Source organism: Trichormus sp. NMC-1, assembly GCF_001858025.1.
Classification (GTDB): domain Bacteria; phylum Cyanobacteriota; class Cyanobacteriia; order Cyanobacteriales; family Nostocaceae; genus Anabaena.
The window spans coordinates 65,903-123,573 of record NZ_LZQD01000006.1; the positions used below are offsets into that span (position 1 = coordinate 65,903).

58 protein-coding genes, 1 pseudogene and 1 CRISPR repeat array (2 of these 60 running past the window's edge) are annotated in these 57,671 nt (G+C 39.5%); of the genes and pseudogenes, 29 read left to right on the forward strand and 30 right to left on the reverse strand.

What is annotated here, in order from left to right; genetic code table 11:
* Positions 1-819, reverse strand: partial view of a heme A synthase gene (locus tag A9Y75_RS18560; protein WP_071191031.1) — the 5' portion only. The gene continues 105 nt to the left of window position 1, outside the view; 819 of the gene's 924 nt are visible here — the first part of the coding sequence; its start codon is at positions 817-819; its stop codon lies beyond the left edge, outside the window.
* Between the two features lie 406 nt (positions 820-1,225).
* Here A9Y75_RS18560 and A9Y75_RS18565 point away from each other — a divergent pair, with 406 nt between their 5' ends.
* The 3 genes from A9Y75_RS18565 (at position 1,226) to A9Y75_RS18575 (ending at position 4,747) form a co-directional block, all read left to right on the forward strand.
* Positions 1,226-2,236 (forward strand): cytochrome c oxidase subunit II, encoded by a 1,011-nt coding sequence (locus A9Y75_RS18565; protein ID WP_071191032.1) that lies wholly within the window; start codon positions 1,226-1,228, stop codon positions 2,234-2,236.
* A gap of 66 nt (positions 2,237-2,302) precedes the next feature.
* Entirely contained in the window at positions 2,303-3,994 is a 1,692-nt protein-coding gene (gene ctaD, locus A9Y75_RS18570) for a cytochrome c oxidase subunit I (RefSeq protein WP_071191033.1), read from the forward strand.
* Between the two features lie 132 nt (positions 3,995-4,126).
* Positions 4,127-4,747 carry a heme-copper oxidase subunit III gene (locus A9Y75_RS18575; RefSeq protein ID WP_071191034.1) on the forward strand — a complete coding sequence of 207 codons (621 nt, stop codon included), beginning with the start codon at positions 4,127-4,129 and terminating at the stop codon, positions 4,745-4,747.
* A gap of 72 nt (positions 4,748-4,819) precedes the next feature.
* Here the strand turns inward: A9Y75_RS18575 and A9Y75_RS18580 are convergent, their stop codons facing one another.
* On the reverse strand, positions 4,820-5,149 hold the full coding sequence (locus A9Y75_RS18580) for a type II toxin-antitoxin system PemK/MazF family toxin (RefSeq protein ID WP_071191035.1): 330 nt from the start codon (positions 5,147-5,149) through the stop codon (positions 4,820-4,822).
* Complete coding sequence (locus tag A9Y75_RS18585; RefSeq protein ID WP_071191036.1) at positions 5,127-5,348, reverse strand: hypothetical protein; 222 nt, start codon at positions 5,346-5,348, stop codon at positions 5,127-5,129. Before A9Y75_RS18585 ends, A9Y75_RS18580 begins: the two co-directional genes overlap by 23 nt.
* A gap of 382 nt (positions 5,349-5,730) precedes the next feature.
* Between A9Y75_RS18585 and A9Y75_RS18590 the strand changes: the two genes are divergently transcribed.
* Positions 5,731-6,192 (forward strand): hypothetical protein, encoded by a 462-nt coding sequence (locus A9Y75_RS18590; protein WP_071191037.1) that lies wholly within the window; start codon positions 5,731-5,733, stop codon positions 6,190-6,192.
* A gap of 5 nt (positions 6,193-6,197) precedes the next feature.
* Here the strand turns inward: A9Y75_RS18590 and A9Y75_RS18595 are convergent, their stop codons facing one another.
* From A9Y75_RS18595 to A9Y75_RS28695, 3 genes are all read right to left on the reverse strand, one after another.
* Positions 6,198-7,277, reverse strand: a complete 1,080-nt coding sequence (locus A9Y75_RS18595) for a WD40 repeat domain-containing protein (RefSeq protein ID WP_071191038.1) — start codon at positions 7,275-7,277, stop codon at positions 6,198-6,200.
* 47 nt (positions 7,278-7,324) lie between these two features.
* Positions 7,325-7,627 carry a hypothetical protein gene (locus A9Y75_RS18600; protein WP_071191039.1) on the reverse strand — a complete coding sequence of 101 codons (303 nt, stop codon included), beginning with the start codon at positions 7,625-7,627 and terminating at the stop codon, positions 7,325-7,327.
* Between the two features lie 443 nt (positions 7,628-8,070).
* The gene (locus tag A9Y75_RS28695) at positions 8,071-8,235 is read right to left on the reverse strand and encodes a hypothetical protein (protein ID WP_177176231.1); all 165 of its coding nucleotides are present in this window, start codon (positions 8,233-8,235) and stop codon (positions 8,071-8,073) included.
* 505 nt (positions 8,236-8,740) lie between these two features.
* Here A9Y75_RS28695 and ald point away from each other — a divergent pair.
* The 3 genes from ald to A9Y75_RS18620 all read left to right on the forward strand — a co-directional run bounded on the left by ald (position 8,741) and on the right by A9Y75_RS18620 (position 13,986).
* Entirely contained in the window at positions 8,741-9,832 is a 1,092-nt protein-coding gene (gene ald / locus A9Y75_RS18610) for an alanine dehydrogenase (RefSeq protein ID WP_071191041.1), read from the forward strand.
* A gap of 240 nt (positions 9,833-10,072) precedes the next feature.
* Positions 10,073-12,854: direct repeats of the CRISPR family, unit length 24 nt; unit sequence TTACTCCCTATTAGGGATTGAAAC.
* An 86-nt stretch (positions 12,855-12,940) separates the two neighbouring features.
* Positions 12,941-13,255, forward strand: a complete 315-nt coding sequence (locus tag A9Y75_RS18615; protein ID WP_071191042.1) for a hypothetical protein — start codon at positions 12,941-12,943, stop codon at positions 13,253-13,255.
* 266 nt (positions 13,256-13,521) lie between these two features.
* Positions 13,522-13,986 carry a hypothetical protein gene (locus A9Y75_RS18620; RefSeq protein ID WP_071191043.1) on the forward strand — a complete coding sequence of 155 codons (465 nt, stop codon included), beginning with the start codon at positions 13,522-13,524 and terminating at the stop codon, positions 13,984-13,986.
* A 138-nt stretch (positions 13,987-14,124) separates the two neighbouring features.
* On the opposite strand, the gene A9Y75_RS18625 is transcribed toward A9Y75_RS18620, so the two are convergent.
* Positions 14,125-14,523, reverse strand: coding sequence for a nuclear transport factor 2 family protein (locus A9Y75_RS18625; RefSeq protein WP_071191044.1), 399 nt, complete (start codon positions 14,521-14,523; stop codon positions 14,125-14,127).
* A gap of 251 nt (positions 14,524-14,774) precedes the next feature.
* On the reverse strand, positions 14,775-16,160 hold the full coding sequence (gene hisS, locus A9Y75_RS18630) for a histidine--tRNA ligase (protein ID WP_071191045.1): 1,386 nt from the start codon (positions 16,158-16,160) through the stop codon (positions 14,775-14,777).
* Between the two features lie 901 nt (positions 16,161-17,061).
* Here hisS and A9Y75_RS18635 point away from each other — a divergent pair.
* Complete coding sequence (locus A9Y75_RS18635) at positions 17,062-17,817, forward strand: hypothetical protein (RefSeq protein WP_071191046.1); 756 nt, start codon at positions 17,062-17,064, stop codon at positions 17,815-17,817.
* 387 nt (positions 17,818-18,204) lie between these two features.
* On the opposite strand, the gene A9Y75_RS18640 is transcribed toward A9Y75_RS18635, so the two are convergent.
* Positions 18,205-18,660: a DUF3598 family protein gene (locus tag A9Y75_RS18640; RefSeq protein ID WP_071191047.1), complete on the reverse strand. Its 456-nt coding sequence runs from the start codon at positions 18,658-18,660 to the stop codon at positions 18,205-18,207.
* An 82-nt stretch (positions 18,661-18,742) separates the two neighbouring features.
* A complete protein-coding gene (locus A9Y75_RS18645; RefSeq protein ID WP_071191048.1) occupies positions 18,743-20,164 on the reverse strand; it encodes an aldehyde dehydrogenase family protein in 1,422 nt (473 codons plus the stop codon).
* A gap of 247 nt (positions 20,165-20,411) precedes the next feature.
* Here A9Y75_RS18645 and A9Y75_RS18650 point away from each other — a divergent pair, with 247 nt between their 5' ends.
* Positions 20,412-21,275 carry an oxaloacetate decarboxylase gene (locus A9Y75_RS18650; RefSeq protein ID WP_071191049.1) on the forward strand — a complete coding sequence of 288 codons (864 nt, stop codon included), beginning with the start codon at positions 20,412-20,414 and terminating at the stop codon, positions 21,273-21,275.
* A 143-nt stretch (positions 21,276-21,418) separates the two neighbouring features.
* Here the strand turns inward: A9Y75_RS18650 and A9Y75_RS26750 are convergent, their stop codons facing one another.
* A complete protein-coding gene (locus A9Y75_RS26750) occupies positions 21,419-21,781 on the reverse strand; it encodes a hypothetical protein (RefSeq protein ID WP_083389664.1) in 363 nt (120 codons plus the stop codon).
* Positions 21,782-21,800: 19 nt separating this feature from the next.
* Here A9Y75_RS26750 and A9Y75_RS18660 point away from each other — a divergent pair, with 19 nt between their 5' ends.
* Positions 21,801-22,652 carry an alpha/beta fold hydrolase gene (locus A9Y75_RS18660; RefSeq protein ID WP_071191050.1) on the forward strand — a complete coding sequence of 284 codons (852 nt, stop codon included), beginning with the start codon at positions 21,801-21,803 and terminating at the stop codon, positions 22,650-22,652.
* Between the two features lie 109 nt (positions 22,653-22,761).
* Here the strand turns inward: A9Y75_RS18660 and A9Y75_RS26755 are convergent.
* A pseudogene (locus A9Y75_RS26755) lies at positions 22,762-22,941 on the reverse strand (Uma2 family endonuclease); the annotation flags it as partial.
* A gap of 154 nt (positions 22,942-23,095) precedes the next feature.
* Here A9Y75_RS26755 and A9Y75_RS18665 point away from each other — a divergent pair.
* Positions 23,096-24,280 (forward strand): Gfo/Idh/MocA family oxidoreductase, encoded by a 1,185-nt coding sequence (locus tag A9Y75_RS18665; protein WP_071191051.1) that lies wholly within the window; start codon positions 23,096-23,098, stop codon positions 24,278-24,280.
* 125 nt (positions 24,281-24,405) lie between these two features.
* Here A9Y75_RS18665 and A9Y75_RS18670 read toward each other — a convergent pair whose 3' ends face one another.
* Together A9Y75_RS18670 and A9Y75_RS18675 are read right to left on the reverse strand one after the other, a co-directional pair.
* A complete protein-coding gene (locus A9Y75_RS18670; RefSeq protein ID WP_071191052.1) occupies positions 24,406-25,419 on the reverse strand; it encodes a Gfo/Idh/MocA family oxidoreductase in 1,014 nt (337 codons plus the stop codon).
* Between the two features lie 369 nt (positions 25,420-25,788).
* Positions 25,789-26,040 (reverse strand): hypothetical protein, encoded by a 252-nt coding sequence (locus A9Y75_RS18675; RefSeq protein WP_143046452.1) that lies wholly within the window; start codon positions 26,038-26,040, stop codon positions 25,789-25,791.
* A 224-nt stretch (positions 26,041-26,264) separates the two neighbouring features.
* Between A9Y75_RS18675 and A9Y75_RS18680 the strand changes: the two genes are divergently transcribed.
* Positions 26,265-26,657, forward strand: coding sequence for an STAS/SEC14 domain-containing protein (locus A9Y75_RS18680; RefSeq protein WP_071191229.1), 393 nt, complete (start codon positions 26,265-26,267; stop codon positions 26,655-26,657).
* Positions 26,650-27,084, forward strand: a complete 435-nt coding sequence (locus A9Y75_RS18685) for an HNH endonuclease signature motif containing protein (RefSeq protein ID WP_071191053.1) — start codon at positions 26,650-26,652, stop codon at positions 27,082-27,084. Before A9Y75_RS18680 ends, A9Y75_RS18685 begins: the two co-directional genes overlap by 8 nt.
* A gap of 189 nt (positions 27,085-27,273) precedes the next feature.
* Here the strand turns inward: A9Y75_RS18685 and A9Y75_RS18690 are convergent, their stop codons facing one another.
* From A9Y75_RS18690 to A9Y75_RS18705, 4 genes are all read right to left on the reverse strand, one after another.
* Positions 27,274-28,128 carry a hypothetical protein gene (locus A9Y75_RS18690; RefSeq protein WP_071191054.1) on the reverse strand — a complete coding sequence of 285 codons (855 nt, stop codon included), beginning with the start codon at positions 28,126-28,128 and terminating at the stop codon, positions 27,274-27,276.
* Positions 28,129-28,196: 68 nt separating this feature from the next.
* Positions 28,197-28,562: a type II toxin-antitoxin system PemK/MazF family toxin gene (locus A9Y75_RS18695; protein WP_071191055.1), complete on the reverse strand. Its 366-nt coding sequence runs from the start codon at positions 28,560-28,562 to the stop codon at positions 28,197-28,199.
* Positions 28,552-28,890 (reverse strand): hypothetical protein, encoded by a 339-nt coding sequence (locus A9Y75_RS29775; protein ID WP_236721461.1) that lies wholly within the window; start codon positions 28,888-28,890, stop codon positions 28,552-28,554. The genes A9Y75_RS18695 and A9Y75_RS29775 overlap by 11 nt, the downstream gene beginning before the upstream one ends.
* A 166-nt stretch (positions 28,891-29,056) precedes the next feature.
* Complete coding sequence (locus A9Y75_RS18705; RefSeq protein ID WP_071191056.1) at positions 29,057-31,531, reverse strand: ATP-dependent Clp protease ATP-binding subunit; 2,475 nt, start codon at positions 31,529-31,531, stop codon at positions 29,057-29,059.
* Positions 31,532-31,965: 434 nt separating this feature from the next.
* Between A9Y75_RS18705 and A9Y75_RS30230 the strand changes: the two genes are divergently transcribed.
* Positions 31,966-32,094 carry a hypothetical protein gene (locus A9Y75_RS30230; protein WP_269086314.1) on the forward strand — a complete coding sequence of 43 codons (129 nt, stop codon included), beginning with the start codon at positions 31,966-31,968 and terminating at the stop codon, positions 32,092-32,094.
* A 56-nt stretch (positions 32,095-32,150) separates the two neighbouring features.
* Here the strand turns inward: A9Y75_RS30230 and rimI are convergent, their stop codons facing one another.
* The gene (rimI, locus tag A9Y75_RS18710) at positions 32,151-32,675 is read right to left on the reverse strand and encodes a ribosomal protein S18-alanine N-acetyltransferase (protein WP_071191057.1); all 525 of its coding nucleotides are present in this window, start codon (positions 32,673-32,675) and stop codon (positions 32,151-32,153) included.
* Here rimI and A9Y75_RS30235 point away from each other — a divergent pair.
* From A9Y75_RS30235 to A9Y75_RS18725, 4 genes are all read left to right on the forward strand, one after another.
* On the forward strand, positions 32,639-32,761 hold the full coding sequence (locus A9Y75_RS30235; protein ID WP_269086316.1) for a hypothetical protein: 123 nt from the start codon (positions 32,639-32,641) through the stop codon (positions 32,759-32,761). The genes rimI and A9Y75_RS30235 overlap by 37 nt on opposite strands.
* 132 nt (positions 32,762-32,893) lie before the next feature.
* Positions 32,894-34,300: a diaminopimelate decarboxylase gene (gene lysA, locus A9Y75_RS18715; RefSeq protein WP_071191058.1), complete on the forward strand. Its 1,407-nt coding sequence runs from the start codon at positions 32,894-32,896 to the stop codon at positions 34,298-34,300.
* Between the two features lie 89 nt (positions 34,301-34,389).
* Entirely contained in the window at positions 34,390-35,313 is a 924-nt protein-coding gene (gene cdaA / locus A9Y75_RS18720; RefSeq protein ID WP_071191059.1) for a diadenylate cyclase CdaA, read from the forward strand.
* Complete coding sequence (locus A9Y75_RS18725; protein ID WP_071191060.1) at positions 35,310-36,059, forward strand: isoprenyl transferase; 750 nt, start codon at positions 35,310-35,312, stop codon at positions 36,057-36,059. The genes cdaA and A9Y75_RS18725 overlap by 4 nt, the downstream gene beginning before the upstream one ends.
* 216 nt (positions 36,060-36,275) lie before the next feature.
* Here A9Y75_RS18725 and A9Y75_RS18730 read toward each other — a convergent pair whose 3' ends face one another.
* From A9Y75_RS18730 to A9Y75_RS18740, 3 genes are all read right to left on the reverse strand, one after another.
* A complete protein-coding gene (locus A9Y75_RS18730) occupies positions 36,276-36,548 on the reverse strand; it encodes a DUF3143 domain-containing protein (RefSeq protein WP_071191061.1) in 273 nt (90 codons plus the stop codon).
* A gap of 37 nt (positions 36,549-36,585) precedes the next feature.
* Positions 36,586-37,137: a J domain-containing protein gene (locus tag A9Y75_RS18735; protein ID WP_071191062.1), complete on the reverse strand. Its 552-nt coding sequence runs from the start codon at positions 37,135-37,137 to the stop codon at positions 36,586-36,588.
* A gap of 122 nt (positions 37,138-37,259) precedes the next feature.
* Entirely contained in the window at positions 37,260-38,333 is a 1,074-nt protein-coding gene (locus A9Y75_RS18740; RefSeq protein ID WP_236721462.1) for an iron uptake porin, read from the reverse strand.
* Between A9Y75_RS18740 and A9Y75_RS29780 the strand changes: the two genes are divergently transcribed.
* The 5 genes from A9Y75_RS29780 to A9Y75_RS18760 all read left to right on the forward strand — a co-directional run bounded on the left by A9Y75_RS29780 (position 38,233) and on the right by A9Y75_RS18760 (position 40,173).
* A complete protein-coding gene (locus tag A9Y75_RS29780) occupies positions 38,233-38,802 on the forward strand; it encodes a DUF4135 domain-containing protein (protein ID WP_236721463.1) in 570 nt (189 codons plus the stop codon). The genes A9Y75_RS18740 and A9Y75_RS29780 overlap by 101 nt on opposite strands.
* Before the next feature lie 11 nt (positions 38,803-38,813).
* A complete protein-coding gene (locus A9Y75_RS29785) occupies positions 38,814-39,272 on the forward strand; it encodes a lanthionine synthetase LanC family protein (protein WP_236721472.1) in 459 nt (152 codons plus the stop codon).
* Between the two features lie 209 nt (positions 39,273-39,481).
* Positions 39,482-39,619, forward strand: a complete 138-nt coding sequence (locus tag A9Y75_RS28705; protein ID WP_177176238.1) for a hypothetical protein — start codon at positions 39,482-39,484, stop codon at positions 39,617-39,619.
* Positions 39,620-39,794: 175 nt separating this feature from the next.
* Positions 39,795-39,932 (forward strand): mersacidin/lichenicidin family type 2 lantibiotic, encoded by a 138-nt coding sequence (locus tag A9Y75_RS18755; protein ID WP_083389666.1) that lies wholly within the window; start codon positions 39,795-39,797, stop codon positions 39,930-39,932.
* Positions 39,910-40,173 carry a hypothetical protein gene (locus tag A9Y75_RS18760; protein WP_071191065.1) on the forward strand — a complete coding sequence of 88 codons (264 nt, stop codon included), beginning with the start codon at positions 39,910-39,912 and terminating at the stop codon, positions 40,171-40,173. The genes A9Y75_RS18755 and A9Y75_RS18760 overlap by 23 nt, the downstream gene beginning before the upstream one ends.
* Positions 40,174-40,274: 101 nt before the next feature.
* Here A9Y75_RS18760 and A9Y75_RS18765 read toward each other — a convergent pair whose 3' ends face one another.
* The gene (locus A9Y75_RS18765; protein WP_071191066.1) at positions 40,275-41,297 is read right to left on the reverse strand and encodes a DnaJ C-terminal domain-containing protein; all 1,023 of its coding nucleotides are present in this window, start codon (positions 41,295-41,297) and stop codon (positions 40,275-40,277) included.
* A 183-nt stretch (positions 41,298-41,480) separates the two neighbouring features.
* Positions 41,481-43,541 carry a molecular chaperone DnaK gene (dnaK, locus tag A9Y75_RS18770; RefSeq protein ID WP_071191067.1) on the reverse strand — a complete coding sequence of 687 codons (2,061 nt, stop codon included), beginning with the start codon at positions 43,539-43,541 and terminating at the stop codon, positions 41,481-41,483.
* A 418-nt stretch (positions 43,542-43,959) separates the two neighbouring features.
* Here dnaK and A9Y75_RS18775 point away from each other — a divergent pair, with 418 nt between their 5' ends.
* Complete coding sequence (locus A9Y75_RS18775) at positions 43,960-44,808, forward strand: M28 family peptidase (RefSeq protein ID WP_071191068.1); 849 nt, start codon at positions 43,960-43,962, stop codon at positions 44,806-44,808.
* 342 nt (positions 44,809-45,150) lie between these two features.
* Here A9Y75_RS18775 and A9Y75_RS18780 read toward each other — a convergent pair whose 3' ends face one another.
* Positions 45,151-45,483, reverse strand: coding sequence for an SgcJ/EcaC family oxidoreductase (locus A9Y75_RS18780; RefSeq protein WP_083389667.1), 333 nt, complete (start codon positions 45,481-45,483; stop codon positions 45,151-45,153).
* A gap of 95 nt (positions 45,484-45,578) precedes the next feature.
* Here A9Y75_RS18780 and A9Y75_RS18785 point away from each other — a divergent pair, with 95 nt between their 5' ends.
* Positions 45,579-46,700 carry a Gfo/Idh/MocA family oxidoreductase gene (locus A9Y75_RS18785; protein WP_071191069.1) on the forward strand — a complete coding sequence of 374 codons (1,122 nt, stop codon included), beginning with the start codon at positions 45,579-45,581 and terminating at the stop codon, positions 46,698-46,700.
* Positions 46,701-46,877: 177 nt separating this feature from the next.
* The gene (locus A9Y75_RS18790) at positions 46,878-48,407 is read left to right on the forward strand and encodes a YifB family Mg chelatase-like AAA ATPase (RefSeq protein WP_071191070.1); all 1,530 of its coding nucleotides are present in this window, start codon (positions 46,878-46,880) and stop codon (positions 48,405-48,407) included.
* A 228-nt stretch (positions 48,408-48,635) separates the two neighbouring features.
* Here the strand turns inward: A9Y75_RS18790 and A9Y75_RS18795 are convergent, their stop codons facing one another.
* From A9Y75_RS18795 to A9Y75_RS18805, 3 genes are all read right to left on the reverse strand, one after another.
* A complete protein-coding gene (locus A9Y75_RS18795) occupies positions 48,636-49,730 on the reverse strand; it encodes a Gfo/Idh/MocA family oxidoreductase (protein WP_071191071.1) in 1,095 nt (364 codons plus the stop codon).
* Between the two features lie 41 nt (positions 49,731-49,771).
* On the reverse strand, positions 49,772-50,914 hold the full coding sequence (locus A9Y75_RS18800; RefSeq protein WP_071191072.1) for a DUF1822 family protein: 1,143 nt from the start codon (positions 50,912-50,914) through the stop codon (positions 49,772-49,774).
* A 171-nt stretch (positions 50,915-51,085) separates the two neighbouring features.
* Positions 51,086-52,282, reverse strand: coding sequence for a sigma-70 family RNA polymerase sigma factor (locus A9Y75_RS18805; protein WP_071191073.1), 1,197 nt, complete (start codon positions 52,280-52,282; stop codon positions 51,086-51,088).
* Between the two features lie 84 nt (positions 52,283-52,366).
* Here A9Y75_RS18805 and A9Y75_RS18810 point away from each other — a divergent pair, with 84 nt between their 5' ends.
* Positions 52,367-53,158: a hypothetical protein gene (locus A9Y75_RS18810; protein ID WP_071191074.1), complete on the forward strand. Its 792-nt coding sequence runs from the start codon at positions 52,367-52,369 to the stop codon at positions 53,156-53,158.
* Between the two features lie 108 nt (positions 53,159-53,266).
* On the forward strand, positions 53,267-53,743 hold the full coding sequence (locus tag A9Y75_RS18815) for a hypothetical protein (RefSeq protein WP_071191075.1): 477 nt from the start codon (positions 53,267-53,269) through the stop codon (positions 53,741-53,743).
* A gap of 530 nt (positions 53,744-54,273) precedes the next feature.
* Here A9Y75_RS18815 and A9Y75_RS18825 read toward each other — a convergent pair.
* Together A9Y75_RS18825 and A9Y75_RS18830 are read right to left on the reverse strand one after the other, a co-directional pair.
* Positions 54,274-54,570 carry a hypothetical protein gene (locus A9Y75_RS18825; protein WP_071191077.1) on the reverse strand — a complete coding sequence of 99 codons (297 nt, stop codon included), beginning with the start codon at positions 54,568-54,570 and terminating at the stop codon, positions 54,274-54,276.
* Positions 54,571-54,763: 193 nt separating this feature from the next.
* A complete protein-coding gene (locus A9Y75_RS18830; protein ID WP_071191230.1) occupies positions 54,764-55,666 on the reverse strand; it encodes a polysaccharide deacetylase family protein in 903 nt (300 codons plus the stop codon).
* 201 nt (positions 55,667-55,867) lie between these two features.
* Here A9Y75_RS18830 and A9Y75_RS18835 point away from each other — a divergent pair, with 201 nt between their 5' ends.
* Positions 55,868-57,671 carry the 5' portion of a caspase family protein gene (locus tag A9Y75_RS18835; protein ID WP_071191078.1) on the forward strand. It continues 3,221 nt past the right edge of the window, so the window shows 1,804 of its 5,025 coding nt (coding positions 1-1,804); the start codon lies at positions 55,868-55,870; the stop codon falls past the right edge of the window.

Sequence of the window (57,671 nt, forward strand, 5' to 3'; positions counted from 1 at the left end):
CGGCTCAACTTGTAGATGTAAGCGAAAAGTGGCGACTCCCAACAGCAGTTGTAAAATCAATAAGCTTCCAGCCATATTTGCTAATCGGCGCAAAGCAGGGTGTAAAGCTGGAGTGCGCCATGAGATAAATACGATTGCCAAAGTAGCTACTGTTGGCGGGATTAAGCCAAAAATATGGCTGTACATAACTCCGCAAAGTTGAGAATCACCAAAGCATTGGTGTAGCGCCCAGCGAGAACCTACCACCGCACCTAGTAAACTTTGTAGGTACACCAAAACAGAAGCTGCTAAACCCACCCAAGGCAGCTTTCCAACAGTTCCAGTCCCCTGATATGGGCTAAGTGCCGTACCGATGACTAAGAGAGTAGTGAAAAACAATAGCGCCGTTCCCAAATGGGCGGTAACGATATCAAATCGCAACAATTCGGTGACAGTGAGTCCACCCAAAACGCCTTGGAAGACGATTAAGAACAGGGCGAATGTTGAAGCCCAAGGTAGCCAGTTGGGTAAAACACGACGATGCCACCAGGATAAACCAGCAAGTGCGATCGCGCTAAAACCAATCAAAGCTGCGTCCAATCTGTGAAACCACTCCAAGAACACCTGGAGATTCATTTGCTTGGCTGGCACCAATTCCCCATAGCACAAAGGCCAATCAGGGCAAGCAAGCCCAGCATTCATGACGCGGGTGGCACTGCCTATGGCCATCAAAATCAAGGTGGCTATGCAAATTTTCCACACCAAGCGACGAATTACTTCCTTGGGGCTATTGTGTTGGGCTGCCGCTTCATTTTGTTGTTGTAGGACAAATTCGTTCATCAACGATACCTTCCGCCCGCTTGAGGTAGATATTCTTAAAATTATCTATTTGATCAGAAAAGACCTATCTACACCCTAACCTATGAGCTAGAGTTTCAAAATTGGCTTTCACTTATACTTTGAATCACTTCAGGTACTTTTAGCTGTAAGATTTAGGTATTTTTTAAGATATTAATAAGTGATGAGTGGCAATTAATTAAAATTTCCTAAAGTTTTCCTTAAATTTCGCTAGTAATTGTCTTTTTTTTTGGGGTCATATCATATAAATCGGTTTTACTCAAGATTGATCAACCAATCAAAAAAATTAATAAAGATTTCAGATATTGAGAGTCCATATCCTATAGGCTGCACTACCTTAGTAAGTGAGTGACTTTGAGATAACGTCGTAAATTCCATTAAGTAAGCCGTGAAAATTCCAAGTTCCATCTGGACATTACTAATTGGCATTGTGCTAACCCTAGCCAGCCTTTGGTACGGTCAAAATCACGGTCTGTTACCTACAGCCGCATCTGATGAAGCCGTCTTAGTAGATGGTCTATTCAACACGATGATGATCGTTTCTACAGGTATATTTTTAATAGTCGAAAGTGTTTTAATTTACGCTGCATTTAAATACCGTCGGCGTGCTGGCGACAATGAAGATGGTCCACCCATTGAGGGTAATGTGCCTTTAGAAATACTCTGGACGGCGATCCCAGCAATTATTGTCCTGGGGATTTCTATCTATAGTTTTGAAGTGTACAACGATCTCGGCGGATTTGATCCCCATTCCGTCCATGAAGCGCCGATGACTCAGGAAGCAATGACAAGTCCAGGAACTGCAATTGCTGCTACTTTAAGTAATGCACCACAGACAGAACAATCTCAAACAGCATTGTCCGAAACCCCCATTGCGGAAATGGACAATGGTCATCAAATGTCTCAAATGCAGTATGAAGGTGAAGCACCCTACATCCAAGTTAACATTGCGGGTCTTCAGTACGCCTGGATTTTTACTTACCCAGAGACTGGTGTAACTACAGGGGAAATGCACCTTCCCATCGGGCGGCAAGTGCGAATCAATATGACCGCCAATGATGTGATTCATGCTTTCTGGGTTCCTGAGTTCCGCCTCAAACAAGATGCTATCCCCGGTAGACAAAGCGAGTTTCGCTTTACACCCAGAAAATCAGGTGACTATACTCTCATCTGTGCTGAACTTTGCGGACCATATCACGGTGCCATGCGATCGCCCATAGTTGTTGAATCAGAGGAAGCATTTAACAACTGGATGCAAGAGCAACTTGTAGCTAGTAAAGAAACCTTGAATCAAGCCGTGGCCATGAAGCCAGCGGATTTATCCCCAGATCAATTTCTCGCTCCTTACACCAAAGACATGGGAATTCACTCAGAAATTCTCCATCAAGTTCACCATTAATCAATGGTTAGATAGTCGCAGATCACGGCTAATAACTAATGACTAATGACTAATAACTAATTGACCATGACACAAGCACAGTTGCAAGAAACTGCCAAAATCCCTGATGTTGAAGAATTAGGGGAAAGACATTGGCGAGACTTTTTTGGTTTTAGTACCGACCATAAGGTAATTGGCATTCAATACCTAGTCACTTCCTTTGTTTTTTACTGCATTGGCGGTGTGATGGCTGACTTAGTGCGGACAGAACTCCGTACCCCAGAGGTAGATTTTGTCACTCCAGAAGTCTATAACAGTCTGTTTACACTCCACGCCACGATCATGATTTTCCTGTGGATTGTACCAGCAGGGGCGGGTTTTGCTAACTATCTCATACCCCTGATGATTGGGGCTAGGGATATGGCTTTTCCACGCTTAAATGCGGTGGCTTTTTGGATGATTCCCCCAGCGGGTGTGTTACTTATCGCCAGTTTGGCGGTGGGTGATGCACCTGATGCCGGTTGGACTTCCTACCCTCCTTTAAGCTTGGTAACAGGTCAAGTGGGTGAAGCGATTTGGATTGTCAGCGTCCTGCTGTTGGGTACATCTTCGATTTTGGGGGCGATTAACTTTCTCGTCACCATCCTCAAAATGCGTGTTCCTAGCATGGGAATCCATCAAATGCCCTTGTTTTGCTGGTCGATGTTAGCAACTTCGGCGCTGGTATTGATATCTACACCAGTTCTAGCGGGGGCGCTAATTCTGCTTTCCTTTGACTTATTAGCAGGAACAACATTTTTTAACCCGACTGGTGGTGGTGATCCTGTGGTTTACCAGCATATGTTCTGGTTTTACTCTCACCCAGCGGTTTACATTATGATTTTGCCGTTTTTTGGGGCAATTTCAGAAATTCTGCCAGTTCATGCCCGTAAGCCGATTTTTGGTTATAAAGCGATCGCTTATTCATCTCTAGCTATCAGCTTTTTGGGGTTAATCGTCTGGGCGCACCATATGTTTACCAGCGGTATCCCTGGTTGGTTGCGGATGTTCTTTATGATCACGACCATGATCATCGCTGTTCCCACGGGCATCAAAATTTTCGGTTGGTTAGCAACTATCTGGGGTGGCAAAATCAGCCTCAATAGTCCCATGATTTTTGCGATGGGTTTCTTGGGAACCTTTGTGATTGGTGGTATTAGTGGTGTGATGTTGGCATCAGTTCCCTTTGATATTCACGTTCACGATACCTATTTTGTCGTCGCCCACTTGCACTACGTTCTCTTTGGTGGTAGCGTACTCGGAATTTTTGCAGCGATTTACCATTGGTTCCCGAAAATGACGGGACGAATGATGAACGAATTTTGGGGTAAGGTTCACGCGGTTTTGACCATTGTTGGTCTCAATATGACTTTTTTACCCATGCACAAGTTAGGGATGATGGGTATGAATCGCCGCGTTGCCCAATATGACCCTAAATTCACTTCTTTGAATGAAATCTGTACTTACGGGTCTTATATCTTAGCGATTTCGACTTTACCATTTATTATCAATGCGATTTGGAGTTGGTTGTACGGACCAAAAGCTGGTAATAATCCTTGGAGAGGACTCACCCTAGAGTGGATGACAACTTCACCACCAGCGATTGAGAATTTTGAAAAACTACCGGTTTTGACTACAGGACCCTACGATTACGGCGTGAAAGAGAAAAAAGTTGATGTCAATCAAGTATTAAGCGCCAAACCTGACGAACCATATCCAACTATTGAGTCTGGCGTGTAATTGAGGAGGAAGGGAATAGGGAATAGGGAATAGGGAATAGACAAGATGCAATAGAAGAAATTTTTCCCCATCGCCCCAGTCACCAATTACCAATTACCAATTACCAATTACCAATTACCAATTTAAAAATTCATGCAAAGTCAGATAGTTGACCCAGCGAAAATTGAACAAAATCATCACCACGCAACCGCAGATTCTCATCACGAAGCACATCCAGATCATCGCTTGTTTGGTCTAGTTATATTTCTGATTGCGGAAGGGATGATTTTTATGGGAATGTTCGGAGCTTATTTAGCTTTCCGCGCTACCCTACCTGTATGGCCTCCCGCCGGTACACCAGAGTTAGAACTGCTGTTACCTAGTGTGAATACAGTAATTTTGATTGCCAGCAGTTTTGTTATGCACAATGCTGATACTGCAATCAAAAAAAATGATGGCAAGGGAATGCGTACCTGGTTGGCAATTACGGCGGCTATGGGTGCAATTTTCTTGGTGGGGCAGGTTTATGAATATACCCATCTGGAATTTGGTTTAACTACCAATTTGTTTGCTAGTACGTTTTATGTTTTAACTGGCTTTCACGGTTTACACGTGACTGTAGGAGTTTTAGCAATTTTGGCAGTTTTGTGGCGATCGCGCACTCCCGGTCATTACAGCAATGAAAAGCACTTCGGTATTGAAGCCGCTGAACTGTACTGGCACTTTGTAGACGTAATTTGGATTATTTTGTTCGGATTACTGTATCTACTGTAAGTATTAATTATTTAGTTGTTCACTCCACGCGAATAACTTATCAACCTCCATTTGGGGGTTTTTTTATTGCCATTAAAATTGAGGTTTAATAAAAGCATCCCATACAGTTTTCAATTGGTTGGCATCTAATTCAGAAATTAGTCCTATTTTCGCTATTAATAAACTCTTTTCTAAGCAATCCAGCCTAGATAAACGTACAGTTGAGGGAACACGCAGACCTGCCATTGACCAATCGTTTAAAAATACATCTGTTTGTGTACGTGGTTGTGCTGAAGTAACTACAGCGACTACAACATCATCACCATCTAACCAAAGTACAAGGATGGGGCGTTTTTTAGAACTTGCACCACTTGTAAAGGGAATATCAGCTACCCAGAATTCACCCGGTTGTATAGTCGTCATAGAGTCCTTCATCTTCTGGGGTGTAGCCTTTTAAAAATGCGTCATGACTGCGGGTAACTGGAGAAGAATTTGGTTTTGGTTGGATAGTAATTATCCAATTGCCTGCTCCTATATTGTTCGTTAAAGATTCCGGTAGAGTCAATTTTTCCCCTGGTTTAATTTCAATTTCATAAGTTATATTAACTACTTGAGTTTTCATGGTTTTTGGGAGAATTTGAGTTAATACGTGCGCTAATCTATCTTAACTTTATTGTAATCCAATCAATTATAGAAACCGCCACAGTGCTGAGGAAATCAACTATAGCAGGAGTCAGGAGTCAGGAGTCAGGAGTAAAACCCTCTTTTAGTGGGAGTTTCATTATCAATTGATGTCCTAACTACCCTGTCCACGGCTATAATAAAAATTTATTTACTTAAGTAGGTAGGCGAAAATAAACCAAACTATTTTTGAAATTGGCCAACCTTTAATTACTTACGTTATTCTATTTAGTCAAGTATATAAAAGTTCAGCCACATTTGCGGAAATATGTTGATTAATTTTGAATTTATATAGTATAAAAACATTAGAGATTGAGTTGATTATGTCTTTGCCACAGTATAAAAAAGGCGGATATCTAGCCGCAGCTATAGGTAGTTTAATAGGTGCTGTCCTACTGATGTATCCAGGTTATTTTTTAGGTGTGGGTTATGTGAAAATATTTATGCCCGGTGTCACTCCAGATGGATTTATACCCCCTTTTCTCAATTTTATTTTTGGCTGGTGGGTTGGACAAGTATTGGGATGTTGGCTGTCCTTGAGGTTGCTACACTACTGGAGGGCAGCAAGAACAGCTAGATTATTAGCAATGATGACTCCTGTTGGCATTTTCTTTTGGATGCTATTTCACATCTTCTTGACCAACTGGATGGGGCGTAATTGGAATCAATTAGATTTAGTAGCACAGTTAATGCATATAATTATGCCAATAACTGTCTGTTTTACCGTCATTATCTTAGCTTGTTATGCCAGGTTTTTAGCACAACAAAATACTTTTGAGATGTAGTAATATTACTGAGTCTGCCAAATATTAATTTTTTGATCAAATCCACCACTGGCCAGCATTTTTCCATCGGGACTAAAAGCGATATCTTCGATAGGCTGCGCCAACGCACTCACCCAGTCACTATGACCATCAAGTGTATGTTTTAATTCACCTGTAGTTAAATCCCATAATTTTATTCCATCTTTGCCGGCGCTGGCTAGGGTTTGTCCATCGGGATTGATAGCAATGGCATTCACCCAATTATTATGTCCTGTCAGGGTTTGGATTTGCACACCGTTATTAACATCCCAAATTTTAATAGTTTTATCCCGGCTAGAAGTAACTAACCTTTCGCCGTTGGGGGTAAAAGCGACAGCAGTAACTATCTGAGAATGTGCTTTTAACTGCTGGATTAATTTACCATTACTCAAATTCCACAATTTTACAATACCCTTACTATCACCACTAGCTAAAGTCTGCCCATCAGGACTAATGGCCAAGGTATAAATTGCATTATCAAAGCTGACTAAGGTAGACAGTGGGCGCTGTTGGCGTAAATCCCACAAGCGAATTCCGTCTAAACCACCGCTAACAAGAACTTTACTATCAGAAGAAGCTACTAAAGATAAAAGTTGGCCAGTATGTTCTCCAAAAGAGCGGCTAAATTTCAGACTTTTGAGATTCCAAAGGTTAATTTTGTAGTCACTACCACAACTGACAAGGGTTTGACCATCTGGTGTAATCAAAACAGCATTGACAGATGCTTGATGCGCTCTGTTAATCGTACCGACTTTTTTGCCATTTTTCAGATTCCAGAAGTAAATTATACCCTCGTTTTCTCCGCCACCACTTACTAGAAGTTTACTATTAGGACTAAAAGCTAGAGATTTAACAGTTCCCGTATGTCCGCGTAAGGTATGAAGGAGTTGGGGATGAGCAAAGCTTTTTCTCTCTGGGGAGTTCGGTATTACTTCATTAGCCGCCTGAGCAGAATGTATATAAAAATCCTGTCCCATAGAAGTTGCTAAGGCGACAGCTGCCATAAATGCCAAAATCATCTGAGGGCGAATCACAGCATTTCCATAGCTTCTTCCCTGACTCTTCACCGATTTTCCTCACTTTTTCAATGGAATAAACACTCAGCCCTTAACAATCAATATTCTTTCCTGGGTGGTTTTTTCTTAGAAACCGTCAGTACTGGTAAAGGTGGACTAGAGGACTGAGACGGTAAATAATGTTGCACTACAGGCTCCTCTGGTAAAGGGGGACGCTGTTGTCTCAGCCATACCTTCAAGACCAGGGCTATTCCTGCTGTTCCCAAGCCAAAAGCAAATAACGACCAGCTATCATCCAAGCCACCAATCAGCGCGTCCACGACACCTATTGTCGTTAAGGCAGTGACTATCGGTTCTTTTCGGTAGGCTGACTTCAAAAAACGAGGTAGTACAGCGTTCATCACAACTTGCTTGTTTCCCGTTAAATTTTTACTTAAGTTTTCTCTACAATACCGCGATCGCAATTTGGCTTTCTCATCTTCGTCCCTAATGATATAGCCGTGGACAGGGTGCTTAGGACATCAATTGATAATGAAACTCCCACTACAAGAGGTTTTTACTCCTGACTCCTGTACAGGCGTATTGCAATACGCCCCTTCTGAGTACGGGCGTATTGCAATACGCCCCTTCTGACTCCTGCTATAACTATTCAACTAGACAAAATATAACCAGCTGGAAGTTCCAACTGGTTAGGACTCTTCTAATTACTAGTTTACAACTGCAAATTTAGGACTTACTCAAGATGTAACTGAAAACCTGATTCTTGCGTAGTGGTAATTCATGAATTACCGCTACTTTCGTTCAGTTTTGCGTAAGTCATAAAATTCTTTACTTGCGGCTGGAACTACTTTAAACCGAGCCAAGATAGTACACCTTGATTGGTAAGATATTCAATCAGCATCATCAAGATGAAGCCAATCATCGCTGCTCGACCATTCAAACGCTCGGCATATTCATTAAAGCCAAATTTGGGTTCTTCTAATTTAGGGGTAACTGTGGGTTGTGCCATTGTCAAAAATTCCTCTCTTCTGGACAGCAAACGAAATTTTACAGTTATTTTTCAGCTAATTGCAGTGCTTGGTTGCCAAGGTAGCTTGAGAATTTCCACAGCAACGGCTTGGAGATAGCGATGCAAATGCTTACTTTACAATTTGTAATTATTCTTTATCTATTGTAAGAAGACTTGGGGATTAGTCAAGATATTGTAAAAAACAACTGATGAGCTTGTGTGAGGTAATTTTATAGGACTTACGCACTGTACAAATCAATCATGATATGCGTTCACCAAAATACCTTATTTCAGACTGCAACTAATTCTATTTTTACCGATAAATGTGGTTTTCACAGCCACACATATTTTATACTTTTTGTCAATGCGTAACTCCTATTTTACTAATTTTACTAATTTTACTAATTTTTAATTTTTATTTTTGAATTTTGAATTACTGAATACGGAAGTAGCGAGATAGATACTGGCAGGCTAAAGTGAAACAAAAAAATATCAGAGGCTGTAAATGGAAATCGGCGTTCCCAAGGAAACTAAAGATCAAGAGTTTCGTGTCGGGTTAAGTCCTTCTAGTGTGCGGGTACTACGGGAAAATGGACATGATGTTTTTGTTCAGTCCGAAGCTGGTACTGGTGCTGGATTTACAGATGAAGACTATAGTATCGCTGGAGCGGAAATTGTCTCTACCCAGGATGCAGTTTGGAATCGAGAGCTAGTTGTTAAGGTTAAAGAACCTCTGGTAAGTGAGTATAAATTTCTGCAAAAAGGACAATTATTATTTACTTATTTGCATTTGGCAGCAGATCGCAAATTAACAGAACATTTAATTGATTGTGGCATTTGTGCGATCGCTTACGAAACTGTAGAACAACCTGGTGCGAATAAACTGCCTCTGCTTACCCCCATGAGTATCATTGCTGGTCGGTTAGCAGTACAATTTGGGGCTAGGTTCCTAGAACGTCAGCAAGGTGGCAAGGGTGTACTGTTGGGGGGTGTCCCTGGTGTCAAACCAGGCAAAGTGGTGATTTTAGGCGGTGGCGTGGTCGGCACAGAAGCAGCTAGAATTGCTGTGGGTATGGGTGCGGCTGTGCAGATTCTCGATGTCAGCGTTGAACGCCTATCTTATTTAGAAACTCTTTTTGGTTCGAGAGTTGAATTACTTTACAGCAACTCTGCTCATATTGAAGCCGCAGTTAAAGAAGCCGATTTACTCATTGGTGCAGTTTTAGTTTTGGGACGGAAAGCGCCAACTTTAGTATCCCGCGAATTAGTTAAACAAATGCATTCCGGTTCGGTAATTGTGGATGTTGCTGTTGACCAAGGTGGATGTGTAGAAACATTACACCCCACATCCCACACCAATCCAGTATATATTGATGAGGGAGTGGTACATTATGGTGTTCCTAATATGCCAGGGGCAGTACCTTGGACAGCAACCCAAGCACTCAACAACAGTACTTTACCTTATGTTGTACAGTTGGCTAATTTGGGAATTAAGGCTTTGGATGTGAATCCTGCTTTGGCTAAGGGTTTGAATGTGCAGAATGGTCGTTTGGTACATCCGGCTGTACAAGAGGTTTTCCCTGATTTGGTAAGTTAAGAATCGGCTTTTTAGCGCGGATGGGTGGGTGTAAAATTTAGATGTTGCAAAAAAATAGCTGTATCTCTTGATGGGCTTGGCTTTGCGGCTATTAATGTTGATGAACCATCCGCGCACCATACAGTGACTGGGTTTCAGCGTTTTTTGTTCTTGACACAATTTCTGGAATGGACTATGATGATCCTATTCGCGCAATCGAACCTTGAAAACTAAATACAGCAGGGCTTTCAGCCTCCCGCTATTGCAATTTTCATTACTCCCTATTAGGGATTGAAACGCCCATCTTGCAACTGTGCAAAACGACAGATAAATCCACTGATTGCAATTTTCATTACTCCCTATTAGGGATTGAAACGTGCCATTGCTGCCCATTGAACTCTTGCAACTATGTTGACATTGCAATTTTCATTACTCCCTATTAGGGATTGAAACATAGCGAAGCCTTCCTCCCCATTCCTGACGTATTATTGCAATTTTCATTACTCCCTATTAGGGATTGAAACACAAATAATTATCGCCCCTCAAATTGTAGATTTAAATTGCAATTTTCATTACTCCCTATTAGGGATTGAAACTCTAGGTAATACGAGTGTTTTGATATATCTGCATTGCAATTTTCATTACTCCCTATTAGGGATTGAAACACTTAAAACTACGTAAGTTATTGATTAACTAATCATTGCAATTTTCATTACTCCCTATTAGGGATTGAAACTATTTGGTCTAGCAAATACATCACTCATAATTATTAATTCCATTGCAATTTTCATTACTCCCTATTAGGGATTGAAACAATGGATCTATAAGATGTGCATTTATCTCAGATGAATTTAAATTGCAATTTTCATTACTCCCTATTAGGGATTGAAACGTTAGGTTCATTACACATAATTTCTAATACAATGTCAATTGCAATTTTCATTACTCCCTATTAGGGATTGAAACTAAATAGTGAAGGTGTTGTACCAGACGATCAGATTGCAATTTCTCTTACTCCCTATTAGGGATTGAAACTAGAACTGAGTTATGAAGAAATGATGGAACAAATTATTGCAATTTCTCTTACTCCCTATTAGGGATTGAAACATATAAACTACTAGATTCTGGATATCCGAACGTGTTAATATTGCAATTTCTCTTACTCCCTATTAGGGATTGAAACATTAAAAACTTGGCAATTTCTAGCTTGTAAATTGCAATTTCTCTTACTCCCTATTAGGGATTGAAACAGCGTGGGGCTGGCTAAAGTAATATTATTTCCTGAATTGCAATTTCTCTTACTCCCTATTAGGGATTGAAACCCGTAAGTGGATTTTTTGCCTAGAATCTCGCCATATTGCAATTTCTCTTACTCCCTATTAGGGATTGAAACGGCGACATACTGCAATAAAATCTCGCCTATTTTGAGTCGGATTGCAATTTCTCTTACTCCCTATTAGGGATTGAAACTAGTAAAAAGATCACGATCACGCACGTATTGCAAGATTGCAATTTCTCTTACTCCCTATTAGGGATTGAAACTTTTCCGTGTATTCTAGATTCTTTTCTACTGGAATTTATTGCAATTTCTCTTACTCCCTATTAGGGATTGAAACTTACACTCAGGACATGGTTGCCAACCTTGGAACAATATAAATTGCAATTTCTCTTACTCCCTATTAGGGATTGAAACTTTGTATTGAGCAAATGCTGGAAGAGTAATTAATGATGAAATTGCAATTTCTCTTACTCCCTATTAGGGATTGAAACAATTTTTTGTTCTTGTTGTTTTAACTCATATCCCAGGATTGCAATTTCTCTTACTCCCTATTAGGGATTGAAACATAACTGCATCTACATTCTGTGCCGAGCAACACCAGAGGATTGCAATTTCTCTTACTCCCTATTAGGGATTGAAACATAACTGCATCTACATTCTGTGCCGAGCAACACCAGAGGATTGCAATTTCTCTTACTCCCTATTAGGGATTGAAACTTCAATAGTGTATTCCTATCCAAAACACCAGGACAGGGAGATTGCAATTTCTCTTACTCCCTATTAGGGATTGAAACCTGTTTTCAATGGTGATGGATTCAGAGTATTTGGTATTGTGATTGCAATTTCTCTTACTCCCTATTAGGGATTGAAACCGATAAATACAAGAAGGCTTCGATAACAAAACCCATAGGATTGCAATTTCTCTTACTCCCTATTAGGGATTGAAACATGTATTTGTGAATACAGAAAGATTTTTTAACAATACGGATTGCAATTTCTCTTACTCCCTATTAGGGATTGAAACAGCATAGAAGTCGATAAAACGAATTGTTTTGTTTAATTGCAATTTCTCTTACTCCCTATTAGGGATTGAAACGATGCCGTCCAAGAGGGTGCTGGGACGATAGGTAAAATTGCAATTTCTCTTACTCCCTATTAGGGATTGAAACGACTGAACTTTGCTCCGTGGTTACTGGTGTGTCCTGTGATTGCAATTTCTCTTACTCCCTATTAGGGATTGAAACTTTTCTGTTTCTGGTTCAGGCTCAATCACTTTCTCTATTGCAATTTTCATTACTCCCTATTAGGGATTGAAACTAGGCTTTGGTCTTTCTGGTTTGGCTGATGGATTGCAAGGATTGCAATTTTCATTACTCCCTATTAGGGATTGAAACCACTTGCAGAAATAGCACTGTGGCAAGTAAAAAATCTAGATTGCAATTTTCATTACTCCCTATTAGGGATTGAAACGTCAAAAGATAATTTATTCCAGTTGCAGTCTGCAATATTGCAATTTTCATTACTCCCTATTAGGGATTGAAACTGAATTAGTCTGAGGAACTTTAGAAAGCTTTGCTAGTGAGGATTGCAATTTTCATTACTCCCTATTAGGGATTGAAACGAAACCCTAATGGTTATAGACTAAAAGACTATCAAATTGCAATTTTCATTACTCCCTATTAGGGATTGAAACGATTCGGTGGTGCGTGGTGCGTTTGCTGGCTCTGATTGCAATTTCTCTTACTCCCTATTAGGGATTGAAACAATACTTCAATCAACACTTCGTAAATAGCTTGTCGTTTATTTGATTTAGTTTGTGTCCTTAGCTGAACTAGGGACTTTCTTATATTATGTCAGACACTACAGTTTTTACCCCAGATTACTACCGAGTTTTTGAGTGCCGGGAAGGAAAGTGGTATATAAAAGTTGGCAAGCTTTTCTACTCAAAACTGCCTTTTGCTGTTGACTTTAATGATTTTGAGCTTCTATATGGAATCACTAAGCAGCAAATAATTATTGAGTTGTTCCGAGCAGGTGACGGCAAATCTGGTTACTATCTTGCTAATCTGCGTGGCAAACAATTTTACTATTGCGGAATCCAACCGGAAAACGTCAAATTTCGATTACGAAAATTGGGAATTGGCAGAGATGATCCAACGGAGTAATTTTGTGCCTGAAAAATTCTTCATAACTTGTAGCTAATTGCAATTTCTCTTACTCCCTATTAGGGATTGAAACCATAGTTTGTATCTATTACCTTTGCATCTTTACTTACGGAACACTACGCGAACGCAGTTCATTTAATCTAATTTCCTAGCATTGACCCTATTTACATCTCTTCGTGATAAAATGATAAAATTTATTTGCTAAGTGCAGAAATTAAGAGATTATGGAAATAATTACAGGTATTTCATAGAGGAAAATCTCACCCATGAGTAAATTATTAGATGAAGCCTTATCTCACCAAGTTGCACAAAGCATCAAAAGTAAAGCTAAAAAGCCTTTTGAAAATGCTTATAAAGCAGCTGTAGCAACCGAGGGTTCAAAGTATGTTCAAGGTTTTTTAGTATTTAGTGGTCAGCCATATAAACCTGTTGAACATGGTTGGATTGAGTTAGGTGATGTCATCATTGATCCCACCTTTCCTTATTTGCAAAAAAACCATAAAGACCTTTGGTATTTTCCCGCGCAAAGCCTGACTGTCAAAAAGCTAAAAGCAATAATCGACGAATCAAAAGAAGATTATCCAGAAGATGATCCTTTGCCAATTTATGGTAAAGCACCTTATGAATATTATGGTGATGTGATGTTAGGTGATCACGAATATTTGGTAGCTTATCAAGCTGCTGAAGTAAAATGTCGAGAAATTAATGGTTTAGAGAATGGGAAAAATTAACTTTAAGGAAATCACCGCAATATATAATTTTTCGTTTCCCTAAATTATACTCTGATTTCAACCATAATCCCTCCCTGCAACAGAGGAGGGAAAAAGACTTTTTTTTAAATAGCTACAAATTTAATTGTGTGTTAAAAACTAATAGGATTTTCCATCACTACCAAAGTATTCTCGATAGCTACAAATTTTATTATCTCGCACATCAAAAGCAACTGCAACTCGATTTTTGTAAGCTTTTCCCAATAAATTTCCTTCATCCCGAAATTCAAAAATAACTGTTTTTTCGTTGCTAGTAATGCTATCTAGAGAAGCCAACTTTAAACCATTTTCAAAAGCTTGAGAAACATATTCAAAAAATTCTTTTGCTCTTTCTTTACCTTGATTTAACCCGTGAAATTTTCCCATTGGGAACCAAAAGGTAAAATCATCTGTAGTCATATCTAAAAATGTTTGCCATTCACCAGTTGCTAATCCATGAGTAAAATGTGCAAATGCTTGTTTAGCAACTTTTAAAGTGTTTTCTACTTCTGTTGTCATCTGCTGTCCCTAACCGGATTTTTGGCAAGATCGATTTTGAGTAAAAATGAGTAAAAATGAGTAAAAATGAGTAAAAAATTTGAGTAAATAAAAGAAGCGATCGCTGTTCCGTTATCGATGTGCGATCGCTCTAATGAATTGACACCTAGCCAAAGGAATCAATCACAAGCATTATATCGCGCATACTGCCATATTCGGGTGCAGTGTTAACCCCTTCAGGTGTCTCACCCCACATCTACCTCTAATTTAACTTAAACAAGCCTACGTTTAACTTCTGTGGCTAAATCTACTAAAGCCACTTCTACTTGTTCACCACTTTTCAAATCCTTCAATGATGATTTTTCGGCTGCGGCTTCATCAGCACCAATAATTACACAAAATTGAATTCCTTGTTTATCTGCTGCTTGAAATTGTTTACCCAAAGGACGTTTTTCAAAGTTAGTCACAACATTAATTCCTGCTTGACGCAATTGTTGTGATACCTTTAAATAAACAGGCATTAAATCCTCTTGCATATTCACTACTACAACTTGGGTAGGTGTGGCAGATAATGTATTAAGAATACCCGCTTTTAACAACCGACTAATTAACCGAGTCAAGCCGATAGAAATACCCACACCAGGCATTTTTTCCCCTAAAAACATCCCCACTAATTCCTCATATCTGCCACCTGAACAGATACTACCTAAAGCTTCATGTCCTATAAGACTAGTTTCGTAAACCGTGCCAGTATAATAATTTAAACCACGAGCAATAGATAAATCAATACAGAAACGTTTTTCGGAAACTCCTAAATTTCTAACTCCATTAATTACCGTTTCTAATTCACTTACTCCTAAATTGAATTGCTCTGATTCTGATCTTCTAGCTAGGTATTTGAGTTGATCTAAAGTACCAACAACGCTATTATCAATTTTAATAAACTCAATAATTTTCTCTGTTTGTTCAAAAGAAATACCTTCTTTTTCTAACTCTGATTCAACCTTAGCTTCTCCAATTTTTTCCAGATTATCAATAATGCCAATACAGGCTTTTATTTGATTTTCTGCAACTCCCACTGACTGAAAAAAACCAGTAAGAATTTTTCTGTTATTGATGCGAATGACAAAATCACCGATATTAATTGCTTCAAAAATTTCGGTGATAATTGCAGGCATTTGGGCATCATATAACAAGCTGAGTTTACCACGAGCCACCACATCAATATCACATTGACGGAATTGCCGAAAACGTCCATCTTTTGCCCGTTCTCCCCGAAAAACCATATCCATTTGATAACGAGCAAAGGGAAAAGTTAATTCATTTAAGTGACGGGCAATATAAGCCGCAAAGGGAACAGTTTGATCAAATTTTAAAGCTCTTGCTTCCGAACCAGTTTCGCCGGATTTATCCTTTTCTGCTTGGCGATTTGGCGGTAAAATAGGCTCAATGCCATATATTATGTTATCACCTTGATTGCCCTTTGCTTGCAGCACTTCCAAGCGTTCAACGGCTGGGGTTTCAATAGGTGTAAAACCATAGCTTTCAAATACACGCCGAATTATATCAAGTAAATATACTTCTAAACGCTTTTCGCTGGGCAGAAATTCAGGAAAACCGCTAGGAGTAGAAAAATTTATTTTGTCGCTTTTTGTCATGCCTATACCTTGTCAAGTTGCAATTTTGGATATATTGCAATCCTACATTAAACAACTTGGGGAGTTACAGGCAAGATTTACTATGAAAAAAGAAAGCAGGAGATGCCCGACTTATTTATAAAGTTTGGGTAAAGTTATTGTTTATTTTAGTTATTTTTCTAGTTAAGTAATTATCCTGATGTAGTTAGTAGCAAATAAAGAATGTGTAACTTGATATAACCAGGTTACTTAAACTCTAAGTTTGACACAGTACTAAAAAAATATCAGCAGCTGAACAGCGGGTAGTTGTTAAAGTTACCAGTTTGTATAATTTAAGTCCCCATTGGGAAGAATTAGCACAGTTAGCAGGTGTTAAGTCAGGCAAGTAAGTGTTCGCATTTACTGAGTTGTTATTGTAACACGCAACTCATCATCGTCAATAGAAAAGGTAAACAACTACCCGACACCATTAGTGGCTTACTATCAATGCAATCTTCGGGGTTTGTGAAATTTGGATGTAGAATCTTGACAAAAGAGGTAGAAATAATGGATACTTACTTAATAACACTGAGATCAACAAGTAAAGCTATACTAAAAAGTAACTAAACCTGTTAATGTTGAACTTCTTGAAAAATTCCTTTTGTCGGGATTACCTGAAAAAAGTTTTTTAAAGAAAGAAAGCGTGCTTAAAAGTAAAATTTTTCACACATAAATCTGGTTAAGTAGGTGGACGGGGAAAAACAGAAATATGTAACGAAAAGTAAAATTGGCTCAAAACCTCTTCCCTGTTCCCTATTCCCTGTTCCCTGTTCCCTTGTCATAACGACAATTTTCAACGCCAACCTACTTAGTTATATCAAGTGATTGTTTTCTTTACATTAAGAAATCAATTTGTATCTCCAATCAACGAGGATAACAACGAATGAAGTACAAGATTAAATCCGCTTTTCAAAAGTTTGCTAATACGGCAATAACTCTATCTGGAGTTATGACTGCTGCCGGTATCACTCTGTCAGCCCAATCTGCTCAAGCACTGAATATATCATTTTCTACTACAAATTTTAGCCAAGTTACTGGTGTTGTTAAAAACAATGCATCTCCGAGTACAGTAATTAACACACAAGCTTCACCGAACGGATTCGGTAATGTATTTACAAGCAATTTTCTACTCATAGGTGCGAATACTACCAACGCAAACATACCTAATGACTCCTTAGTAAATAATAATAGTGACGCCAGAAGTAATATTTTTGCCGTTTCTGCTGCTGATGCTGCTCAACCAATTACAATGACCTTTAATTGGGCATTTAATGGTAACGCCACAGGAGTCACCAATGATGCTGATAGCTTCCTTATAAGAATCATTGGTCCGACTAGTAGAACATTTTTTCAGAGAACTACTGATCCGAATGACACTATCCCTGGTTATGGTTCTGGAATTAACGAAATAGCAACTGTCACTCCACTTGGAACAGCTGGAAATTACCGAATACAAATCTCTTTAAATGAAAATCTCAGTACTAACAGTTCCGCAGCAGGTTTCAACAACATTAACATTTCCTCCACCCCTGTTCCCTTTGGATTTTCCACAAATATGAGTTTGCTAGTATTTGGTGGGATGTTTTACGGTATGAATAAACTGAAAAAAAAGATGGCGGTAAAAAAGTTTCAGGCGTAAAGATAGAAAACAATACTCGTGGGTTTAGGTTTTATACCATTTCTTTATGAGGATGCGCTTTATTGCCGGATGTAGAGACGTTACATGAGTAGGGATTCTCGTCTCTACGGCATTTATTTAGCGCAATTTTACACAGAATTGGTATTAGCCCCCAACACACCCATAAATCGGGGGCTAAATTTCTCAAACTCCCCTTAACAAGGTGAGTAAATGTAATGTTTCGCTGGAAACAGAATTGACGTTTAAAGACTGTAAAACTTCCATAACTTTTGCTCAGGTTAAATTAAAAACCAACCCTACGACGGAAACATCATGATTCCGTCTTTTTTTTTAGCAACTTTTTTGATTTTACTCTGTATAAGTCCTAGTCAATAAGACTGAGAAAATTTATATTGACTTCACTCTTTCTTCTTGAATAAAAGTGCGTTGGTAAATTTGGTCATTTTTAAACCAGTGCCAAGTGCGAGCGCGATAGTTATTATCTGGACTAATTTGAATCATTTCATATAAATACATATCTGCTGGAAATTGTTTATAACCGAACCACAAAATAACGGTTGAATCATCAACTTCCCAGGCTCTACCTTGAATACGTTCGGTGTCAAACCAGAGTTTTTTATCTTGATATGTCCCTGGAAATTGATGTTCTTCTTTTTTACCATTTTCCCAGGTATAACGATTGATTTGATAGTAAGAATACTCGCTATTTTCAGGAAACTGACAACTTAAATGAGATTGATGACTGTCAAGGATTTTTCCTGTTGTATCAACTAGGGTATAAGTTCCCACCCATTCACCTTCATGACGAGCTAAAACAGGCATTTCTAAACGAATATTAAACATAATTAGTCATTAGTCATTGGTCATTGAGAAAAGGCTACAGGGAGAAGTTTTTTAATTTTTAATTCTTAATTTTTAATTGTTCCTATTCTCCATCATTAAACCACCAAGGGTCTTTATTGGTGTTGGTTTTAATCAAAAAGGCTTTTTTTCGCATGAATTTTTTAAACTTTGCTGCACCCATGTACGAAGCTCCTAAACCAGAAAATTTAAAGGCGTTTTTCTCTCCTTCGGGCATCATAGCTGTTAAACCTGCATCATTAATACTAATAGCACCGACATCTATTTGTCTAGCAACTGCTAAGGCTAATTCTTCTGATTCAGAAAATACAGATGCACTCAATCCATAAATAGAATCATTTGCTAAATCTATTGCTTCTTCTACTGTAGAAAAAGACATCACTGGCATAATCGGACTAAATGTTTCTTCAGTCATGATTTTCATGGAATGATTCACCTCAGTCATAACTGTGGGACGACACCACCAACCACCACCTAATTCTTCCACTTTACCACCACAGTGAATTACTGCTCCTTTGGATATTGCATCTTGTAGATGTTCGTTAATAATTGCGGCTTGGTTTTCAGAAATGATTGGACCAATTTCACCATTTTCTAATTTTGGATATGCTAATTGTAAGCGAGAAGCTTTAACTACCAATTGATGATAAAATTCTTCAAAGATAGATTCAGCTACATAAATCCTTTCTATTGATGAACAAGACTGTCCGGTGTTAATAACAGAACTCCATAAAATTGCTGAAGTTGCTAAATCTAAATTAGCTGATTCTAAAACAATAGCTGGGTCTTTTCCTCCTAATTCTAAGAACGCAGGAATAAAATTTCTAGCTGCGGCTTCTGCAACTACACGACCAGTTTCAACGCTGCCTGTAAAACAGATTAAATCTACCTCTTCAATTAAAGCTGCTCCTATTTGTCCCGCTCCTTCAACAAAATTTAACACATCGCGTAATTGAGGAACAGTATTAAGTGCAGTTATTAATGGTGCTACAAAACGAGGAGTAATTTCGCTGGGTTTGACTATGACAGCACAACCTGCTAGTAGAGCAGGAATTGTTTCAATTGTAGACAGCAAAAGGGGAAAGTTCCAAGGACTAATTATGCCTACTAATGAATAAGGAACGGCAGTTTGTTGTAAGGCTATAAATGAAATAGATGTATTTTTGGCATTTTCTTGTAATAACTGGGGGGCTAAATTACACCATCTATCAATATTAGAAATAAAAGAGTTAATCTCTAATTCTGATGTTGATAATCTGCCTGTATCATTTACCAATGCATCTGTTAGCTGTTTACGTCCAGATAATATAGCTTGCTTCCACTGTTGTAAAGCTTCAATTCTGCCATCAATACCCAATTCGTGCCAATGAATTTGTCCTCTGCGAAGACGGTGACACTGCTGGGATAGTAGCTTGGGAGGTGGTGGGATAATGACGTAATCAAATTTCCCGGTGCGAGGGTTGCGGATTTCTATAGGTTTTGTCATTGGTAATTAGTCATTGGTAATTAGTCAAATTATCTCTAATTTAGCTAGGTATTCAATAGTTAATTATTTTGGATAAAGTGTTTGTGATTTATTTCTCCCTCAAGCATAGTATTAGGGGGGGTAATAGACAACTCTGATAAAACGTCAAGTCGCTTCTCTACGAGACGCTGCGCGAACGCTCCAATTAAAAAAAAAGTCAATACACTATTTACGGTATTCTCAAAATAATACATTTATTATTGCTTGTATGTCTTATTGTCAAAAACTACGGGAATTACTCGCACGTCCTGAAATTATCGTTATTCCCGGTGTTTATGACTGTTTGAGTGCAAAGTTGGTAGAGAAAGCAGGATTTGATGTTGCTGCTACCAGCGGTTTTGGGATTGCGGCTTCTACGCTGGGTTTACCTGATTACGGGTTTCTGACTGCTACAGAAATGCTGTATAGTGTAGGGCGAATTGCTCAGTCAATTAATATACCGTTAATTGCTGATTGTGATACGGGCTATGGTAACGCTTTAAATGTGATGCGAACTGTGAAGGATGCGGTACAGTTGGGGTTAGCTGGGGTAATTTTGGAAGATCAAGAATGGCCAAAAAAGTGTGGTCATTTTGAGGGTAAGCGAGTAATTCCCATGACAGAACACGCGGGAAAAATTCGTGCTGCGGTGGAAGCAAGGGGTGATAGTGGGTTGGTAATTATTGCGAGAACAGATGCACGCGCACCTTTAGGCTTAGAGGAAGCGATCGCTCGTGGACAATCATACATCAATGCCGGCGCAGATGTCTTGTTTGTGGAAGCACCCCAATCTGTGGGAGAATTACAAACCATAGCCGCAGCTTTCCCTGATGTGCCGTTGGTAGCTAATATTGTAGAAGGTGGGAAAACACCCGAAATTTCCGTAGATGAATTACAAAAATTAGGTTTTAAAATTGTCTTTTTCCCCCTAACTGCACTCATGGCTGTAACTGAAGTCATGAGTAGTTGTTTCCGTCACCTGAAAGAACAGGAAAACACAGCTAATTTTCCTGGTTTGATGAATTTTAGAAATTTTCAAGAACTCATGGATGTTCCCAAATATCTGCAAATTGAAAAGCAGTATCAAGAATGAGTTGATAATAGGTGATTGGGCGTTAAAAAATATAATATAAACCTAACCCCCAACCCCCTTCCCTACCAGGGAAGGGGGAGTCAAAGCCTCTCCCCTTGTAGGGGAGAGGTTTGGAGAGAGGTTTTATATTTAATTGTGCCAAGCTACTTAGGTGATTGGGAAAACCCTGACTCCTGACTCCTGACTCCTGACTCCTGACTCCTGACTCCTGACTCCTGACTCCTGACTCCTGACTCCTGACTCCTGACTCCTGACTCCTGACTCCTGACTCCTGACTCCTGACTCCTGACTCCTGACTCCTGACTCCTGACTCCTGACTCCTGACTCCTGACTCCTGACTCCTGACTCCTGACTCCTGACTCCTGACTCCTGACTCCTGACTCCTGACTCCTGACTCCTGACTCCTGACTCCTGACTCCTGACTCCTGACTCCTGACTCCTGACTCCTGACTCCTGACTCCTGACTCCTTCTTCAAAATTACGCCTTTTATATGAGGCTGTTGCATTCCCAAATAGGAAAATAAAGTGTCAATTACAGAACATCGGATTACAGTAGATTCCCTAGAATGGTTTTATCGAGAAGCAGAATCAATTGGTAGAAGTGACTTATTACCAGTATTGTGCTTACACGGTATAGTTTCCCAAAGTTATAGCTGGAGAAACATTCTACCAGCTTTGGCAGCACAAGGTACAAGAGCGATCGCACCAGATTGGATTGGTTACGGATTTTCTGCTAAACCTGAAAAACAGGATTTTGCTTATACTCCCGACGCATTTATTACAGCTTTAGAAGGATTTGTGAAAGCTGTAGAATTAGAACGTTTTTCCTTAGTTGTACAAGGATTTTTAGGTTCTGTGGGCTTACAATATGCCTTGCGTCATCCCGAAAAAATTGCCAACATAGCTATTTTAAATACACCCATTTCCACTGCTGCTAAATTACCTTGGAAAATCAAACAAATGGGTTTACCTTTAGCAGGAGAAATGATGACTCAAGACCCTTTATTAGTTGATAGAACTTTAGAAGGTGGTAGTCGTTATCGTATTGAAGATAAAGATTTAGATGTTTATCGTAAACCCTATTTGAAAACTTCTTCATCTGGTCGTGGTTTGCTGTCCACAATTCGTAATTTGCAGCTTGAACAAGCGATGATTGAAATAGAATCTGGGTTTAAAGAATGGCAACAACCCATTTTAGTACAATGGGGAATGATTGACCCTTGGTTGTCGGTGGATATTGCCGAAACCTTTGTGAAATCTGTCCCAAATGGTGAAATAATCAAACTTAATAATGTTGGACATTATCCTCAAGAACATTATCATGAAGTGATTTTACAAGACCTGTTACCTTTTGTACGTCGTTCTGAGTCTAACTAGTGCAAGTAGGCAGAAAGCAGGAGATAAAAAACGTAAGAATTCAGGAGTCAGGAGTCAGGAGTCAGAATGCTTATGAAATGAAGAATAGAGAGAACTGAGATTTTATCAAAAATTTCTCCCCCCTATCATAACCTTCCGTAGAAGGAGAAAGAACTTCAATAATCAGTAAAGGATTGAGAATTTCATCAGTACGATTGCCGTTAAATTCCGGTTCACCATTAATCACCAGAACATCTGCATAAGTTCCATGATTAAAATCAGGAATCCAGATTCTTAAGTCTCCATTATAATAAAAAACTAAGTTTTATCAGCTTTTCCCACTTTTTGACTAGATAGTTATTTCCGCCAATCTACTTAGTACAACAGTGAATTCAAAATTCAAAAAGCAGATTAAGCTTGTTAAACTGTTGTGAAAGGTTAGTTAACAAATTATTCAGAAACAGATGAAAATTGCCATCATTGGATGTGGTTACGTTGCTGATTTCTATCTAAATAACATCAAATCTCATCCTGACTTTATTGTGCAGGGAGCATTTGACCAGAATCCCAATCGACGCGATGAGTTTTGTCGGTATTTCTCACTCAATGCTTATCCGACTTTGGAAGCAGTTCTGGAGGATTCGTCAGTTGAAATGATCCTCAATCTAACTAATCCCAGAAGCCATTTCTCTGTGTCTGCTGCTGCAATTAATGCCAATAAACACGTTTATACAGAAAAGCCTTTGGGAATGGATCTTAACGAGGCTCGTCTCCTAATTAGTATGGCGAAAGAAAAAAATGTCCGCCTCGGTTGCGCTCCCTGTAATGTGTTAAGTGACACAGCACAAACTGTTTGGAAAGCTATCAGAGATGGTGCTATTGGCAAAGTGCGATTAGTGTATGCCAATTTCGATGATGGAATGATTGCTCCCAAGATGCAACCCTGGTCATGGCAAACCCAATCAGGGGCTTGTTGGCCTGCAAAAGATGAGTTTGAAGTCGGTTGTACCTATGAACACGCAGGATACTTTCTCACCTGGTTAGCCGCTTTTTTTGGTCCAGCGAAGAAAGTCACAGCATTCTCTTCCTGTCAAATACCGGATAAGGGAATTCAGGTTGATCAAATGGCACCTGATTTTTCCGTTGGTTGTATCGAGTACAACGACGGGGTTGTTGCCAGAGTCACAGCTGGATTAGTTGCTCCCAGGGATAAATCTCTAACAGTCATAGGTGATGATGGAATTCTCTTTGTTCCTTATTTGCGTAATGACCAGGAACCAGTTTTAATTCACAGAGATGATGATTACGAAAATCAACAATTTGTAGAGCGTCTGCTAACTAGAGTCAAGTCCAAAGTTGAGTATGTAGCCAACCAATTGCAGATAAAAACTGATAAATTGGGCTACTATCAAAAGTATCCGATGGTCAAAGGCAAATCATTTCGTCCAGCTGGATCTGGAAAATTCGTCGATTTCTTTCGCGGACCTCAAGATATGCTTGATTCAATACATAATGACCAACCTCACCGACTTTCTGCTGAGTTAGGACTTCACATAGTTGAGTTGATTGAATGTCTTCAGTATCCGCAGCAGTTTAACTATCACAAGGAAATTCACAGCACTTTTCCCGCGATTCAACCCTTGATATGAATATCCTACTGAAGTTATTTTTAGTAACTAGATGATTAGACATCTCCGGTAAATACTGTAGAGACGTTCCATGGAACGTCTCTACAAGGGTTTTAGGTCACGCATATTTAATTTTCACCAGATGTCTATTGAATCGTGTCAAGAAGTTGATGAATTGCCAGGGACTCGTTCAGCGGCATTATAGGACTTTCCGTTAAACCTAAACGCAGGCAGCGCATAGTTTCTTCCGCTTCCCTAATGAGGCCAATCCTGGCGGGATTCGTGTATTGCGGAAATAACCCGGTTAAAGGTTTGGCCATCCTTCCCAACTTCCTTCCAATTCGCTCTGTTAATCCAATTTTCTGAGCTTGGTTGCTAATCACCTGCATACTGGTTGGATCTATAAATGGTGATGGGATATGAATGCACCCATCTGTACCCACAATGTGAACATCATTGGACTGTGTACCGTTGATAGTGGCAGTGATGGAAACAGTATGGTTCGGATAACCCAGAATGACTGCACAATTGACATCCACACCTGCATCTGTGCGAATCACCTGACACTGGTGATTTTGCGGTTCCCCAAACAAGAAAAAAGCTAGATTAAGCGCATAACAGCCAAAGACGAGCATCGCCCCACGCCCATCTTCTGGTTGTCCCAACTTTGCCAAATCCTTTTTGTAGCCGATTCCCGCATTCAGCGAACAGATATCTCCGATGTGCTTCTGTTGAATTAATTGTTTGCATTCCTGAATGAATGGGTTAAACCGCATCCACATTGCTTCCATGCAGAATAGACCACGTGAGCGGGATTGCTCCACTACCTGGTATGCTTCTTCCCATGAGCGAGTAAATGGCTTTTCGCAGAGAATAGCTTTTCCGCTGTTCAGTGCCATGAGGCAGTGTTCCTGATGTAAACTAGTCGGCGTAGCAATGTAAATTACATCAATCTCCGGATCATTGAAGAAGTCCTGAAGCGTTTGATGGGCATTAGCAAAACCGAATTGTTGGGAAAAACGGACTGCGTTATTGGGATTCCTTGAAGCTACTGATTGCTTGACTGCGCCCTCAAGCCCTGTCAGACTCAAGGCAAAATTCTCAGCAATCTGACCTGTACCGAGAATTCCCCATCTAATGTTTTGAATATCCGAAGTCATTAAATATCTCCGAAAACTGAAAAAATCATACCATTATATTTTTGTGTGTGGTTAACTGTAGCTGCTGTATTGGTGTTGAGAATTTGGCAATTAAATGGGTCTGAACTTTTGTATCCTTTGAAATTAGCTGTTGTGGAGAAATAAATAGTCACAATTCACCTTGACAGGAAAGCAAAGACAGCATTTAACATTCATGAAAAACGGTTGGAAACTTTACTTATAAACGCAGAGGTTCGCTGAGGTAAACGCAAAGTGACGCAGAGTTTTTATTGAAGTTTTCGCTTTGAATTTTGTTATCCTAATAAAGTCGAGATATTAACCGTTTTTAGTATACATGAAAAACGGTCGGGGAAAATTAATTCTCTACCACTAATAATACCATTTATCACCGATAATCACGCTCCATATCACCACTGAAAGATGCAGCGACTTTGTAACCAATACGAATACCAAAAGGTCTAGCAAATCTGTTTTATCAATAGCATATTCACCTGTTTCTATATCAATAATTATCATTTTACCGATGTTTTCTTCTGTTTCTACTTGCTGACGAATACCATTGTCATATAATTCTTTGGCACGTTTTGCGACTTCTTCGCTGCTGAGGAGAAAGGCTTGCATTTTTTCATCCTTTGTTTTTAATTATGTTTATAATACTTGATAATTGGTTGTTACTTTTAAATATTGTATGTTTACACGAAAATTAACTTTCATATTTGCTGTATTTAGTTATTGTCAAAGTCAATTTGCTAAATAATTTTGTGAATTGGGTATTCAGCCGTAAATTTATGTATAATCGAGATACAATCAACTTAAATAGCTGGTAAGATAGAAATATGCCAAAAATGCAAGTTGAACTACAATTATCTTCAGAAGACTTGCTCAAAGTAGTTGAGCAGTTGAATCAAGCTGATTTAAAACAGTTTATTTCTCAAGTCATCGCTTTACAAGCACAAAGAAATGCTCCGAGTTTGCAGAAACAGGAGTCCGAGATATTATTGAAAATTAATCAAAGTATTCCTTTAGATATTCAGAAATCTTACAACAATTTAATAGATAAAAGAGATGCAGAAACTCTCACGGATAATGAATATCGAGAGTTACTACACTTGACGGAAATGATAGAAAAACAGCAAGCACAACGGATAGAATATTTGATAGAGTTAGCAAAATTAAGGGGGATTTCTCTAAATATTTTGATGGAAAATTTAGGTATTCAGACACAAGTTTATGTCTGAAAAAAGAGTAACATCACAACAGAAAAAAGCTGTAGCTGAACGTGCAAAGGGATGTTGTGAATATTGTCGAAGTCAAGCGCGTTTTGCTATTCAACCCTTCTCAATTGAACATATTATTCCTAAAAGTCAAGGAGGAAAAACAAGTTTAGATAATTTGGCTTTTTCTTGTCAGGGTTGTAATAATCATAAGTATAACAAGACTGAAGGAATAGATCCAGTAGGTGGTAATATTGTCTCTCTTTACCATCCACGTCAACAAAAATGGAATGAACATTTTAGTTGGAATGAAGATTTTAGTTTGGTAATTGGTTTGACTCCTACAGGACGTGCTATGGTAGAAACACTACAACTAAACCGTGAAGGTGTAGTTAATTTGCGTCTTGTTTTGTATGGAATAGGTGAACATCCTCCGGTTGAAGTGAAATAATTTCGTTAAGTTCAGTTAATAGCGATCGCACACCTCCATCATCATCTAACTAAGAGCGATCGCATTACCTCCACCATTAACTAAGAGCGATCGCATTCCTTCACTATCAGCGCACCTCCCACTATAGCGATAGCCAACACTAAAAATGGATTTGTTGGGTTTCACTTCCTTCGAGTTCACCAAACACTACTAAATCATTCCAGGTAATCCAACCAGTGCATATCCAACATTTTTTATATCTTGGTGTAGTTCGTAACCCAAGTAACTTAAATAAGCTTCAGGTTTTCCAAAAACTCTTGGTTTACATATTAAATATGGTTGAAAACCGTATTGATTAGCAATTCCTAATTGCAAATCTCCACCAATACTTGGATACTTATGATTTTGAATATGCGTTTCAATGACATATTGAGGAGTCCTAGACAAAACTATATCAGCTATATCCTGTTTATTAAAACCTTCTTTAATTTTTACTTCTAAATCATCTTTTTCATCACCAAGGTAAATAAATGATTTTCTAGTTAAATCAGTATGAGTTATACAGTTAATCTTATACTCTCCTTCTTCATTTTGAGAAGGATAATAATGAAAAATATAGTATTTTTGATTAGCATGACACCAGCCAAATAAAGCTACCTCAATTGCTGAGTTGTTACAAGCAATAACCTTGTATTCATCAAAAGACCTACTTAAATATTGATATATAAATTCTGCCACACAATTCATTGGAGGTATGTATTTCTCATTAGCTATTAAGTTACTTAATAAAGGCATTATTGATAAGAAAGAATTTTGTCCTAATAAGGTGTTACCTGCAAAACAATAGCCATAAGTTTGATAGTGAGAAATTCTGGAATATAATCCATTTTCACCAGGATATTTACAAATTACTGGGAGTGTAAATACCTTGGCAGCATCATCAATGAGAGTAGAATGGCCAGAGTGTCCAACATCTGTTAGTTTTGATACGCGACTATCAGCAGCTACCCATAAAGAAGGGCTATCAGGATTTTCGTCATTGAACCATATAGCAATAGCTGTCATTTATTTCTCTCCAATTTTTTTCTAATTATTGAAAATTCCTAGTTATTATTGATTTTGAAATCAACTTTCTATTCATTATACTCAACCACTACCGCAATAGCCGCAGCGATTTCTTCCATTATTTCACTCGAACATTCTCCAATTTTACGGACTAATCTTTGTACATCTACACCGCGCAATTGTAAAATATCTACAGCAGAATCTTTTGACAAACTATTCTTGATATTGGCTTCAATCTTAACGTGCCAAATATTTTCAGTATAATATTCCTTCCAATCTGTAATTGGTGCAATTAATTTAATTGGTAACTTACCAACACCATCAGAACTGACAATTATAGCAGGTCTTACTTTTTTAATTTCGGCTCCCACAGTTGGATCAAAATTAGTCAGCCAGATATCACCCCGTTTAGGAATAGAAGAATTAGTAATCAATTAAGTCTCCTGCCTCTAATTCTTGCCATTCTTGATTTTGCTGGTAATGTTCTAACATTAAATCAGATTGTGCCGCTAAAATCTTTTGTCGTTCCTCTATAGGTAACTTCATCAATTCACGACGGCTGATATTTTGTTCCTTTAATTCATCAATATTTGCAGAAAATGTGAGTTCACCATTTTCTTTTTCTCGCTTCGCACTTTGCAAATTTTGATAAATTTCCTCCCGACGTTCTTCTCTTAAATATTGCTGCAATAACAATTGAATTTGTAACTTTTCTTCAATTGAAAAACCTTTTATCGCTTCTACCACATCAGTAAAAATCATAACTGGGAACACCTATTATTACTTATTGTGTCTATCTAACATTTTATCCTACACTCAAAACCTCCTTCTCCTCTCTGTGCCTCTGCGCCTCTGCGTGATAAAAAACAAAAAAAACGGTAGAGAACCGAAATCCCCCACCGTTTAATTAACAACTAAAAAATCCTAACTACAACTCAACACCAGGAGTTGATAACTCCCGTGTTTGTTGAGAACTAACTTGAACAATGCCATTTTCATCAACATCAACAAGAGCAGTATCGCCATCTTTGATGCGTCCAGACAGAATTTCTTCCGCCAAACTATCTTCCAACAAGCGCATAATTGCCCGACGTAATGGCCTTGCACCGTAGCTGGGGCTGTAACCCTCAGTTATCAAGCGCTCCTTGAAGCGGTCTGTGACTTCCAAGACAATGCCCTTATCTGTCAACCGACCGAACACTTCCTTGAGCATGATTTCGGCGATTTGGGTAACTTCAATCTTGTTCAATTGACGGAAGACGATAATTTCATCTAACCGGTTCAGGAACTCAGGACGGAAGTATTGTTTCAGTTCCTCATTCACCAAAGAGCGAATTCTGTTGTATTGTGTCTCAGTCGCATCTTCAGAGAACTCAAAGCCGATACCGCTACCACCTTTTTCAATTACCTTAGAACCAATGTTGGAAGTCAAAATTAGCAAGGTGTTCTTAAAGTCCACCGTGCGTCCTTTCGCGTCAGTTAAACGACCATCTTCCAAAATTTGCAAGAGCATATTGAACACATCGGGGTGTGCTTTTTCGATTTCGTCAAACAGCACCACAGTGTAAGGACGACGACGGACAGCTTCTGTTAACTGACCACCTTCGTTGTAGCCCACATAACCAGGAGGTGAACCAATCAATTTACTGACGGTATGACGCTCCATGTATTCGGACATATCCAAGCGAATCATTGCTTCTTCAGAACCGAAGAAGTAAGAAGCCAAGGATTTCGCCAATTCAGTTTTACCAACCCCAGTCGGACCAGAGAAGACAAAACTCGCAATCGGTCGATTTGGATTTTTCAAACCAACACGAGCGCGACGAATAGCGCGGGAAACAGCCTTCACAGCGTCATCTTGACCGATGAGACGTTGATGCAAGGTGTCTTCCATGTGCAGCAACTTCTCGGACTCAGACTCGGTGAGTTTGTTCACCGGTACACCTGTCCAGGAAGCGACAATGTGAGCAATGTCTTCTTCGGTGACAACTGGTTCTAAACCGTCACCACCAGTAGCATTGGTTTTGCTTTGAGCGATCGCGCGAATTTCCGCTTTAATTTCCATTTCCCGATCGCGCAATTCTCCGGCTCGGTCAAAATCCTGAGAACGCACTGCATCATCTTTTTCTTTTAAGATTTGCCGCAATTCCTTGTCTAACTCTTTCGCTGCGGGTGGCAGTTGGGAGTTCATTAAACGCACGCGAGAACCCGCTTCATCAACCAAATCGATGGCTTTATCTGGCAAATAGCGATCGCTGATATATCTATCAGACAATTTCGCCGCTGCTACCAAAGCTTCATCGGAGATTTTCAGTTTGTGGTGTTGCTCGTAGCGTTCGCGCAAACCATATAAAATTTCAATTGTTTCATCAACGGAAGGCTCACCCACCATCACAGGCTGGAAACGTCTTTCCAACGCTGCATCCCGTTCAATGTGCTTGCGGTACTCATCTAAAGTTGTCGCCCCGATACACTGCAATTCGCCTCTAGCCAAAGCTGGTTTGAGGATATTCGCCGCATCAATTGCGCCTTCAGCCGCACCTGCACCAATTAAAGTGTGAACCTCGTCAATTACCAGGATGACATTACCCGCCGAGCGGATTTCATCCATGATTTTTTTTAGACGTTCTTCAAATTCACCCCGGTACTTGGTTCCTGCTACCAGCAAACCAATATCGAGAGTGACAACACGCTTATCTTCCAGGATGTCGGGGACATCTTTGTTAGCAATGCGGCTCGCTAAACCTTCAGCGATCGCTGTCTTACCAACTCCTGGTTCACCAATCAGCACTGGATTGTTTTTAGTCCGGCGACCCAAAATTTGAATCACGCGCTCAATTTCTTTGGCACGTCCCACCACAGGATCAAGTTTATTGTCCGTGGCCATTTGGGTCAGATTGGAACCAAATTCATCCAAAGTCGGGGTTTTTGTGCGACCAGATGGACCGCCTCCTGGTGAAACTTCGGCAGTTTCTCCCAGCATTCGGATTACCTGAGTTCTCACCTTAGATAAATCTACACCGAGGTTTTCTAGCACCCTGGCTGCTACACCTTCCCCTTCGCGGATGAGGCCCAACAGCAGATGCTCGGTGCCTATGTAGTTATGCCCCAGTTGGCGTGCTTCTTCCAAGGATAGTTCTAGAACTCGCTTTGCCCGTGGCGTAAACGGAATTTCCACAGCTACAAAGCCAGATCCTCGACCTATAATTTTTTCAACTTCAATTCGGGCATCTTTGAGATTAACGCCCATCGATTTCAGCACCTTGGCGGCTACTCCTGTGCCTTCACCAATCAGACCCAAGAGGATCTGCTCAGTTCCAACAAAGTTGTGACCTAAACGGCGGGCCTCTTCTTGGGCCAGCATGATTACCTTAATGGCTTTTTCTGTGAAGCGTTCAAACATGGCATTTTTCCCATCACCTGCGGTCGTGCCGGTATGCTGATTTTAGCACAGGCTAAAAGTTTGGATGTTTGTATACAAATTTTGAACATCCAATCGCCATCAGACATGGTGATGAGTTAATTGCTAACTTTTTATTACTTTTTGTGTAGCTAGTGTACTGAGGAGGTTGAATTTATCAGGCTTTTTGGGACTAATGACAAACATATAAAGCTTTCATGTTGAGATTTTGTTTATTTAGCCCCAAGGGAAACTATGTATCATATATCGACCCTTTTTGTCAATAAACTTCTGTTTTTAATAAGCCTAGGTTATGAAAAGGCTAAATAAAGTTTAAAATTCTGATGAGAATTCAATAGCATGGAAATTACATTTTTTCTCATTAGGGAGAAAACAATTAAAAATCAATAAGTAGGTTGGCGTTAAAAATTGTCGTTATGACAAGGGAACAGGGAACAGGGAACAGGGAACAGGGAACAGGGAACAGGGGACGCGGCGATAAGTCAAGAGTAAAGAGACACGGAGATATGGGAAAAGAAGACACGGGGATACTGGGAAAGAGTTGACTGTCAGAAGACAATCTCTCTTTCTCACCGCGTCTCCCTATCACCGAGTCCCCTTGTTAACTGAGGCGATTGCTAACCATGATCTGCCAATCATCTAAAGTTTTGAGAAATTTTGGCTGTTGTAGGTCAGAAAGCCAAAGAATCAGGGCATCTTCATCGTTATCTTTGTAGTAACGTGGTCTTCTGCCGGCTGTTTTAAAGCCAAATTTTTGATATAACGAGATTGCTGCCTGGTTGGAAGCGCGGACTTCGAGGGTTGCTCGCTCCAAACCGCGATCGCTCGCTGTCTTCAGCAAAGAATATAACAAAACCTGTCCCAAACCTTGACGGTGATATTGAGGATGAACCGCCAAAATTGTAATGTGTGCTTCTTCTAAAATTGACCAAAAACAGCCCATTGCCAGCAAATCAGTGCTAGAAAACGGGGAAAATAAACCTAAAAAATGACTGTTAGGGCTTTCCAACTCCCGTCGGTAGCCATCCATTGTCCACAAGCCATCAAAACAAGCTTTATCCAGTTCCAGCAATGCACTCAAATGCTCAAGTGTCAAGGATTGAATTTTTAAATCTAATAAAATCACGGTTAGAGGAGGCAGGGGGCAGGGGGCAGGGGAGATGGGGAGATGGGGAGGTGGGGAGATGGGGAGATGGGGAAAATGAAGAATAACTTAATTACCCATTACCTCTTATCAATCACCCATTACCAATCACCTATTACCCATTACCAGCAAAGTTGTAAACTGGGAATCGGGAGAATAAGTCACGCCCGTAATTTTCACAAGGACAACTTTTATTATTTATGGTATCGACTCACCCCGTCGGGGTTCAACCTTCTGGCAATCAATATTTACCTCAAAAGCGAAATAACACAACGCTTTCACCTAATCAAGAACTCTTACCCTTAAGTGCCAGAGTTAATCGTCATGACTCCCTGGAAATCGGTGGGTGTGATGTCACAACACTAGTTCAGCAGTTTGGTTCACCTTTATATATTTTAGATGAAGAAACTCTGCGGACAGCTTGCCAACAATACCGGGATACATTCAAACAATACTACAAAGGTGAATCTCAAGTATTGTACGCTTCCAAGGCATGGAATTGTCTAGCTGTTTGTGCGATCGTTGCCTCAGAAGGTTTAGGAATAGATGTAGTCTCTGGTGGTGAACTTTACACCGCCTTGAATGCGGGTGTTAGTCCAGATAAAATCTACCTGCACGGCAATAATAAATCTCGTGATGAGTTAGTTTTAGCCATTGAATCGGGTTGTACCATTGTTGCTGACAATTGGCATGAATTACATACCTTGGTAGACATTGTAGAGACGTTTCATGAAACGTCTCTACAAAAAATCCGTATCATGTTGCGGTTAACTCCGGGGATTGAATGCCATACCCACGAATATATTCGCACCGGACATTTAGATAGTAAATTTGGCTTTGATCCCAATGATTTAGATGAGGTATTTGCCTTTGTCAGCAAACAACCTGGTTTAAACTGTGTGGGATTACACGCTCATATTGGTTCGCAGATTTTTGAACGTCAGCCCCATCGGGATTTGGGTGTGGTGATGGTACAGTGGTTGCGGGATGCAGCCAAGTATGATTTGGAATTGACAGAATTAAATGTTGGTGGTGGTTTAGGAATTAAGTACACAGAATCAGATGATCCCCCTAGCATCGAAGAATGGTCAAAGGCAATTTGTGAAGTAGTTCAACAAGCTTGTGCGGCGGAAAATCTACCTTTACCAAAATTATTATGTGAACCAGGGCGATCGCTAATTGCGACTGCTTGCGTTACAGCCTACACTATTGGTTCAGCTAAAGTCATTCCTGATATTCGTACTTATGTAACGATTGATGGTGGAATGTCTGACAATCCCCGCCCCATTACCTACCAATCAGTTTATCGGGCAGTCGTTGCTAATAAAATGTCAGCTTCTTTGACAGAAACAGTCACATTGGCTGGTAAACATTGTGAATCAGGAGATATTCTGATTAAAAATGCCCAACTACCAAAAACTCAACCAGGCGACATTCTCGTAGTTATGGGAACTGGTGCGTACAATTACAGTATGGCATCTAACTACAACCGTCTGCCCCGACCGGCAGCTGTTTTAGTGGCGAATAGCGAAGCAAATTTAATTTTGCAGCGCGAAACTTATCAAGACATAATTCGACAAGATTGCCTACCCGAACGACTTAAATAGTGAGTAGTCCTTGGTCATTAGTTATTAGCTAAGAACCAATGACTAATGACTAATGACTAATGACTAATGACTATTAGAATCCAGATGTCATGAGAGATTGGTGGAAGCAACGGCTGATAAACCCAGAATGGTCACAGTCCTTGCTAGTTGGGACTCTGGATATTGTGTTGGTGCTGGCGCTGACATACATGATCCTAGTGATTATTAGTGAACGCCGGACGCTGTGGATGGTGCGGGGATTTATACTCTTGATGCTTGCCTCAGCATTCAGTGGCACTTTAGGGCTACCTCTACTCAATTTCGTTCTGGAAAAGTTGGTAATTGGTTGTGCTGTAGCAATGGCGGTAGCACTCCAGTCAGAATTTCGCCGATTTTTGGAACAACTGGGACGGGGTGAATTTCGGCAGTTATTCCAACCCGACCGCTTGGCAGTTCCCAAATCTGATAGCGTAATTGATGAAATTGTCGATGCAGTCAAAGAACTGTCAAAAAACCGAATTGGCGCTTTGCTGATTTTGGAAACTTCCGGACCAATTGATGAGCGAGATTTTTCTGTACCCGGAGTTAAGTTAAATGCAGAAGTTTCTAAGGAACTAATACAGACAATTTTTCAGCCAAAAACTTTATTACACGACGGGGCAACTTTGATTCGTGGTTCGCGGATTGTAGCATCGGGTATAATTTTACCACTTTCGGGACGCACAGCCTCGCGCCAGTTGGGTACACGCCATCGGGCAGCAATGGGAATTACTGAGCGGGTCGAAAATTGCATTTGTGTGGTTGTATCAGAAGAAACGGGTTCTATTTCCTTAGCGGAACGGGGAACTCTATACAGGCCACTGACGATTAAGAAGCTAAAAGAATCTTTAGAGGTTAGATTTTCGCCAACTGTAGATCGGGAAGCAGTTGCTCCGGGTCTTTTAAGTTTAATTCGTCAAATTGGTGGAAAAACACTAGCATTGGGTTCACGATTACTCGGTTTATTATCGACTGCTTCTCGAAGTAAAAAATGACAACACAACATACTGAACTGCAATATTTACCCTCTGATTTAAAAAAAGAACTACTTCCCCAGCACGTTGCGGTGATTATGGATGGCAATGGTCGATGGGCTAAACGTCAAGGTTTACCCCGGATTATGGGTCATAAAGCTGGTGTAGATGCGATTAAGGATTTGCTCCGCTGTTGTAAGGATTGGGGAATTAAGGCACTGACTGTGTATGCTTTTTCCACGGAGAATTGGAAAAGGCCACAGGAGGAGGTAGAGTTTTTGATGACTCTGTTCCAGCGAGTTTTGCGTCAAGAACTGCGGGAAATGGTAGAAGAAAATGTGCAGATTCAGTTTGTGGGGAATTTGCAAGCTTTACCAAAAGCACTCCAAGAGGAGATTTCTCGCTCTATGGCAGAAACTAAGGATAATCGCAGTATCCGGTTTACTGTAGCCACAAATTATGGCGGTAGGCAGGAGATTTTACAAGCTTGTCGAGCGATCGCACTCAAGGTGCAACAAGGTCTCCTACAACCTGAAGAAATTTCTGAAGAGGTTTTTGAAAGTCATTTATACACCGCAGGAGTAGCAGATCCTGATTTACTCATTCGGACTAGTGGAGAAATGCGGTTATCAAATTTCTTACTTTGGCAAATGGCCTATGGAGAAATTTATATTACTGATGCTCTCTGGCCAGATTTTGACCGCCAAGAGTTTCACCTAGCTCTCTGTGCCTATCAGCAACGGGAAAGGCGTTTTGGGAAGGTTTAGTTGATAGTTGATAGTTACAGCAGAATTCAGGAGTCAGGAGTCAGGAGTCAGGAGTCAGGAGTCAGGAGTCAGGAGTAAAACTGGCTTGCTGTCTAGGTTTCAATTGTGATTATGTACCGTATGGCTACGCCACGCAAGCTATCGGCTGACGCTCACGGCGAAGCCTCATTGATCTGCAATCTGCTATATCAGTTTCTAATAACTAATGACTAATAACTAAGGACCAGAAAAAACAGCTTGTTCTATATCTTCTCGACTTAAAGAATATTTAAAAGAACGTTGGATATCTTGACCGTTTTCTCCAGCTTGGATATATCGGACTGTAATCTGCTCGATATCTAGCCAAAGTTCGGCTTGCCAACTAGGTTTTTGTAATCGCCAACAATGTAGTTCATTTTCATCTTGTTGACAACCTTGATTTTTTAGCCACTGTTCGATTTGTGGTAAAGGATGGCTATATAAAGGTGTGTCAGAGGGCAAAATAGACATAACTTGGATTGTAGATTTTGGATTTTAGATTAAGCAATTATTGATTGTTAATTTTACTCTCTGTCTGTGTCTTTAGTTGGTAAATTTGGGTAATTTGCTGTTGTGTATTCAGCGGTTGAGAAAGGTGGGTTTGTAAACTGGGTTCACCACGAATAACGGCGACAGCGATCGCTAGTAGCAAACAACCCACAAGGGTTAAGCCTAACACAAATAATACAAAGATTTCTCCAGATGATAAAGGGCGATCGCTCGCATCCAGATACATTGATTTTGAGTAATCATAAGGTTTATGCACGGAATGGTTTAAATCTGTTGGTGCTTGAATTACCCCAAATCGAGAATAGCCAATCTTTACATCATAACTTAACCGTCGTTCTGGATGACTGAGGGTAGCATAAGCTTCATTAATTTGTTGAAATTTTTCAGTAGCAATACTAGCAGGTAATTCTGTTGTATCTGGATGATACTGTTTACTAAGTTCTCTGTAAACGCGACGAATATCAATCACTGATGCGGAAGGATGCAATCCTAGCAGGGAGTAATATGTTGTAGTTTCGCTGCTTTGTGGCTTTGTTCCGTTTTGACTCACGGCTTTGATTCACTTTGCTCAAAAATGTTTTTTATATTTTAAATCTTTTGTGAAATAAGCTGTACAACTTGTTCCCATACAGAGTATGGGAACTAATTTTAAAGGCTCTGCCTTTAGTAGAATTAAAACGTGAATGTTGTCCTCACCGTACCAATGACAACATCAGGATTATTACTGGTTTGGTTGGGAGCTACTAGCCAAATTACACCCGGTGTAATGGAAATATGATCATTTAATTTATACTTATAGAAAGCTTCCAAATGCAAGGGTGTGGCACGATTAGGAATGGTATTAACTACATCACTTGCACCACCTAAAAATGGTCTATAGAAAGGAATGATACCAGAACGAGTTGCATAGGGGGGAACGCCGGCGATAATACCTCCCAGATTACCTTCTTTACCCAAATCAGGAAAAGCTAGAGCGATCGCATAACTGTAAACATCTGCACTTTCATTATCTGTTCCTGCGGATCTACCTTGTTGATTAGTATACATAAACCAACTATTGACAGCAAATTTGGGAGAAACTCGCCACAACCCCGCTACACCATAAGCGTTAATTTCTCTGCGGGCATTATCGGAAATTAAACTCGGTGAATTGGCGGAAATTGTTCCCACATCATTAAGGAAAGTCGGTGTTCCTGCGGTATAACCGTTGAGGTAAGTTAAACCAAAAGCTAAATTTCTGCTTGGTTGGATGGTTAATTGTGCTAAAGCTGAGTAGCGACCATTAAATAAACCTCCTGCTGTCGTTCCATTACTGCTATCAGGAGTTAAATTTTCTGGACTTTCGGCATTGGGAGCTAAATAACCTAAAGTTAAGTTAATCCCCGAACTCAATTCATAATTCAACCCTAAACCCGCACCTTGGGAAACAATGCGGTAGATAGGACTATATTGAGCAAAGGTAGAAAGTGAACCAGAACCCCCATCTTCATCATTAAATGTACTAAATACATTGGGTAAATAGTCTACGTGTTCTCCCCTATTGGCAAATACAGTTGCCCGTAATTTTTTACTTATTGGAAACTTATAACTAACTGTCCCTATTTCTACACTACCAGGTTTATTACCAGAGATAGCCTGGGGAAATATGGAAGCACCTGGAATTGATTTAAGTGGTTTGGGAGGTGCTAAGGGACAATTAACACCGGATAAAGTTCCGCAATTAGTGCAGGTAGGGACAGATACCATGCGGGTTGAACGTCATCAGGCTGTGATCGAAGCTAGTCAAAACCGTCCTCAATTAAATCAACAGGAAGTGAATGTACAAGAATATACAGATGCAATTATCAAAGGATTTACTGCTGTTTATGAGATTTTATTAGAATATCGCCAAGAATTAACGGAGATTTTAACGCAGTTTGCAGAAGATAAAGTGCGGGTAGTGATGCGTGCTAGTAGAACCTATGCTTTGTTACTACGGGAAAGTTATCATCCTGATTTTTTACGAAATGGCTTAGAGAGGGATCGCTTATTTGATAAACTTTGGATAGATGTCAAAAACCGTCCGCAACTGATTCAAATCATTTCCGCAGAACAAGAAGCACTGTGGAAAAACGATATTCCCCTATTTACAACATATCCTCATTCCCGCGATTTATATCATCGAGACACAGATTTACATATCCCTAACTTCTTCAACGAATCAGGAATTGAATAGCCATAGCAGCAATTAACTACGAACGCAGTCATTTTCACCCCAGTACAAATAACTGGTTAGATCTACGGCAAGAGAATGTAAAAAATAGTTTCATGACAGCATGGTGTAGTGGTGCGCCCGGAATTGGTTTAGGACGTTTGGGTATCCCAGGAAATGCACTGAATTTAATCATGTATAAAGAAATTAAAACCGCCATTGAAACCACCATCAAACAAGGATTTGGTGATAACCATTGTCTCTGTCATGGAGACTTAGGAAACATTGACTTATTATTAATAGCAAATGCGAAATTAGATTACCCAGAAATTGTCAGAAAGACCGAAAAAATTGCTTCCCAAATATTAGATAATCTCCAAAAAAACAACCTGCGTTGTGGTGTCCCCTTGGGAATAGAAACCCCAGGATTAATGACAGGTTTAGCGGGTATTGGTTACGGACTTTTACGCCTTTATCAGGGGAAACGCATCTAAATCTTATTGACAAAATACCGTTTTCATGTATAAACCAAGAAATCCCTATTTATCGTTTGATTGATTTTTTCAGGATCATAGTAATGGACTAAAATATTGTCAATAAGTGGTCGTTAATGCGAATATTTTGGTCATTATTGAGATTGAATCGCCCTTATTGATAAGATGCGTTTCCCCTGCTCACTTATCGTCAAGGTAAAACTACTATTTTGATTAGTCATCGTCCAAGAGTAATTAAACGCGCAGATTGGATTGTTCTGTTAGATACTGGACAATTAAAACTACAAGGTACTCCTGCGGAACTACTGAGCATAGCAGGTGAGCATTTAGAGTTTTTAATTCCCTAAGCTGTACTTAAGCATATTTACTCTACACGGATAGATTACTTGACATTCTTGATGAGAATGATTATTATTCTGGAATTGGTGAAAATGTCATCAATAATACTTTGACAACTGCGACTTCTGGGGAATATTTCGTTATTTCCTAATAAAGACGTAGAGTTTTTTAATGAGGTTAAATATGTCCAATCTAGATATCATTCGTGCTTGGAAAGACGAGGAATATCGTCATAGCTTAAGTGCTGAACAACAGGAACAGCTACCAACAAACCCCGCTGGTTTAGTTGAACTGAATGATGAAGATATGTCCTCACCCTGATTATGGTATACTTGAAGGTGCAGTGAGGTCAATTACAGCAGATGCGATTTTACCTCAGAATAATAACACAGGAGAATCTTATTTTGAAGTGACAATTGAACCCGAAAAGCTGCATTTGCAAAGAGATTTACAAAAATATCCCATTCAAGCGGGAATGGAAGTTATGGCGGATATTCTTGCTGAAGAAGAGACTGTATTAACATTTATTTTGAGAAAAACTAGATTATTGACGAACTTATAAAAAGTATGAGGAGGGTTATTTTACCCAACCTCACATACTTTCCACATCTTTTTCATCCTGTTCATCCTTAAGTCCTGGACATCCTGATTCTGACTTTGCTGTTAAATTAAATCAGCGCGAGGTTTAAAGGTTTCTATTTCCCGCAATTTTTCATAAAGTTCTCGTTCTTCATCTGTAATAGATTTCGGTGTAACTATCTGAACTTCCACTAATTGATCACCACGTTTACCGTTTTCCCCAGGGTAGCCTTTATTAGCAAGACGGAATCTTTGACCTGATCTGACAGCAGAGGGAATAGTCATTTTTACTGGGCCGTCCAGAGTTGGTGCTTCTACTTGTCCTCCTAAGACTGCTTCACTGGGAGTCACGGGAATTTGACAGAATATATTAGAGCCTTCTATTTTAAACAAAGGATGAGGATCGACGGTAATTTTTAAGTATAAATCGCCGCCACCAATACCTTGATTTCGCAAACGGATGGTTTGACCTGTTACCATACCTGGGGGCATAGTTACTTCGAGCGATCGCCCATCTTCTAAGCGAATACGTTCATTACCACCTTGATAAGCTTTTTCTAGGGGCAAAGTCAAGCGGGCTTCTATATCCCTGCGAGTGCTGCGGGGTGGGGTGTTGACTGTGTATGCAACTTTGGTTCTGGGAGTCCGAAACGGGTCGCTAGGGCTGCTAGAGGTGCTAGAAGTGCTAGAAGTTCCAGAACCTGAGCCATTTCTGGTATCTTGACGACTGCTGACACCAATTACTTGATTAATAAAACTTTCAAAATCTGAAAACTCACTGGGGTCTACTTCCTGATTACTGGTGCGGCTGTTAGGACGATCTCCCCAGCCTTTTGGTTTTGGTGTTTGTTTAGCACCAGCAAAGCCTTTTTGTTTCCAGTAGCGGCTAAACTGGTCATATTGCGATCGCCTACTGGGATCGGAAAGGATTTCATAAGCCTCACCGATAATCTTAAATTTTTCTTCTGCTTCTTTGTTACCGGGATTAAGATCAGGGTGATATTGCCTTGCTAACCTGCGATATACCTTTTTAATTTCTTCGTTAGAGGCCTCTTTATCTACTCCCAAAATTTCGTAATAATCTCGAAAATTCTGCAAATTTTGCATAAGTCAGTTAATCAGTTATCAGTTATTAGTTATCAGTTATCAGTTATTTAGTTGTCAGTCTGTTACCTGTCACCTATTTCCTAAACAGTAGCGTTGGTCAATAGTTGATTTTAGATTTTAGCGAAGTCCAAACTCCAAAATCGTTCGACTGAGCGCAGCCGAAGTCTAAAATCCAAAATTGAATTACAGCCAATCATCCTCATCATCCCAGTTATCTTGGTAGCTGGGACGCTTCTTGGGTGCTGGACGGCTATCATAGGAGGAAGAACGATTGTCCCTACTAGAGTCTCTGCCATTATCCCTGCCATAGTCCCGGTTATAAGAATCCCGTTCCCGATAGGTTTCTCTAGAAGAATCTCGTTCTCGTTCTTTGTCACCAGTGAAAATGTCACGAATGGCACCAAACAAGTCTTCGTCTTCATCCTCAGCATAATACTGACGGACTTCTCGATTTAGCTCATACAGAGCATCTTGCAGGTCTGCGTAAGCTTGGTCAATTCCGCGATCGTCATTTTCTTTTAAACTTTCCCGCAGTTCACGAGAAATATTATCAATGCGTTGACGACGGTTGCGGGCAAATTGCATCCCCATTTCTAAGGCTACTTCCCGCAATTGCCGTTCGGCTTGTAAAATTATTGCTTCGGAACGAGTGCGTTTTTCTACTCGTTCTTTGCGTTCCCGGTCAACTTCGGAGTATTTTTGAGCATCTTGAATCATGCGATTCACTTCCGACTCACTCAAGGTAGAAGCACCTTGAATGGTAATACTTTGTTCGCGTCCAGTAGTGCGATCTAAGGCTGTTACCTGTAAAATACCGTTAGCATCAATATCAAATGATACTTGAACTTGGGGGATACCTCTTGGTGCTGGCGGAATACCATACAGCTTGAACCGTCCTAAAGACTTGTTATTTGTTGCCATTTCCCGCTCACCCTGGACAACGTGGATTTCGACGCTGTTTTGGTTATTTTCAGAAGTGGAAAAAATGTCAGAGCGCCGTACTGGTATAGTCGTGTTGCGGGGAATAAGTTTTTTCATCACACCGCCGATGGTTTCTAATCCCATAGATAGAGGCGTGACATCTAAAAGCAGTACATCCTTGAGTTCACCTGCGAGAATCCCTGCCTGAATAGCTGCACCCACCGCCACCACTTCATCAGGGTTAACGTTTTCGTTGGGTTCAGTTCCAATTAAGTCACGTACTAGCTGTTTCACCATTGGTATCCTTGTGGAACCGCCTACTAGTACAACTTCTTCAATATCTACAGGGGAGAGTCCGGCATCTTTGAGCGCCCTTTTGACAGGGGTTCGCACTCGACTGATTAAGTCACCGCACAAGCCTTCAAATTGCGATCGCGTCATGCGAGTTTCTAGATGTTTGGGACCGTCCTCTGTGGCAGTGATGAAGGGTAAGTTAATATCGGTGACGCTGACGGCGGAAAGTTCTATTTTGGCTTTTTCGGCTGCTTCCATCAAACGTTGCAAAGCTTGGCGATCGCGTCTTAAGTCTAAACCTTCTGCTTCTAAAAATTGGTCTGCTAACCAATCAACTATTTTTTTGTCAAAATCATTACCACCTAACTGGGTATCTCCACTAGTGGATTTAACTTCAAATATGCCGTCACCTACTTCCAGAATCGATACATCAAAAGTCCCACCACCCAAGTCAAAGACTAAGATAGTTTCTGTGTCACCTCGATCTAATCCGTAAGCCAAAGATGCCGCAGTTGGTTCATTGAGAATTCGCAATACCTCTAAACCCGCAATTCTGCCCGCATCACGGGTTGCTTGGCGCTGGGAATCATTAAAATAAGCAGGAACGGTAATTACAGCCCCGGTGACAGGTTCTCCCAAATAGCGACTAGCGTCATCTGCCAATTTCTTGAGGATCATGGCCGAAATTTCTTCTGGGGCAAATTCCTTATTCAGACGGGGACAGGTAACTTTAATACTGCCCATTTCATCTTTGCGGATCGTGTAGGGTACACGTTTAGAATCTGGGTTTAATTCGCCATACTTGCGCCCAATGAAGCGTTTGACTGCAAAAAAGGTATTTTGGGGATTGAGGACGGTTTGTCGTCTTGCCATTTGCCCAACTACCCTTTCACCTTCTTTACTAAAACCAACGACTGAGGGGGTGGTTCGCATTCCTTCTGCATTGGCAATCACCACCGGCTTGCCACCCTCCATCACGGCGACTACTGAGTTGGTTGTACCCAAGTCGATGCCGACTACCTTGCCCATGCGTTACTCTTCTCCTAAGCGTCTTTTATAAATTTATTATTATATGGCTGGACTACCTCTAGCTTGCTGCTAAATGATGAAAACCGCCCAATGGTGTAATTATCATCATTCAATCAAGAATTAGAGAAATTTGAGCTTGAGGCGCTACTTGCTTGCACTAGGATAGCATTTGAAGAGAGAGAACAGGAAACTCTTAACAGGTCATCCGATTTTGTATTTTGGATTGATTTCATGGATAAATCCGGGGGCTTGTAGCATCAAGGAATTATTGGTCAAAATTTTATAGCAGTTCCCATGCTCGTGAGGTACAAAGTTTTCTAGATTTTAGGGAACAGGGAACAGGGAACAGGGAACAGGGAATAAATTGGTGTGTACTTCATTAGACTGGGAAACGCTATATTAATCACTAATTACTACTTTGAATTTAAAACAGCGGTTACAAAATCACCTTCAGCAGATAGCGAGAGAACGCGATCCCTATATGGCGACTGCGGGTCATTTCTTTGTTCAAGAATACATTCGCCAACAATTTGCACAATGGGGAAGTGTGGAAATCCACACCTTCCAAGTAGGGAGTAAAACCTGTAAAAACTTGATTTTGAATTTACCCGCTACAGCGGACAAGCACAAGAGAGATTTAGCACCTATTTTAATTGGCGCTCACTATGATGGCGTACCTGGTACAGTAGCAGCTGATGATAACGCTACAGGTGTGGCAGTTTTATTAGAATTTGCCAGAAGTTTTGCTGGGCAACCAATCAGATATCCTTTGCGACTGGTTGCTTTTGATATGGAAGAATATGGCTTACTGGGTAGTGCTGATTATGCAGCTTTGTTACGTGAACAAAAGCAACATTTACGCCTGATGATATCTTTGGAAATGTTAGGATATCGAGACTTCACTCCTGGTTCTCAAAAATACCCATCGCCTCTAGAACTTTTTTATCCAAATTCTGGTGATTTTATCGCTTTAATTGGCAATTTTCGGACTTTGGCTGATTTAATTAGTCTGAGTAGGAGTATTCGCCAAGTGGGAGTATCTAGTCAGTGGCTACCGACACCAAACCGAGGTTTAATGGTTCCCCAAACTCGACTTAGTGATCATGCACCTTTTTGGGATCAAGGTTATCCAGCGATGATGGTAACGGATACGGCTTTTATGAGGAATCCTCATTATCACAAAGCGAGTGACACTATTGCGACTTTGGATTTAGATTTTCTAACGGGTGTATGTGAGGGTTTGGAAATGGGTATTAGGCAATTATAAGAAATTGGAGGTTAAAAAAGTATATGTTTACGGGACTTTCAGAAGTAGAATATCTGAAAAATCTCTGTGGACAATATGTATTGTCAGAAAAAAAATATCTGTAAATAGGGTTTGCTGTTCGCGGAGCGTGCCGTTAGGCATATAAACCAAAAACCCAGATATATCAACAGTTTCAGGCTGAAAAAAGTAGGAGAAGGTGCAAGAAATAAGCGATAAAATCATCAAAAACCGTTCATTTACCCAGATTTGAGAATATTCTGATCTCCTTCTAATTCTTCCTCCTGACTCCTGACTCCTGACTTCTGACTCCTAGCCCTAACGGAAAGACTTTTTCAGCAAGCCCTAATTAACTTTTTCAGGCATTGCCGAAGAATGATGTTCGATAATTAACCATTTATTTCCAACTTTGCGGTAAACAAATGTATAACGTGCTTGCACTTTATTGACTTGGCCATCTTGAGTTAAATTGAAGGTATAAATACCAGAATTAATTGCGATATTGCAATATATACGAATATTTTCTTCATCAATTTTTCCTACCGGCTTCAGTTTCAGAAATTTCTGAAAGTAATCTTTAATTTCAGCAGGTGTATTACGAACCTGATTAGATACAGTGGGTAACAAAACACCATCTTTAGCGTAATTTCTGGCAACTTTTTTAGGTGTAGGATTCAAGTTCTCTCATCAGTATGAGGGAATACTTTAAAATTTTCATCACCATATATAAAGGAATGATTTTTTAAACAAGTTCTTCATCAAGAGGTCTAAAAATGACAACTACAAACGAAAAACGCAAAATTCGTTATGCTGTTGTTGGTTTAGGTTGGTTTGCTCAACAAGCTGCTTTACCTGCGTTTACTTCTGCCGATAACTCTGAATTAGTTGCTCTAGTTTCCGATGACCCTATAAAACGTGAAGAACTCAGCAAACAGTATGGCATTGAGCATACTTATTCTTATGAGGACTATGAGGAATGTCTGACGAGCGGGTTGATAGATGCTGTTTATATTGCATTACCCAATCACCTACATTGTGAGTATACTGTGCGGGCAGCTAATCAGGTTATTCATGTGCTTTGTGAAAAGCCAATGGCTGTAACGGAACAAGAGTGCGATGCCATGAATAGGGCTGCCAACGACAATGGTATAAAGCTGATGATTGCTTATAGATTACATCTAGAACCCGCAAATTTACAGGCTATAGAAATAGTAAAATCGCACCAAATTGGTGAAGCACGACTTTTCAACTCTGTTTTTTCTCAACAAGTAGAACAAGGCAACATTCGTTTACGAGAAATTACAGGTGGTGGAACACTTTATGATATTGGTATTTACTGCATTAATGCCGCACGCTATTTGTTTCAAGATGAACCAACCGAAGTGTTTGCTGTAGCAGCTACCAAAGGAGAACAACGCTTCAGCGAAGTGGAAGAAATGAGTAGCGTTATCCTGCGTTTTCCTAATGAGCGACTAGCAACATTTACCTGTAGCTTTGGAGCCGCAAAAGTTTCTAATTACCAGGTTGTAGGCACTAAGGGCGATATCCGAGTAGAATCCGCTTACACTTGGCAGGGAGATATTAAGCACTACCTAACTATTGATGGTGAAACTCAGGAACGCACCTTTGAAAGCCATGATCAGTTAGCTGCTGAATTCACATATTTCTCAGATTGCATTCTCCAAAATCGAGATCCAGAGCCATCGGGAATAGAAGGATTGAACGATGTTCATATTATTGAGGCGCTGTACCAATCAATTGAAACAGGTCAGTCTGTGCCAGTAAAAACTTTTGAGCGTGATCAACACCCGACATCGGCTCACACGATTGAGCGTCCTGCTACTGAAGAGAAACCAGAACTAATTCATGCTGCTTCACCGGGCGGTAATTCTTAAAGCAGCCTGATGAGGGCGGTTACGGCATTAAACTGTATCAAAGTTGTACTGAAACCATAATATTATTTATGCGATCGCATGAGTTTTGAATTACTAACCGTCTTATTGAGTGTTTTCACTCATGCAAATCTACCTACTCATCTGGTAGAGATTTTAAAAGGTTAGTGGTGAAAATAAATGCTGGCTAGAGTCTGGAGTGCATCTATTATCGGGATTGACGCTATAAAAGTGGGTGTGGAAGTTGATGTTTCCGGGGGTTTACCGGGAATTGTGATTTTAGGTTTACCAGATTCGGCTATTCAAGAATCTAAAGAACGGGTAAAAGCAACTTTGAAAAATGCGGGTTTTGCTTTTCCCATGCGAAAGATTGTAATTAACCTCACTCCCGCAGATTTACGCAAGGAAGGACCCGCTTTTGATTTACCGATTAGTATGGGCATTTTAGCGGCTTCTGAACAAGTTAATCCTGATTTGTTGGGAGATTTTTTATTTTTGGGGGAAGTTTCTTTAGATGGGAGTTTGCGTCCTGTTGCGGGTGTACTTCCTATTGCTGCAACTGCCCAAAAAATGGGAATTACGGGTTTAGTTGTTCCTGTTGATAATGCTCAAGAAGCTGCGGTGGTGGAAGGATTAGCGGTTTATGGTTGCAGACATATTGCTGATGTGGTGGATTTGTTAAATAATCCAGGACGTTACAAACCTGTAAAGTTGGATGAAACCGGAAATAGGTTAGATGTAGTTTATACAGGCGCAGATTTGCATGATGTCAAAGGACAAGCTCATGCGCGTCGGGCTTTGGAAATTGCGGCTGCTGGCGGACATAATTTAATTTTTGTCGGACCACCTGGCAGCGGAAAGACGATGTTAGCACGTCGTTTACCGGGTATTTTACCACCTTTGGAGTTTTCTGAATCGCTGGAAGTAACGCGGATTCATTCTGTAGCTGGGTTGTTGAAAAATCGTGGTTCTTTGGTGCGCGATCGCCCTTTTCGTAGTCCTCACCATTCGGCATCGGGGCCTTCTCTCGTTGGTGGTGGCACTTTTCCTCGTCCTGGAGAGATATCTTTATCACATCGAGGGATACTTTTTCTCGATGAACTTACGGAGTTTAAAAGAGATGTATTAGAGTTTCTGCGTCAACCTTTGGAAGATGGTTTTGTGACAATTTCCCGAACTAGACAGTCAGTGACGTTTCCTGCACAATTTACATTGGTAGCGAGTACCAATCCTTGTCCTTGTGGTTATTATGGCGATACGATTCAAGAGTGTACTTGTTCCCCTCGTCACCGAGAGCAATATTGGGCTAAGTTATCGGGTCCGTTAATGGATAGAATTGATTTACAAGTGGCTGTGAATCGCTTGAAACCAGAGGAAATCACCCAAGCTGCAACGGGGGAAGGGTCGAAATCTGTAGCACAAAGAGTGAAAACAGCAAGAGAACGGGCTATGATTCGTTTTCAATCAGAAACAAATCTGCGTTGTAATGCCCAAATGCAAAGTAGTCATCTGCAAAAGTGGTGTAATTTAGATGATGCTAGTCGGAATTTATTAGAAGCTGCGATTAGAAAATTGGGTTTATCGGCTAGAGCAAGCGATCGCATTCTCAAGGTAGCACGAACTATTGCAGATTTGGCAGGGGATGATGATCTCAAACCGCAACACGTAGCAGAAGCTATTCAATATCGGACTATTGATAGAATGCAGTAAGTAGGTTGGCGTTTTAAAAATTGTCGTTGGGATAAGGCAGGGGGCAGGGTGCAGGGTGCAGGGGGAGAAAGGGTTTTAGCCTTGTTTACTTTTCTTTACTATGATGTACCTTATAACAAAGGAATCTGCTGTAAAGGAAAAATAGTCGGTTTAAACCGACTTTAGCTATAAGACAGGGAATTTATTCCCTGGATTCTTTGCGGTTGTCTTGTGCGTAAGTCCTAAATATTAATCTAAAAACTCTCCCAAACTCGGCACATTTACCCAACTTCCTGTTTCATGAGATTGATGAGATAAATCCATTAATAATTGCGAATAAACTCCTTCTCGCAAAGATGGTGTAATTTCCTGCTTAGTTTCAATTCCTTTTACCCATTCATCAACAACACGAAGGAATGCACAAATCCGACCATCATTGTAGTGTTGGGGAAATAGTAATTGTTTAGGAATTTCTATTTCTGTTAAAGGTTGACCTGGTTGAAAACTCCAAACCCGAAAACCGTGAATATAATCTTTTTGATTATCGTTACCTAAAATTATTGTACCTTTATCTCCATAGACTTCTACTCGATGAGTTCTTTCTGCATGAACAACTGCACTAATAGCAACTTGGCAAGGTGTGCCATTTGCTAATTCCAGAGATAATAGACAATTATCATCTGTATTTACTGCTTTTAATTCTCCATTGGCTGGGTCAATTCTTTCGGTAATTGCTGTACTCAAATGGGCGTTTAATTTGTGAACTGTTCCAAATAGCCAGTTAATATAATCAAAAGCATGGGAACCTAAAGATCCTAATGCACCACCGCCTTTTTCTTTTGCAGAATACCAATTCCAAGGACGGGAAACATCAGCGCGGGAAGCACCCAACCAATCAATTTTAATTAAGCGGATATTTCCTACATAATTTGAGGAAAGAAGTTGTGCAAAAAATTGCCATGCGGGGATAAAGCGAAATTCAAAATCTACTGTTGCAATTACACCTTTATTTTTTGCTAACTGATATAATTGTTTGGCTTCAGTTGCATTTAAAGTAATAGGTTTTTCTAGTAAGAGATGTTTACCAGCTTCTAAAACTTGTTTAGCCATTTCATAATGTAAAAATGGCGGTGTAGAAATGCTGACTGCTTGAACTTCTGATAAAGCAAGAATTTCTGTTAAGTTATCACTAGCATGGGGAATATTATTCGCTGTAGCAATAGCTTGAGCTTTTTTAATATCTCGATGATAAACAGCGACTATTTCGGTTTTGTGATGTGCTTGAAATGCGGGAATATGTACTTTTTGACCAAATCCAGTCCCGACAATTGCGACCCCAATCATAAGCAGTTAAAATTTTAAGTAAGAGTGCAAAAGATATATAATTAAAACCTGAGAATTTCCCGGTCATAGTTTTCTGGTAAAGGTTCAATTTCCCAAACTATGCCTTCTCCTGGTTCTAAGGCTACATCTACAAATATTGATTGTACCGCAGTTGTGGCTACTGCTTCATTATCGGGGAAAGTTTGTAAATCTTCGGTGAGAAGTCGGAGTTTAAAACCACCGGGTATGGTTGCAGCGATAGTGAGGTTACGCAATTCAAAGCGCCAAGTTTCTTCTGTTTGAGGTATGACTAGTAATTCGTATAGTTGTCCTGCAATTTCTAATTGTCGAAATAAGGTTTGTTGTGGTTGAGTTTCTGTTACACTTCTCGCACTAGCTGCACCCATTTCTAAATTCAATTTTCCCCAACCTATATTTTCAGCAATTTCAGATACACCAGTTTCTAACCATTGTAAAATAGACCATTGTTCTGGTAGTCCTAAACGCTTTTGATATAGGCTTTTTCGCCAACCACCATTTTCAATTAATGCACCCCATAAAGGAAAAGGAATTGCTAACCGGGGGGTGATTATTTCTGGATTTGCTAACCGGGTAATTAGATTTTGGGCTTGTGTTAGTGGTAAATCTGGTAGCGGAGTAATAGCGGTGCGTGTAATTTCGGTTGGACAAAGCTGCAATGTTAATGTTAATACATTGATATCTTGGATTATATCACTCGCATCTAGGGCATAAGTGCGTTCGCTTGCGTCATAACTACCTTTTGTTTTAAGTTGTGCATGGGTACAATAACCCCAAATTTTCACATAACCATCTTCTGGTTCTACTTGTACAGCTAAATAATAATCTCCTCCCCAGTTTGGTATATCTACCCATTCTTGAGGTACGCGGAATTCACTCAAATCAATTGTGTCTTGAGGAACCAAAATTAATTTTTTGGAGTCTACTATGACCGCAGTTCCATTTACAAATTCCCAAAAACTGGATAATGCTGTGGTAGTTGGCCATATCTTTGCTTGTGGTGTCAAATCTTCTTGCAACCATTGTAAGACAGCATTTAAACAAAGTTCATTAATATAAGCTTGATAGCGTGAATATGAGTTAGAAAAAGATTGATTGGGAAAACTCGCTTGCTGTCGGTTAGGAATTTCTAAAATTAAATCTGTCGGGTTCTCAAAGGTTAGCATGATTGGGAATTTGGGATTAAATGAATACGGATTTAATAAACCGCGTTCGCGTAGCGTCCCGTAGGGATAGACGCGAAGGAAGAAGGAAGAAGGAAGAAGGAAGAAGGAAGAAGATATGTAATCTTAAATTAACTGGGAATTTGAAATCAAGAGGAAAACACCAAAAGACTTTTACTTCTGACTCCTGACTCCTGACTCCTGAATTCTGCTGTAATAATTTTGTAGCCATTCTTCCATTAATATACTCATATTTTTGAGTAGGTCTGAAGTGATGGAAATATGCAGGGTGTCTCGACTCCAGTTAGCTAAAGATTTTAATAAACTTTCTTGTGCTTTTTTCAGTCGTCGAGAAACGGTATATTGCTGCATTTCTAGGTGTTTGGCAATTTTGTCTTGGGTTAGCTGCTGATGGTAATATAATTGCAATATTTGCTGTAATTGTGGTTCTATTTCGGATATTGTTGTTATTAAGACTTGATTGATTTCGCTTTGCTGGTTATTTCTGGTTGCTGCTTCTTCTTGGGCGATAATTTCGTTAACTAAAGACTCTTGTTGTAACCCCGGAAGATTATCTAACCACTCTAAAGAATCATCTCCACCTTTGGGTGTGTTGAGAGAATTGTGTGTGGGATAAAGATATTTGCGGACAGCTTTAGCAGTATTCAGCAGCCATTTTTCCAGAGTTTGGGGATTTACCTGTTGACTGCTTTGAGAATTATAACTTTTAGCGATCGCATTCCAAGTGGCTAAATCTGGGGGAGGAAGTTGACGAGACGTACCTGTGGGAGAGGGAACATAGCACGTTTTGAAGCATTCCCAAGCCAGTGCATAACCATTCACCTCAGCGGGAGATAAACCAGCAGTTTCTAAAGACTCCAGCAACCGCTTTTTCGTGATTTTCCGCAATAATCCCCAATCTGTGCAGATATCAACTTCATGACGTTGACGCAAAGTCTCTCGAATAGAATTACTAAAAATCGTAGTTGCGTAATTTTTGAGACTAAAGCTTTGATTTGGGTTAAAACCTTGGAAAATTTTCTCAACTTGGGAAATAGCAATTTGAAAGCAGTCTGACAGTTGATACTGCGTACTAGCAAAACTTGTAACTGTTTTTTGGGATACCCAATAACAAGATTCCTGTAAGTAAGCGGTGAGATGTTCTTTCGCTAAGGGCTGAGTTTCTGTAACCTGCCAAAACTTATACCAATATAATGCCCAGAACGATTCTGACGTTTCTTGGGGTGTGCGGTTGAGACAACTTTGCATACTGCGCCGCAGTTTTGATTCTACCGCCCAATGGTCAAAGCGATCGCTACTAAATTGCACAAAAGTTGAAAAAATTTCAATTATGTCTTTTCGAGATTGCATAAAAAATAATTACTCTACCTATAACAACAGTGAAGGCGTTGATAAAGCTTTCACAAACAAACTTTACTACAACAAAAGATAACTATGTTTCGCCAAACAATAAAATCTTTAACAATTGGGACTATAACTGCCCTCACTGCTACAACTAGCACTTTAGCACAAGTACCAACATTGCAAAATTTACACATAGTTCAAAAATCCAGCTTTACCTGTGAACCTCATCTTCGTACTTACATTGTCAAACCATTAGATAACCGTCAAGGTTTTGGTATTCGCTGCGTTAAATTTAGTGGAGGTAAATCAGGTAACACTATTCCCCGATTAGCATGGTATGGCGAAGGTAATTGGGGTGGTGCAAAATATCGTCATCTCGGACAAGCAATTTATAGAGGTTCTAATCTTTTTGGTTTTGCCTCAGATATTCATGGTAATGGCGAAGATATCAACAATAATTTTCCCGGAAATCTCCAAATTAAAGTCATAAGTTTCTCAACAATTCGTGTTACTGGTGCATGGAATGAAGAATGGCAATTAGTTAAATCTACTCATTACAAACCTTTGCCAAAACCAACCACTTGTGGTGGATATTTAGATGAATACAAAGTTTCTGACTTGAATGGAAATCGTCAAGGTGAAGGTTTGCGTTGCGTTCTTCGTGTCGGACCGAAAAATACAACCTGGTTTGGTAATGGTAATTGGGGAGGAACAACTTATTCCCATCTTGGAACCCGTTCCTTAAATGGTTACGGTGCAAGTGATATTTGTGCTGCTGGTTTTGGTCCGATTTGCAACACTTTTAATTATGGTTCTTTGAAATTAAATCCTGTAAATGGTGGTTTTAATGTTACGGGTGCTTGGAGTGAAAAGTGGCGTTAATTAATTCATCCAATTTGGGATTTTGGATTGTGAAAAATTTAATTTAATGGATTTAGTCATTTCATCTTTTTCATTGTAGATAAACACAAATAATGGAAAGTTACTAAAATGTTAAAACGTTCTTTAAATATTACGGTTGCTAGTTTAGCTTTAGCTACTGCTTTAGTTAGTCCTGCTATTGCTGCACCAGGGGATTTTGTGGGTACTTGGGTAAACAAAGATGCCAATACTCGCGGCATTACTCGCTTAGTAATTACTTCTGCTGGTAACAATACATTAAACATTCAAGTATTCGGTCAATGTCATCCTACAGACTGTGACTGGGGAACTAAAAAATTAGTCACCTATGGACTCAATGTCCAAGACAATAATCATACCTACGCAACAGCAAATTATAATCAAAGTTTTGCCAACTCTCTATTAACCTTTAGTTACGGTAGCAAACAAATTATGTTGCAAGGTTACACCCAATTTATTGATAATAGCGGACGGCAAAATTATTACTCACGCGATTACTTTCAAAGGCAAAATAAAGTTCAACTTCCTGTAGATATTCGCAAGTTTCCTATTATCCCAAATAGATAAGTAGGTTGGCGTTAAAAATTGTCGTTATGACAAGGGAACAGGGAACAGAGAAGAGGTTTTGGGCAACTTTACTTTTCGTTACATATTTCGGTTTTTTTCCGTTCACCTACTTAATTTCTCATCTATAACAACGGAGTTAATTTGATCATGTATCCAATTAAATCTAAAATGCAAATTTAAGTTTGCTATTAGAGGATGTTTGAAAAGTATTTTTGGGAATATCAAAGCCTCTCTCCCAGAAGAGGTTTTGGGCAACTTTAGGTTTTGGGCAACTTTACTTTTCGTTACATATTTCGGTTTTTTTCCGTTCACCTACTTAATTTCTCATCTATAACAACGGAGTTAATTTGATCATGTATCCAATTAAATCTAAAATGCAAATTTAAGTTTGCTATTAGAGGATGTTTGAAAAGTATTTTTGGGAATATCAAAGCCTCTCTCCCTGTGGGGGAGAGGTTTGGAGAGGGGTTTCTAGTAGACTTTGCAACTTTTCAAAAATCCTCTTAGCATCATAGCGCTAACTGCGAATTTTAAGGCACAAGTCTATATTCTTCTACATCACCCTTAAAAACAAACCAAGTAAAAATAGAATCACCACCCTCTTGAGGTTTCAACTTATCCTTAAAAGTAACTTTCCAATGATCACCGCCATAATAATTAGCACTTTTAGGATCACTAGAACCCCTATCAACAGTTGTGGCAAAATATGTCTGACCTGCTCGTGCTAAGAATGTAGGATCACTTTTTTTCAAGTCTTTAAATTGTTTTGTGCTTTGCTTAAAAGTAGTAGTACCAATATTATCCTTGATTCTTAAAATGCTAGTCATTGATGCATCTCCTGTAATTGTTGGTTAAACCTGGCATACTCTAGTGATTGATTTTCACAATCAACTAATAATATTATAGCTAGATTACTTGAAATTTCACTTACATTAAAAATGTTAATATGACATTTTTTTGGAACAATGGTAGAATTGATGTATATTCATCTTCTAGTTTATATTCTATAAATTTCATTTTCTAACATTGCTCTTTAAAATTATTCTTCTTGTCAGGTGAAAATCTTTGAATTGCTTCTATTAACTCTTGACTGGATTTTTGTCTATTAACCATTAATCTAGGAATTTTATAATTGTCTTGTAAACAACTATAGTTTAGTAACTTATCATTATATAGATATGCAGATAAATAATACTTATTGACATACTCAAGCACCTGTTTATTATAAGCACCATAGGGATAAGCAAGATGAGATGCTACTTTTTGTTCTGGATCTAAATCTTCTGTACATTTTCTTAGTTTAATCCTAGCTAGTAATAGTTCTCTTACAATTTCCTGCTCAGAAATTTCTGTCAAATTTTTATGATTATCTCCATGAGATTGAATATCAAAAAAACCTTTTTGCAAACCCACTCTTAAGTCCTGACATCCTAAGTGAGTTGAACTCATATTATCCTCATTTGCTAATGTACCTGGATTCACAAATAAAACCACCTTAACTTTTTTGCCATATTTCTTTTCCAGTTTAGATAAAATAGGTAATAAATTTGTGTATACTGTTTTATAGCTATCATCAAATGTCAACATAATAGCGTTCTTGTTACGATACTCATACGGTACTTCTCTAGATTTAGTGAGAAAAAAATCATATAAATCTTGGCTAGTTAAAAACCAATAATCTTGAACTATCAAATACTCTAATAATTTTTCTAGCTCTTTTTCTTTATAGTCCATATCTAATTTTTTGAATTGACGAATATTCCTTTGAGAAACTATGCGGTGAAATCCCAAAATAGGTATTGTCGGTGGATTATAACCAGGATTGAGTAAAGGAAACATCATTGCCATTAATAGGAACACACTGATAGGAAAGGAGTTATTTTTTGAAGAGTTACTATTTTGATCATGATTATTTTCAGTCATTTTAAATTTGTTACCTATTTGTAAAAATGTGTGGTGATTTTGAAACCAAAAGATTACCATATATAATACAATATTAAACTTAAAAGTAAACTTCTACGTAGTAGGTTGGGTTGACGCAAGGAAACCCAACAGTATCAAGATTTTGTTGGGTTGCGCTGTCGCTTAACCCAACCTACAATTTTTATCAAATCTTAATTTAATATGTGTCCACGCGGTGTTGCTACCAGTCAATCAAATCAAGTTCAAAAAACAATCACTGCTAAACTGTGGTTGTTGCTAGTGGGAGTGAACCAATATCAAGATCAACAACTTCCTTCTTTACGTTATTCTGCTGTTGATTGTCAGGGATTAGCTGAAGCTTTGACTAGTGCAACACAGCAGCAATTTTCCCAAACAGAAGTGGTAATTTTACATGATTTTACTCAACAATTGCCACTTTTAGCAACCGTTACTGCTAGCCTTAAAAAAATTACTACTACTGCTCAACCACTAGATACAATTCTCTGTTATTTTTCTGGTCATGGGATCATAAATCCTGAGACGCAGGAAGCATTTTTATGTTTAGCAGATACCCACAAAGACAACATCCAAAATACAGGGTTAGCGGTTAAAGAACTATTACAAATATTAGGTAGTAGTCAAGCAGAAAATCAGTTGATTTGGCTTGATGCTTGTCATAGCGGTGGAATGACACTGAGAGGAGTAAATCCGACACCGCAATTAGTGGAAATATTACAACAACGTGCAGCCAAAAGTAAAGGTTTTTATGCCTTACTTTCTTGTGATAGCAATCAGCAATCTTGGGAATTTAGCGAACTAGGACATGGAGTATTTACTTATTATTTAATAGAAGCTTTAAAAGGCAAGTCTGCAAATGCACAAGGGCTGATTTCTGCTGATGGAATTTACAATTACGTTTTTCACCAAACTTTACAATATATAGATAAAATTAATCAGCAATTACGGTTAATTAATCAGCAAAAAAGAGGCAAAGGAGAAACTCAGCTTTTTAGTGAATATCCACTGCAAACGCCGAAGCGAATTGTGGAAAGTGTGGGAGAATTAATTTTAGGAAGAATTCCCGAAATTCCTGCATCTTATCCTGCCCGAACCGCGTTAGTGATTGAAGGAAGTAGTCACTCGCAAATGACATTATATTTTAGTAAAATTTTAGCTAGTGCTGGTAATTTTGAATTACAGTATTTACCTCGTGCAGTAACTATAACATCTCAAGATGTGCAAACAGAAATTCAAGAATTTTTAAATTCAACCAGTGAACAGCAGCGCACAGCTTTATTATATTTGCGGGGACGATTAGAGAAAACTTCCACAGGTGAAGCAGCATTAATTTTATTAAAAGAAATATGCTTGAGTCGTTCTTGGTTACGTCAACAATTACGCCATTCTCAAGTTACTCAACAAATCATTATTTTAGATTGTCCAGAAACTGCTATTTCTGCTATTCAAGAATGGGTAGAAGATTTGCAAATCGGCACTACAAAAGGACAATGTATCATCGCTGCAAACTCTCCTAAAAATAATTCTGAACAATTCACTGAAGCGCTAATTACTACTTTAAAATCAGCATCTCAACCTGCTGGTTTATCGGTAGCTGGTTGGATTACTCAATTACAAGTATATCTAGCTGGATCTATAAATTTGCAAATTTGGCTTTCAGGTACACAGGGAGTAATAGAAATAATTCCTGCAATTAGTGGTACAAGCACTCACAAAACAGGATTAGATTTAAAAATTTGTCCTTATCGAGGTTTACGCGCTTTTGGTGAAGAAGACGCACAATTTTTTTATGGCAGGGAATCCTTAACTCAACAATTAATTAATGAGTTAGCACATAAATCATTTTTAGCAGTAGTTGGTGCTTCTGGTAGTGGTAAATCTTCTGTAGTTCAAGCTGGATTAATTGCTAAATTGCGCTTGGGAAAACAACTACCAGGAAGTGATGATTGGTTAATAAAAAGTTTGCGTCCTGGTTCACGTCCATTAC

Coding starts and splice junctions, on each gene's coding strand:
- A9Y75_RS18805 (WP_071191073.1), bottom strand. CDS start 52,282: ATGCAATCTCGAAAAGACATAATTGAAATTTTTTCAACTTTTGTGCAA.
- lysA (WP_071191058.1), top strand. CDS start 32,894: ATGGTATCGACTCACCCCGTCGGGGTTCAACCTTCTGGCAATCAATAT.
- A9Y75_RS18600 (WP_071191039.1), bottom strand. CDS start 7,627: ATGAACGCTGTACTACCTCGTTTTTTGAAGTCAGCCTACCGAAAAGAA.
- A9Y75_RS18825 (WP_071191077.1), bottom strand. CDS start 54,570: ATGACTAGCATTTTAAGAATCAAGGATAATATTGGTACTACTACTTTT.
- A9Y75_RS28695 (WP_177176231.1), bottom strand. CDS start 8,235: ATGGCACAACCCACAGTTACCCCTAAATTAGAAGAACCCAAATTTGGC.
- A9Y75_RS18580 (WP_071191035.1), bottom strand. CDS start 5,149: ATGACGACTATACAACCGGGTGAATTCTGGGTAGCTGATATTCCCTTT.
- A9Y75_RS29780 (WP_236721463.1), top strand. CDS start 38,233: ATGGAAGCACCTGGAATTGATTTAAGTGGTTTGGGAGGTGCTAAGGGA.
- A9Y75_RS18830 (WP_071191230.1), bottom strand. CDS start 55,666: ATGACTGAAAATAATCATGATCAAAATAGTAACTCTTCAAAAAATAAC.
- A9Y75_RS18705 (WP_071191056.1), bottom strand. CDS start 31,531: ATGTTTGAACGCTTCACAGAAAAAGCCATTAAGGTAATCATGCTGGCC.
- A9Y75_RS18675 (WP_143046452.1), bottom strand. CDS start 26,040: ATGCAAGCCTTTCTCCTCAGCAGCGAAGAAGTCGCAAAACGTGCCAAA.
- A9Y75_RS18645 (WP_071191048.1), bottom strand. CDS start 20,164: ATGACAAAACCTATAGAAATCCGCAACCCTCGCACCGGGAAATTTGAT.
- A9Y75_RS18615 (WP_071191042.1), top strand. CDS start 12,941: ATGTCAGACACTACAGTTTTTACCCCAGATTACTACCGAGTTTTTGAG.
- A9Y75_RS30230 (WP_269086314.1), top strand. CDS start 31,966: ATGACAAGGGAACAGGGAACAGGGAACAGGGAACAGGGAACAGGGAAC.
- A9Y75_RS18740 (WP_236721462.1), bottom strand. CDS start 38,333: ATGGTATCTGTCCCTACCTGCACTAATTGCGGAACTTTATCCGGTGTT.
- ctaD (WP_071191033.1), top strand. CDS start 2,303: ATGACACAAGCACAGTTGCAAGAAACTGCCAAAATCCCTGATGTTGAA.
- A9Y75_RS26750 (WP_083389664.1), bottom strand. CDS start 21,781: ATGCAACAGCCTCATATAAAAGGCGTAATTTTGAAGAAGGAGTCAGGA.
- hisS (WP_071191045.1), bottom strand. CDS start 16,160: ATGACAAAAAGCGACAAAATAAATTTTTCTACTCCTAGCGGTTTTCCT.
- A9Y75_RS18810 (WP_071191074.1), top strand. CDS start 52,367: ATGTTTCGCCAAACAATAAAATCTTTAACAATTGGGACTATAACTGCC.
- A9Y75_RS18815 (WP_071191075.1), top strand. CDS start 53,267: ATGTTAAAACGTTCTTTAAATATTACGGTTGCTAGTTTAGCTTTAGCT.
- A9Y75_RS18685 (WP_071191053.1), top strand. CDS start 26,650: ATGTCTGAAAAAAGAGTAACATCACAACAGAAAAAAGCTGTAGCTGAA.
- ald (WP_071191041.1), top strand. CDS start 8,741: ATGGAAATCGGCGTTCCCAAGGAAACTAAAGATCAAGAGTTTCGTGTC.
- A9Y75_RS18795 (WP_071191071.1), bottom strand. CDS start 49,730: ATGATTGGGGTCGCAATTGTCGGGACTGGATTTGGTCAAAAAGTACAT.
- A9Y75_RS18620 (WP_071191043.1), top strand. CDS start 13,522: ATGAGTAAATTATTAGATGAAGCCTTATCTCACCAAGTTGCACAAAGC.
- A9Y75_RS29775 (WP_236721461.1), bottom strand. CDS start 28,890: ATGATTTTTACTGATGTGGTAGAAGCGATAAAAGGTTTTTCAATTGAA.
- A9Y75_RS18755 (WP_083389666.1), top strand. CDS start 39,795: ATGTCCAATCTAGATATCATTCGTGCTTGGAAAGACGAGGAATATCGT.
- cdaA (WP_071191059.1), top strand. CDS start 34,390: ATGAGAGATTGGTGGAAGCAACGGCTGATAAACCCAGAATGGTCACAG.
- A9Y75_RS18650 (WP_071191049.1), top strand. CDS start 20,412: ATGTCTTATTGTCAAAAACTACGGGAATTACTCGCACGTCCTGAAATT.
- A9Y75_RS18730 (WP_071191061.1), bottom strand. CDS start 36,548: ATGTCTATTTTGCCCTCTGACACACCTTTATATAGCCATCCTTTACCA.
- A9Y75_RS18665 (WP_071191051.1), top strand. CDS start 23,096: ATGAAAATTGCCATCATTGGATGTGGTTACGTTGCTGATTTCTATCTA.
- A9Y75_RS18760 (WP_071191065.1), top strand. CDS start 39,910: ATGAAGATATGTCCTCACCCTGATTATGGTATACTTGAAGGTGCAGTG.
- A9Y75_RS18670 (WP_071191052.1), bottom strand. CDS start 25,419: ATGACTTCGGATATTCAAAACATTAGATGGGGAATTCTCGGTACAGGT.
- A9Y75_RS18785 (WP_071191069.1), top strand. CDS start 45,579: ATGACAACTACAAACGAAAAACGCAAAATTCGTTATGCTGTTGTTGGT.
- A9Y75_RS18575 (WP_071191034.1), top strand. CDS start 4,127: ATGCAAAGTCAGATAGTTGACCCAGCGAAAATTGAACAAAATCATCAC.
- A9Y75_RS18585 (WP_071191036.1), bottom strand. CDS start 5,348: ATGAAAACTCAAGTAGTTAATATAACTTATGAAATTGAAATTAAACCA.
- A9Y75_RS18640 (WP_071191047.1), bottom strand. CDS start 18,660: ATGTTTAATATTCGTTTAGAAATGCCTGTTTTAGCTCGTCATGAAGGT.
- A9Y75_RS18680 (WP_071191229.1), top strand. CDS start 26,265: ATGCAAGTTGAACTACAATTATCTTCAGAAGACTTGCTCAAAGTAGTT.
- A9Y75_RS18800 (WP_071191072.1), bottom strand. CDS start 50,914: ATGCTAACCTTTGAGAACCCGACAGATTTAATTTTAGAAATTCCTAAC.
- A9Y75_RS18690 (WP_071191054.1), bottom strand. CDS start 28,128: ATGACAGCTATTGCTATATGGTTCAATGACGAAAATCCTGATAGCCCT.
- dnaK (WP_071191067.1), bottom strand. CDS start 43,541: ATGGGCAAGGTAGTCGGCATCGACTTGGGTACAACCAACTCAGTAGTC.
- A9Y75_RS18765 (WP_071191066.1), bottom strand. CDS start 41,297: ATGCAAAATTTGCAGAATTTTCGAGATTATTACGAAATTTTGGGAGTA.
- A9Y75_RS18725 (WP_071191060.1), top strand. CDS start 35,310: ATGACAACACAACATACTGAACTGCAATATTTACCCTCTGATTTAAAA.
- A9Y75_RS18590 (WP_071191037.1), top strand. CDS start 5,731: ATGTCTTTGCCACAGTATAAAAAAGGCGGATATCTAGCCGCAGCTATA.
- A9Y75_RS18625 (WP_071191044.1), bottom strand. CDS start 14,523: ATGACAACAGAAGTAGAAAACACTTTAAAAGTTGCTAAACAAGCATTT.
- A9Y75_RS18635 (WP_071191046.1), top strand. CDS start 17,062: ATGAAGTACAAGATTAAATCCGCTTTTCAAAAGTTTGCTAATACGGCA.
- A9Y75_RS18790 (WP_071191070.1), top strand. CDS start 46,878: ATGCTGGCTAGAGTCTGGAGTGCATCTATTATCGGGATTGACGCTATA.